Raw genomic sequence first — 54986 nt, 5'->3', positions numbered from 1 at the left:
TCGGCCCATCCTTTCGCCAATGGGTCGGATTTGTGGAGACGCGGGAAGAGGAGTTTCGCCAGGGGCGGCCGGTAGTGATTTCAGTATATCGTGTCACTAGGGACCTGTCACGCCTATTGCGGACCTGTACGAGCCCATGGTGCAACAGTCGCCTTGTGCTGCACGCAAACGATGGCTTATCGTCGTTCTCGCGGCCATAACGGTCAACCGGTAAGGGGGGAGCAGCGCAGATGGCCGCTACGCGACTCTCGTGGACAACCTGGCGGAGGGCGCATCGATGTGGAACATGCAGTCCCGGATCGCGGAGTTTGATTCGCAGCGGTTCGAGTCGCTTGGCCCGGGCTATCTGGCGGTCAGCCTTCTGGGCGAGGCTGGTGAGGTTGCGGACGCCATCAAGAAGCTCTGGCGCACCGACCCGCGCATTGGCTCCGCGAACGGCTTTTCGTCAATTCCCGCTGATGCGCGCCGCGCCATCGCCGACGAGCTGGCTGACGTCGTGATCCTCAGCGTCGTGCTCGCAAACCACCTCGAGATCGACGTCGAGGAGGCGGTTGACCGCAAGCTCCAGATCATCGCGGAGCGGCTCGAGGTTGGCTACTACGGCCACGAGGCCCGGCAAGCCTAGGCTATCCGGCTAGTCTCCCGCCAGGACCTCGCCCGTTAAGTGGCGCGAGATGAACTCCGTCGCCAGCCGGTTGAACTCGTCGGCAAATTCGATGTGCGGACAATGACGCGCCCGCGGAAAAATGTGGAGCTCCGCGTTCGGGATCTGCCGATGAAGATCCTCCCACGTCCCCGGCTCGCGCAGCAGATCCTCCGCCCCGCCGGTAATCAGCGTCGGAACGGCAATCATTCGGTAATCCGGTCGCTCGGGCGGAGTGGCACGGGGCAGCCCGGGTAATGTGAGCCGAGCCGCGGCTGTGGCAGCCCAGGTGCCTGGCTCACAACTCGCCTGCCACCGCTCCTCTACTTCCTCATCTGACCACCAGCGCTCATCCCAGAAGAGGACCTGGAGAATTCGTCGCATCCAGTCTCGCGACCCATCGTAGTCGTTCAGGGTGGTCCGCGCATCGTTGACGGGCGCGAATCCGCCGCCGCTCGACGTCACGATGGACCGAATGTTCCACGGCGTCGGGCGGCTCGCCGCGACCGAGAGAATCAGCGATCCGCCGAAGGAGTTCCCGATGAAGTGCGCCGACGGAATGCAGAGCGTGTTCATCCAGTCCCGGATGAAACGGATGCGAAAGCCTGCTGGATCGGTGAAGTTGTAGATCTTATCGGTTCCCCCGAAGCCCACCATGTCGGGCGCGAAAACGTGAAAGTGTTCGGCGAGCGCCGCGATATTGTGGCGCCAGCTGAACTCCGCTCGCCCGCCGAACTCCGCGCTGTGCAGGAGAACCACCGGCTCTCCCGAACCGGCCTCCAGATAGTGCGTGCGAATCGGTCCTACGGCAACGTATCGGCTGGCCACGCCCTTCGGAAGCTTCACAGCTCGGACCTCGATGCAACAGCGCTTCTTGAGCCCACTCGTCCCCCATTGTATGGGTCCGGCTGGCCGGTCAGAGGTCCTTCCCCTCGAAACGGAGGACCGCGACCAGGAGACAGAACACGACGTAGAGGCCCGCGTAGCCGACCATCCACGGGCTGGGCGGCGCCAGCACGCTGAGTGGGCCCGGCATCGGAAGGGTCGACCCCGACGTCGCCTGAAGGGCAGCCGCCGCCAGCTTCTCCATCGCGTCACTGGGAACGGCGATGCTGATCCAGACGCCGGCGTCCTGCATCGTTTGGTTCTTGAGTATGAAACCGAGTTGCTCTTCGACGCCGCCGGCCATTGCTATGGCATGGAGCAGGAACACCCCGATGCCCGTTGCCAGGGACGGAAGCCACGCGCTGGCCAGCACCGTCAGGGAGAGGAGCACGATCGTCTGCATGGCGAGCGCCAATACGGCGACCAACGGGCTCGTTCCTGCGAACCCAGCCCGCAGCCAAACGATCCCGATGACGATGGTCGCGACAATTGCGGTATAGGCGGCGGCCATGCCAGCAAGCCCCAGCCACTTCCCGACGACGATCTCCCAGCGCGCAACGGGCTTGGCCGCGATGGCATGGAGCGTCGAATTTTCGACCTCCCCACTGATGGTTCCCGCCGCGGAAAAGATCGCCAGCAGGCTTCCCGCCATGCTGGTCAGCCAGATACCGGTGAGCAGCAGCTGGCTGATGAGCAGTGGCTTGACCGACGGAACGATGAGGGGCGATGTTTCCAGCTCGCGGACGGCGAAGTGTGTCCCCAACGCGTACAGCGCAAGGAAGAGAACGGTCATCACCGCGGCGGCCAGCACGATTCGTTTGCGGATGGCCTCGTGGAAGGTGAACTTCGCCAGGACCAGCCACTTCACGCGTCACGCCCCTCGACGATGTTCACGAAGAGGTCCTCGAGCGATCGTCGCTGCTGGCGCAGCTCGTAGAGTCGTACGCCATGGGTCACCAGCGCCCAGACCACCTGGGACACCGCGTCTCGGTCGGCCACCGTAAATGTCATGCGCCCGTCGCGCGCATCGAGGTCGGGCGCCAGCTTGCGTGCGGCCTCGAGTCCCGCGCTCGAAACCTGGTCGACCTCGCCCGTCACCACGATTCGGTCGCTTCCGAGGTCGTCGGGCCTGCCCGACCAGACCAGCCTGCCCAAATCGAGAATGGCGACCAGATCGCACACACGCTCGATGTCGCTGAGAATGTGGGAATTCAGGAGCACGGTTACCCCTTGCGCCCGAAGCTCCACGATGAGATCGCGCACCTCGCGGCGACCGACGGGGTCCAGGCCGGAGGTCGGCTCGTCCAGAATCAGGAGCTTCGGGTCATTCATGATGGCCTGCGCGAGTCCGATCCGTTGCAGCATTCCCTTCGAGAACGTCCGGAGCTGGCTGCCTGCCCTCTGGGAAAGTCCAACACGTTCGAGTACGTCGGGAATACGCTCGCGACGCGCCTTGGGGCTCATGCCGTACAGCCGCCCGTGCAGGTCCAGGAATTCCGCAGCAGTGAGCCATTCGTGGAACCGGAACTGCTCCGGCAAGAACCCGACGCGCGCTCGCGCCTTGGTGTCGGAGGACGGGAGCCCCAGCAGCTCGACACTGCCGGCGGTCGGTCGGACAAGCCCCAGCATCATTTTGATGCACGTCGTCTTCCCCGCCCCGTTCGGCCCAAGCAGACCAAACACCGTACCAGACGGAACGCGAAGATCGAGACCTTCGACTGCCACTCGACGGCCAAACACCTTCCGGACGCCGCGGAGCGCGACGGCGGTCGTAGCCTCCTGTGGCACGCCGAGTGGATCCGCTACTGGATCGAGCTGGCGACGGCCCCCAGGGTGTCGGCGTCGAAGTGACCCGCCAGGGCGAAGAGATTGCCGCCGCGTTGCCAGAGGAGCAGGGTGCGACCCGTGCGAACCTCGTGCACCGCCAATGCGTCGCCACCGCCAACGCGAATCACCGATGAGGTGGCCATTCCCGCAGGGATCGGCACGGGAATCGTGTCCTGCCAATCGGCGATGGCCAGAAGCTGGGCCACAGCATCGGGTTCGAGCGCCGCGATGCGCGAATCGCTGAGGACGAGGTCGTGCAGAGCGCCAAGGTCCACTTCGGCGGGCACGCTCAGCGTGGGCTGCCCCATCTGCGTCAGGGCGAGCGCTGATGATCCGCTGCCCCACGTGAGCGTCACGCTCGCGGGGATGTTGAGCACGAGGGTGGCTCCGTGCAGGCTCGTCGGAAGCTGGAGGTCCTCGATTCCGGCGCTCGCGAGGGTCGCGTAGATCTTCGGAAGGTCGAGCGTGTACGAGGCGGAGCTCGCCGTGTGCATCACGATCGTCGGGTCGCTGCTCACCCCATCCGGTAAGCTTGCGGGCACCCGGACGCGGCGATGCAGCTCTTGGCTCGCGCCTTCGGCGGTTTCAAAGGGGATCGCGCGCGGCTGGTTCCAATCGCCGGGCTCACCGAACAGAGACCGATCGAAAGCATCCGTGCGCCATGGGACTGACGCGAGGCCACTTGCCACCTGCTCCACGCTGACCGACACGGGGGCGAAGCGGTGCGGGCGGAGGAGCGTTGGCGCCCCGTACGCCGAGCTACGCAGCGGAGCCAGGGTAGCGACAGCGACCAACCCCACGCCAACGCCGAGGGCGAGTAGCCGTGAAAGAGTGATGCGGGGCAACGTCATTCGATCCATTCATCCCCCCGTGCCCAGTCCGCGCGGGCAGCGGCCCTGCGCTCTGGACGCGGCGAGTGTAGCACACACCCATTCCGTCGGCGCAGAGGAACCTCCTTCCGCCGCGCGCACGCAGCCTATCGCGATCCCTGGTCTTTTCGGGCCTTGAGCCGATCGTCGGCGGATAGGAGCCGTTTGCGCAGGCGCATGCTCTTGGGGGTGACCTCGACAAGCTCGTCATCGCCGATCCATGCGAGCGCGTCTTCCAGGGACAGCACGATCGGTGGCGACAACCGAATGGCGATGTCCGACGTGGAGGAGCGAATGTTCGTTTGCTTCTTCTCCTTGCAGACGTTGATCGGCACATCCTGGGGATAGCGCGATACACCCACCACCATGCCCTCATAGACGTGGAGTCCGGGCTCGATGAACGTCTCACCCCGCTCCTGAGCGTTGTTCAGACCATAGGTCGTCGAAACACCGGTGTTCGTGGCGACGAGGGCCCCGTTGCGCGATCGGCCGATGGGCGCCCCCATCGGCTCGTACCCGGCGACCACACTGGACATCAGTCCCTCCCCGCGCGTGAGGGTAAGAAAGATGCCGCGCAGGCCGATCAGTCCGCGCGTCGGGACGGCGTATTCCAGCCGCACGCGCCCGCTGCCGTCGCTCTGATGGTTGACCAATCGTCCCGCACGGACGCTCAGCTCCTCCGTCACCGGTCCGATCGATTCCTCGGTCGTCTCGATCACAACGTGCTCAACGGGCTCCTTGAGCACGCCGTCGATCGTACGCGGGATCACCTGGGGTCGCGAAACCTGGAACTCATACCCCTCGCGCCGAAGCGTCTCGATAAGAATGGCGAGGTGCAGCTCTCCCCTTCCGGAGACCAGGAATTGATCGGCCGATTCTGTCTCGTCGACGCGTAGCGCGATGTTCGTCTCCAGCTCCCGGTACAGCCGTGCGCGAAGCTGGCGCGAGGTGACGAACGTCCCGTCCCGCCCGGCAAAGGGAGACGTGTTCACACCGATTGTCACCCGAACCGTTGGCGGCTCGAGATCCAGCCGTGGAAGCGCCTCCGGTGATTCGGCGGAGGCGATCGTATCGCCGATGTTGACTTCGTCGAGACCGGTCAGCAGGACAATATCTCCCGCGCGCGCCTCGTCGCAGGGGACCGTCTCCAGGCCCTCAAACGCGAAGACATCGACCGAGCGTTGGCGCGTGCTGGCGCCGTTCTCGTCGATTCGCACGATGTTGTCGCCGGCACGAATTCGCCCGCGCGCGATGCGCCCCACGGCGTTGCGTCCGAGGTACTCGTTGTAGCGGATGTTGCTCACGAGCATCTGGAAACCAGACTCGACATCGACATGCGGACATGGGATCGAGGACAAGATGGTTTCGAACAGCGGCTCAAGGGTCGATCCTGCCATGGCAGGGTCGAGGGTCGCCGTCCCCGCGCGCGCATTGGTGTACACGACTTCGAAATCGAGCTGTTCGGCGTCCGTAGCCAGCTCCAGGAAAAGGTCCTGCGTCGCCTCGAGCACTTCGGCGATGCGGGCATTCGCACGGTCGATCTTGTTGACGACGACGATGGGCTTGAGCCCCAGATCGAGCGCCTTCTTGAGGACGAATCGCGTTTGCGGCATCGGCCCTTCCACCGAGTCGACGAGGAGAAGGCAGCCGTCGGCCATATTCAGCACGCGCTCGACTTCGCCGGAGAAGTCCGCATGGCCGGGCGTGTCGATCACGTTGATGCGTGTACCGCGATACCGCACCGCCGTGTTCTTCGCCAGAATCGTGATCCCCTTCTCCCGCTCGAGCGCGTTGGAGTCGAGAATCAGCTCCCCGACGGCCTGCCCTTCGCGGAAAACGCGGCTCTGCTTGAGCATTCCGTCGATGAGCGTGGTCTTTCCATGATCGACGTGCGCGATGATGGCGATGTTTCGCACCTCGGTGCGCTCGACCATGCGGGAGCCAAGCTGTGTGTCAGGCGCAGTCATTCGCTTCCTTCATGCTTCGGGGCCATTTTTTGGATAAACGGCGGGGCTGGCCGCATTGAGCGAGTCCAGCCCCCCGGAAGGTCTCTTGCCGATGGCGGCTTATCGATACGTTGGCCGCGACGCGCGGACTTGCTCAAAGCAGTCCGAGCAGTAAACCGGGCGATCCGTTCGCGGCTGGAACGGTACCAGCGCCTCCTTGCCGCAGTTGCTGCAGATCGCGGAGAACATTTGCCGCTCACCGCCGTATCCGCCACCGTAGCGGCTGCCGCCCTGGGACGCCCGACGAGCAGAGCGACACTCGGGACAACGCCCGGGTTCATTCATCAGCCCGCGGGATGCATAGAACTCCTGCTCGCCCGCGGTGAAGGTGAAGGGTTGGCCGCAATCGCGACAGACGAGAACTTTGTCGGCGTAACTCACGCTGACTCCTCGAGATAAACTTGGCCGGACTTCGTCAGCGCGAGCCGCTCCAGCGGGATCTCCTCCCGCCCCAGGCCGTGGGTGCGCGGGTCTACGAACCGAACCAGTACCTGCATAATACCAGAGATCGATGCCCCCGTACGGTGCGCACGTTGACGCAATCCACCGGACGCCCAATCCGCGGGCGCGCCCGCAGCCCCGAACCCGCGGACGAGCCCGCGAGCCCCAACATGTACCGAGCCGCCGCGAACCTCGCCGCGTATCCGTATTTCAGCGTGATCGAGCGGGACCGACGATGGGAAACCGCGCGCGCGCTGATGGATCGGGCCCGCATCGACTATGTCATTGCCCCGCCAAGCGTCGGGTCCACCAGCTCCGTCGGCGCGGCAGCGCGGTACCTGTCTCACGTCGGCGGCGGCGCCGCAGAGGTCTCGCTTCTGTTCCCGAGACGGGGCGAGCCGATCGCCATCGCCCGCGACGCGGGCGCTTGGATCACCGCTCAGCCGTGGTGCACAGACCTCCGTGAAGCTGCGCCGTCCCACAGCGCGGCCATGATTCGCGCCCTCGCCGAGCTCGGACCATCGGTGCACCGCATCGGTGTGGTGGGACTCTATTCGGACCGACGTTCGCTCGGGAGCGCCCGATTTGCCTTCGTCCAGGCGCTCGCTTCCGCGTTCCCATCCCTCGAGCTCATCGACGTGACGCGCGAGGTCGCTCAGATGCGCCGCCCCAAGAGCGCCGAGGAGGTCGCGTTTTTGGACAGGTCCACCCACATCGCGCATGTCATGGCCGAGCGGTTCGCCAACGAGATCGGCAAGGACGAGGACGACATTCGGATTCGGCGCGCCGTCGTGGAAACCGCATGCGGATTGGGGAGCGAGCTGCCGGTGGGGCTCCGATGGCGGGATTGCGCGATGGCGGGTGCGGCACGGGAATCTCATCGCGGAGCTGATCCTTCAATCCACCTGGTCCAGGGGGTGTTCGACGGCGCATGGGGCGGATACCGGGCTCGCAGCCGTCGCGTCATTCAAATGCGCGGGTCCACGGCTTCGGACCCCGCTCCCGTCGCGCTCCTCCGCGACCTCTGGGACTCGGTGTTTGCCCAAGCCCGACCCGGTGTGACGATCCAGCAGTTGGACCGCCGCGCGCGCGAGACGTTCGCGTCTCAGCATCAGCGTGTCGTCGATTCGCTCTCTGCGATCGTCTCCATCCGGGGTTGCGGTCTCGGTGAAGACGCCCCGAGCCCTGATCGCGGCATGGAAGATCCTGACCGGCGTGATCTCGCTCTCGAGCCCGGCGATTGCATCACCCTCACCGTCTCCATTGCAACCACGGCAATTCGTGCTGCGTGGGCTGATCCGATCGTCATTACCGACGCGGGCGCTCGACTTCTCGGCCGTGGGGCGTCGTCCTGAAGCGGCGCGGACCGATCTCCCTCGATCTGACCTCGCACGCGCCCGACGCAGATGTCCCCACGACTGCTACCATTGAGTTGGCACGCCGCGCGTAGCTCGATACGAGGACCGTCGTCGATGCGAGTCATGCTCTACACAGGGAAGGGAGGGGTTGGGAAGACGACGATATCCGCCGCGACGGCAGTGCGCTGCGCGGAGCTGGGTTACCGAACCGTCGTGCTCTCGACTGACCTCGCCCACTCGCTCGCGGATAGCTTCGACCAACCGCTCGGACCCGAGCCAGTCCCCCTGTCCCAAAATCTCTGGGCACAAGAATCGGACATCTATTTCAACCTGGATCGGTACTGGAACACGGTCCAGCGCTGGATCAATGCCCTCTTCGCCTGGCGCGGCGTCGACGAGCTGGTCGCGGAAGAGCTAGCGGTCCTGCCCGGGATGGACGAGTTGGCGAACCTCCTCTGGATCGACACGCACCGAAAGAGCGGGAATTTCGACGTCATCATCGTCGACTGCGCGCCGACCGGGGAAACACTGCGCCTGCTCTCGTTCCCAGAGATCGCTCGATGGTGGGTGGAGAAGCTGCTGCCCGTCCATCGCCGGATGGCGGCGTTCCTTCGACCGGTCATGCGCACCTGGATTGGAATGCCGCTCCCTGATGACGACGTATACGATTCCGTTCAGGAGCTTTTCGTTCAGCTCGACGACATGCACGCGACGCTCGTCGATCCGGACGTCACCACCGTTCGGCTCGTGCTCAATCCCGAGAAGATGGTCATCAAAGAAGCCCAGCGGACGTACACGTATCTCAATCTCTTCGGGTACCCGTCGGACCTGGTCGTCTGCAACCGAGTGCTGCCGCCGGCCGTGCGTGACGAGTACTTTGCCGGGTGGCGAGAATCGCAGGAAGCATACCGACAGCAGGTGCGAGACACGTTTGCGCCGCTGCCGATGGTGGAGGTTCCACTCTTCGGTCGCGAGATCGTGGGAATTCCGTCGCTGTCCGAGATGGCGCGCGAGCTCTACGCCGACCGCGACCCAACGGAGATCCTCTATCGGGGGCGCATCCAGACGACGGAACAGCACGACGGCGAATATCTCTTGAAGCTGCGGCTTCCCTTTACCCAGAAGGGGAACGTTCATCTACTCGCGTCGGGCGATGAGCTCGTCGTTCACGTGGGCAATCAAAAGCGAAACGTCGTGCTTCCCCGTGCGCTCGTCGGACTTCCGACACTCGGCGCGCGATTCGAAGACGATGTTCTCATCGTGCGATTCGACAGACAGGGAGAGGTGAACCATGGAGCACGAGAGCGAAGGTGAGCGGGAACACGCCCGCACCGAGCGCGCATATCCCCGCGACGCCATTGTCATTCAGTTTCCCCGCATCGACCCGGGGCTCCGAGATTTGCTTCTGGATTTCATCCCCGGTCGGGCGCTTTTGCGGGCGCTCTCGAGACCATCGGACGAGATGATCCTCCACGCGCGGAACGCGCGGCGCGAGCGGCTCCTGGCGCTTCGCAGCTTGATCGATGAGATGATCGAGGACACCGAGCGCCCAACACCGCGTCGCCGCGCCCGCGAGGTGGAGATCGAGTGACGTATGATTTGGGTGATTCGCGATTTGCGAAAGGAATCGCCGAGTGGCAGTAACGAGTGACCAGATTCTCGAGGCCCTGAAGGTCGTCCAGGATCCGGACCTTCATCGAGACATCGTCTCCCTCGGCTTCGTCAAGAACGTGAAGATCGACGGCGATCATGTGGGATTCGACGTCGTGCTCACAACGCCCGCATGTCCGGTGCGAGGGACGCTGCACGACGCCGCTCGCGACGCCGTCCTCGCCCTCCCGGGCGTCAAGCACGTTGACGTCAACATGACGTTCAGCGTGGCCTCCACGCGCCAGGGCGGGGGACAGCTCATCCCGGGCGTTCGCAACGTCATCGCTGTCGCGAGCGGCAAAGGGGGTGTCGGCAAATCGACGGTTTCGACCAATCTGGCCATCGCCCTGGCCGACACGGGGGCCAAGGTGGGCCTCGTGGACGCCGACATCTACGGACCCAACATCCCCCTGATGATGGGGTTCCACGACAAGCCTGAGCTATACGGCAACGAGCAGCGTCAGATCATTCCGCTCGTCGCCTTTGGCATCAAGCTGATGTCCATCGGCTTCCTCATCGGCGATGACGACAACCCGGTCATCTGGCGCGGCCCGATGGTGCACGGGGCCATCAACCAGTTCCTGAAGGATGTCGACTGGGGCGACCTGGACTACCTCGTCGTCGACCTCCCGCCAGGTACGGGCGATGCGCCGCTGTCGCTGTCGCAGCTCGTCCCCGTGGCGGGCGTGGTGATCGTGACCACGCCACAAGACGTTGCCCTGCAAGATGTCGTAAAAGGCATCGGGATGTTTTTGAAACTGAACGTTCCGATCGCGGGCATCGTGGAGAACATGAGCTACTTCCAGTGTCCGCACTGCCATCAAACAACGGAGATCTTCGGCCACGGGGGCGGAGAGCGCGTCAGCGAAAAGTATGACATTCCGCTCCTCGGTCGGATCCCGCTCGACGTGCGGATTCGGCAGGGTGGGGATGAGGGTCGGCCAATCGTCGTCGCGGAGCCAGACTCACCAGTGGCCGCGGCGTTCCGCGACACGGCCCAGCAGATGGCCGCGCGCCTCAGCACGATCGCCCTCGAATCCGAACCGCCCGAGCCGGCCGCGACCGGTGCCCCGGTCCAGTTCTTCACCAAGCTCCCGAGCAAGAGCTAAGCGCTTCGGATGCGTGCTGGGTGCTAGCGCCCGCATTGCCCGCGGGCGTTCTTCTGGTGGTCTGGACGGCGGTCGGCTGGGCAGTGGGCCTCGCGCTGAACCACGTCGCCTACCAGATTCCGTCGGACCTGTCGCCCATTTCTGCGCCGCGCTGCCCCGCATGCCACGCCCGCATCCCCATTCTGCGACTCGTGCAACGACGCTGCGAGCGCTGCGGCGCGCCGCTGGAATATGACCGAATCGAATGGATCACCGCCGTCTGTTTCCTTCTCCTGGGCGTCCACGTCGGCCAAACCGCCCTGCTGCTGGTCTACAGCTTCTACACAGCGGTCCTCGTTCTGACCGCCATCATGGACATGCGGCACCGCTACATCTATTCGCTGGTCAGCTACCCTTCGATCGCCGCGGCAATGGTCCTGTCACCCACCGTCGGCGGGCTCGACATTGCCACGACCGGGGCGGGGGTAGCGACCGCGCTGGCCATATTCGTCGCGTTCTACGTCGGGGGGCGTCTAGCCTACCCGGGTAGAGAGCCAGTGGGAAAGGGCGACATCGAGCTGGCAGCGATGATTGGCGCGATGACGGGCTTCCCGCGCGTCGTGAGCGCGCTGTTTCTCGGCAGCTTCGTCAACGGCTTCGTCATCGCCCTGCTGCTCCTCACCGGCCGCCGACGGCGAATGGACTTCGTACCCTACGGACCGGGACTCTGCCTCGGCGCATATGCCGCCCTCTTCATGAGCCCCTGAGAGGGCGCGGTCCGCCGCCTAGCCTTGATCCTCGGGCGGGCGGATGGTACACCAACTGCACGGAACCGAGTCGATCAGCTCGCGCCGTGATCTGGCGATGACGCGCAGGAGGTTTTCGTGTATCCACCCCGGGCGCCAACCGTGGAGCGTGCAGCCTTTGAACCGCGGGAGCTTCACTCCGTCGAGGACACGGGGCTCTCCCTGCAGTTTCTCGCCGACCTCACCCTCAAGATCGTGTACTACGCCAGCACGGCCACCGGCTACGAAATCGCTCAGCGCCTTCGCCTGCCGTTCCTCGGGGTGGTGGATCGGGTCCTGGAGGCACTCAAGCGTGAGCTATACGTGGAAGTCCGCGGTGGCAGCGCGCTGACGCCGGCCAGCTACACCTACGTGATGACCGCGAAGGGCAACGCGCGTGCAATCGAGCTTGTGGAACGCTGCGCGTACGCGGGCCCTGCCCCAGTGGCGCTCGCGGAGTACCGAGAGGCCGTTCGACTTCAGACCGTCAACGACATCGTTGTGAATCGGCGCAATGTTCGCGATGCATTCAGTCACCTCGTCGTTAGCGACCGGCTGATGAACCAGTTGGGGCCAGCCATTAACTCGGCGCAGTCGGCATTCCTCTTCGGGCCGCCCGGCAACGGAAAGACGACGCTTGCCGAGACCGCGGCGCGCCTTCTGGGCGGCGCCGTCTACGTCCCGCACGCCATTGAATATGACGGCCAGGTCATCAAGGTCTTCGACACGATCTTCCACGCGGCTCTGGAGTCGGAGGATAAGACGGTCGACGCGCGAGACCGACGGTGGGTGAGGTCCCGGCGCCCGGTCGTGATCGTCGGCGGTGAGTTGACCATGGAAGCGCTCGACCTCGTGTACTCCGAGACGAGCAAGTACTACGAAGCGCCGTTCCAGATGAAGGCCAACTGTGGGATGTTTCTCATCGACGACTTCGGCCGCCAGCAGGTCTCACCGCGCGATCTCCTCAATCGCTGGATCGTTCCGCTGGAGAAGCGCGAGGACTATCTGAATCTCCAGACCGGCCAGGAGATCACGGTACCCTTCGATCAGCTCATCATCTTCTCCACCAACTTGGACCCTGCAAGCCTGGTCGACGAGGCGTTCCTGCGGAGGATCCGATACAAGATCGAAGTGCCCAACCCAACGATCCAGGAGTACGAGGAGATCTTCCGCAGGATTTGTGAGAGCCGGGGCGTCCCGTACGATTTCTCCGCGGTCGAGTTCATCCTGGACTATTACGATCGGCGCGGCATCGAGCCACGCTGCTGCCATCCCCGCGACCTTCTCGACCAGGTAATCGACATTGCCGAATACATGGAGCAGCCTCGCACCCTCTCACGCGAGCTGCTGGAGGCAGCCTGCGACAGCTACTTCGTTCGACTTTGAGACGCAAGGGATTGTGGCAATGACCGCTTCCAGCCGCCTCTCCGAATACACGGCGCGCACGCCGATTCGCGTCGAGTTCTATACGCGCTCCTATCATGCCAGCGGCGACATTGAGGTGGCGCGCTGGCACGTGGCGGACGTGATGAACGACAAGGTTCGGCCCTTTCTGCTTATGGAGAACAGCGTGCGCGAGCCCCTGGGTCCGGCACCTCAGGTCGGCGGTGAGGCCCTCGCGCGCGCGACCGAGTACCTTCAGCTCGCCAAAGCAGCGGTCGTGCTCGCGATCCCCCACGATAACCCGCAACATGCGCTGGCTCGCCAGCAGTACCTCGCTGCGCTCTATGAGGAGCGAGCCCAGGTGGAGGCGATCGTCATCGTCCCGCCCTTTGAGCTGCGCGGCACGATCCACCTGAGGCGAGCATTCCAGATCAAGAACGCCCTCGAGGAGCTCCCGAACGAATTCATCCCCATCACGGACATGGAGGCCGTCTACATTCCGGACGCACGGCTCAAGATCAACGCGGAATTCGCCGTTGTGAACCGCCCGCTCGCGGAGATGTTCGCCCTTGTGGACGAGGGCCCGATGAAGAAGATCGCTCGCGGCTTTCGGTCGTCGTAGCGGGACGCTGAGAAACTGAGGTTGGATGCGCCATGACGCAGGAAACGATGTACGATTACCGACGCTTCTCCATCGCCGAGCGCGATCGGCGATGGAAGGCTGTTCGCGCGCTGATGGCCCGCGATGGCATCGACGTCATTATCGCTCCGCCGAACAACGGCAACTCCACCGACTGGCAGGCGGACGCTCGCTATCTCTCGCACTGCGGTGGAGGAGCGGATGCGTCCATTGGCTGCGTCTTCCCGATCGACGACGAGCCAACCGTCGTCGCAACGTCCGCCATTCGCTGGGGACCCCGGGTCCAAAACTGGGTCTCAGACGTACGCGACGTCAATCGCCACTACGGACGCGCCATGGCGGAGCGACTGCGCGAGCTGAAGGCGGACGGCAAACGGATCGGGATCTGCGGCCTCGCCGGCGGCACGCGCACCCCCGAGGGAACCATTCTCCACGGCACCTACGAGGCGATCGCGAAGGCCGTTCCCAACTCGGAAATCGTCAACGCTACCGATCTTCTCCAGGAGGTCCGCTGCGTCAAGAGCCAGGAGGAGATCGACGTTCTTCAGGACTCGGTCGATCTCGTCGAGCGCGCGGTGGAAGCCGAAGTCGAGTGGGCGGCCAAGCCCGGCGTCCGCGACTACGAGGTCTGGGCCGCTGCGATGAATGCCATGTTCAGCCGGGGCAGCGAACTCTCGGTCCACTTCAATTGGATCGCCCACGATCCCCCCACGCGAACGCTCACGCGACCTCAGCGCAAGATCTTGCAGGACGGCGAGATCATCATCAACGAGCTCGAGTCTTCGATCATCGGCTACCGGGCGCAGCAAGTGAGGCCAGTGGCGGTCCGGCGCTGCGATCCTCTGTACATGGACCTGATCGAGTATCACGGCGAGATGTACGCTCGGCTCCTCGACTTCTTGCGGCCCGGCGTGACCCTGGCCGAAGCCATGAAGAAGACGCAGCAGATCGGCGATGCCCTGCGCCCAGCGAGCGGACCGCTCGCGAATGCGACGGCCCGCTTTGTCTGCCACGGTCGTGGGCTGGGGGATGACGTGCCCCTCGCCACCAACGACGAGGCGATCGAGCGATACGGAGACTGGCGGTTTCCGGAAAACGGCGTGTTCATCATCAAGCCGAGCGTCTCCGTTGGCGCGAGCAGCATCGCCTGGGGAGACACGTGCCGCGTGTCCGCCAACGGCACGGTGCGAATGGGCCATGCCCCGCACGAGATGATCGTCGCGCGTTAACCGAGCGTGACGCCTGTACCGACGGCGAATCAGGCGGCGGAACGGCCTCCTGACGTCTGCATCGTGACGGGAGAGTACCCACCTGCCATCGGCGGTGTTTCGGACTACACCGCGCTCCTTGCCCATCACCTGGCCAATCTGGGAAGTCGGGTCACCGTCGTCACGACGGCCCGGGACGGAAGAGCCTCCGATCCGTGCCGCGCGTCAGTCGGCGGCAGGGAGATCGAACGGATCGAGATCCCGGGCTGGAGCCATCGGTACCGTCGCGAAATCTTCGACGCCGTTGCCTCCGCGCAGGCCGACATCGTGCACCTCCAGTACCAGACGGCCGCGTTCGATATGGCGCCGTCAATCAACGTCTTCCCGCTGCTCCTCGGGCTGAACGGGCTCCGTCTTCCCGTTGTGACGACATTCCACGATCTGCGCGCCCCGTACCTGTTTCCCAAAGCCGGCCCGCTGCGCCGACTTGCGGTGTCCGTGCTCCTGGGCGCAAGCGCCGGCGCCATCTTCACCAATCCGGCCGATCTGGCCCTCGCGCGCCCCTTGCGAACCGCTGCCTGGATCCCGATGGGGCCCACGCTCGTTCCATCATCGACCTCCTCCCGCACCCGGACGCGTGCCCGGTGGGCGATCCGCGAGGACGAGCTGTGTCTGGCGCACTTCGGCTTCATCAACGCCACGAAGGGCATTGAATCGCTCGTACGGGCAGCCGAGCGGCTCCAACGCGCGAACCTCGGCTTTCGGCTCCTGTTTATCGGCGATGAAGTCGGTTCCGCGGACCCCAAGAACCGCGCCACCGCGGCCCGCGTGCGCGCCCTGGCCGGCGAGCTTGGGGTCGGCTCGCGCATCACGTGGTCGGGCTTCGACGCACCGCCCGAGATCTCGTCCGCCCTGGCAGCGGCAGATCTGATAGTCCTGCCGTATGCCGATGGAGCCAGCCTCGGGCGGAGCAGCCTGCTCTCGTGCCTCGCGCACGGCAGCGCGGTCGTCACGACGGAGCCAACCCCATCGCCTCCTGTTGCCTCGAAGCACCAAATTGCACCGTTCCGCGATCCCGAGCCCGTCCGCGCGCTCGAGAGCGCCGTCGAGATAGTCCCGAGAAACGATGACGCGGCACTCGCCCGCGCGATCTATCGACTCTGGAACGATGCCCCGCGGCGCGCGCGCCTCGCTCAGGCTGGGCGCGACTTTGCCGCCCGATTCACGTGGCCCGACGTGGCACGCGCGACGGTGGCCTTCTACGGACGCGTGCTGCAGCGTAGGACTCCGGGTTGATCGCAATCCGGGCGCACCCGGCGGCATCGCGCGCCGTCCTTGCCGTGGTCGTGGGCGCAGGAGCAGGGGCAACAGCGTGGTGGGGGATCTTCGGGATCGCCGCGGCGTGCGCGACGCTGATGATCGCCTGGGCAATCCTGCGGCGGCCCGAGGTCGGGGTCGTTCTCTTCGCGCTGCTCTGCCTCACCGTACCGTTCGCGGTGCTCCCGTTTCGCATCGTCGTTGCGCCGACCTTTGTGGATGTCGTCCTCGGAGCGCTCCTCGCCGCGTGCATCGCGCGGGCGCTTCGCCGGCGCGAGCCGCTCGTCGTCGCGGAGCCCCACCTGGCCCTCGCCCTCTTCGTAGGCCTCGCGTGCGCGGCCTTGTTGCTGGGGACGGCGGCGGCCCCCAGCTCATCAGAGGATGTCCGCCTGTTTGGGAAGCTCATGAGCGGCGCGATTCTGGCCTTTACCGCCGTCCAGGCGCTACGGAACGATCGCGGCGTCTCCCGAACAATTCGCGCGCTCATCGTGGGCGGAGCCGTCGCGGGAGGCGTCGCGATCGTTCTGTATCTGCTGCCCACGGGAACGTCGATCACGCTGCTCTCGGCGCTGAGCCCTCTCGGTTACCCGACCGGACCGGACGTGATGCGCCCAATCGAGGGCACAGCGACTCTCCGTGCGACGGGAACGCTGATCGACCCCAACGTTCTGGGGGGAACGCTCATGCTTCCCGCTATCCTGCTGGCGGCGGAAATCCTCGCGCCCACGCCCGTGCTGAGGCGGGGCGCCTTGGTGGGATTCTGTCTGCCGATGCTTCTCGCGCTCGCCCTGACCTACTCGCGCAGCGCATGGGTCGGGCTGGCGGCGGGCCTCGCGTACCTCGCGGTCGTGGCGGACCGGCGCCTGCTTGCGGCCGTACCCATCGGCCTCGCCGTGGTAGCCGTCGCTCCCCAGACGCACGACTATGCCGGTCGGCTTCTTGCTGCGCTCACCATCCAGGACCAGGCGACGGCCATGCGGATCGAGGAGTATCGCAACGCGGCGAACCTCATCTCCCGTTTCCCAATGATGGGCGTGGGATTTGGCGCATCGCCACGCGTCGATCTCTCCGTGGGGGTCTCGAATCTGTACCTCCAGATGGCCGAGCATATGGGGCTCATCGGCCTCGCCGCCTTCCTCCTCACCGTTGGGCTCGCATTGACGCAATCCTGGCGCACGCCGACGACCGCCGACAATCGGCTCCGACGCCGCGGACTCGAAGCGGCCCTGGGCGCCGCGCTTATCGCGGGCCTCTTTGACCACTACTTCTTCGACCTGCGCCTTCCCCACATGGAAGCGCTCTTCTGGCTCATCGTCGCGCTCATCATCGTCGAGTTCCGGAATGTTACAGTTCCGCAACAGGCGCACGATTCGAAAATCTCCGGAGGCGGCTCGGACCATGGACGTCGGGATCAATCCCCAGGCGGTTGAGCAGACGGTCCAGCGGCTTACTGCGCTCCTTCGCGTCTCCCACATCCTCGCCTCTGAGACGGACGTCGATCGACTGCTTGGCGCCATCATCGACTGCACCAGTGAGGTCCTGGAGGCAGATCGCAGCACCCTCTTCCTCATCGATGAGCGCCACGACGAGCTGCGGTCGCGCGTCGCCCAAGGCCACAATGTTACGGAGATCCGCGTGCCCCTATCCGCGGGCATCGCCGGGCACGTGGCGACCACGGGCGAGACGCTCATTATCCCGGACGCGTATCTCGACCCCCGCTTCAATCCCGACGTCGATCGTGAGACGGGCTATCGGACGCGCTCGATCCTCTGCGTCCCCCTTCGCGATTCGAACGGCCGCATGATTGGCGCTCTGCAGGCGCTGAACAAGCGTGCGGGCCCGTTCACCTCCGACGATGCGGAGCTGTTGGCAGCGCTCGCGAGCCAGGCAGCCGTGGCCCTCACCAACGCGTCGCTCCTCGAAGCTCGGCGAAAGGAAGTCGAGAAATCCCGCACCCTCCTCGACGTGATGACCTCGCTGTCCTCAGAGCTTGAGTTGGACCAGCTTCTGGCGAAGATCATGGAAAAGACGACGGAGGTGATGCGCGCGGACCGTTCGAGCCTGTTCATTCTCGATGCCAAGCAAAACGAGCTGTGGTTCAAGGTGGCCCAGGGCGCGAACCTCGAGGAGGTCCGCATCCCCGTTGGCGTGGGGATCGCGGGCCACGTCGCGGCGACCGGCGAGACGATTAACATCGCCGACGCCTACGCAGATCCGCGATTCAACCAGGACGTCGACCGGCGGACCGGGTACCGTACACGCACCGTGCTCTGCATGCCGATGCGGAATGCGCAAGGCTCCATCGTGGGCGTGCTCCAGGTTCTCAACAAGATCGAGGGGCTCTTCAGCGAAGACGACGAGGCGCTGCTGGAGGCCGTGGGTTCCCAGGCGGCCATTGCGTTGGAAAACGCGCAGCTTTTCGAGCGGGTCGTCCAGATGAAGAACTACAACGAGAGCGTTCTGTCCAGCATGGCGAACGGCGTCGTAACGCTGGATTTGGACGGCCGAATCAGCACCATGAATCCGGCTGCGCAACGGATCTTGAGCCTAGACCCCGAGACGTCAGTCGTCCGGACACTGCCCGAGGCCGTACGCGGCGACGTCAATGGCGCGATTACCGAGCCCGCGATGCGGGCAATGCGCGATTGTCGGATCGTGCGAGCCGAGAAGATCTACTATCAGACGCCCGAGGGCAACCGCGCGACCATCAACCTCTCGGCGGTGCCACTGCTCGATCACCGATCGACCCAGATCGGCGTGGTCATGGTCATCGAAGACATCTCTCGCGAGCAGCAGCTCATGGGGACGCTATCCCGCGTGGTGAGCCGCCAAGTTGCCGAGCAGCTCTTTGCCAGCGGCCAGATGCCGAGCGTGGGAGGCCAGCGCAAAGACGTGACGGTGCTCATGTCAGACATCCGCGACTTCACCCCGATGACCGAGAAATCCGAGCCGGAGGCGGTCGTTTCGATGCTGAATGACTACTTCGGCCGAATGATCGAGATCGTGTTCCGCCACGAAGGCACGCTGGACAAGTTCATCGGCGACGCCATCATGGCCGTCTTCGGTACGCCGATCGCCCACGCCGACGATCCGCTGCGCGCGATCCAAGCGGCCATCGACATGCGGCGGGCGCTCCGGGCTTTCAACGAGGAGCGACGGGCAGCGGGCCAGCAGCCGATCGAGATCGGCATCGGCATTTGCAACGGCGAGGCCGTGTCCGGCGCCATCGGGTCGGAGGAGCGGCTCGAGTTTACGGTGATCGGCGACACCGTCAACACGGCGGCCCGCCTGGAAGGGCTGACCAAGGGTTTCCCCGACCACAAAATCGTCTTCAACGAAGCGGTCTACGACCTGGTAAGAGACGTCGTGCCGTGTGACTTCTTGGCCGACGAGTACGTGAAGGGCAAGGCGCAGCCGGTCCACGTCTACGGGATCTCAGAGCGCTACATTCGGTCCGGCTGAACGCCGCGGCCTCAGGTCAGGCGGGCTCGTGGGTCGGCGAGGGGTGGGCCGGCGCCTCGCCGTTCGCCGTTCGTCTCCGCTCGCGTAGCGCGGCCGCGCGCCGCAAGTAGTAGCCCGCGCCCCTTCGCGCCCCGTTCCGATAGGAGGCCTGGGCTCCGACGTCGCTCGCCGCGAGCACCGGCTCCGGCACCGGCGCGGGCGTGGGCGCCGTCGTGGGGACCATCGCCGGCCTGCGCGCCAGGAGAGACTGGAGATCGTCGAATAACGTATAGACGGCCGGAAGAACGATGACCGCCAACAGCGTAGACGTGAGGATAGCCCCGATCACCACGACGGCCATTGGCGCGCGCGACTCCGCCCCGGATTCGGACTTAAAGGCGAGCGGCAACATGCCGAAGAGCATCGTGCACGAAGTCATCAGGATCGGCCGCAGCCTCGTCCGAGCAGCCTGGGCCAGGGCTGCGGTGCGTTCCATCCCTTGTTTCCGTAGCTGATTCGTGAAGTCCACGAGCAGGATGCCATTCTTGGCGACGAGCCCGAACGCCATCACCAGCCCCATCAGCGAGAAGATGTTGATGGTGTTGCCCGTGACCCAAAGGGCGAGGACCGATCCCACGAGCCCGAGCGGAACCGACAGGATCAGCACGAACGGATAGAACCAGGACTCGTACAGCGCGACCAGGAGCATGTACTCCATGATGAGCGCGAGGACGAGCGCCTGGAGCAGCGCCATCAGCGCCTCGGTGAACCGGTTGACCGAGCGGCCCGGAGAGACCGTGTATCCCGCCGGAACGGGCTCGGCCTTCAGGACGGCCTGCATGTCACCCGCGACGTCACCCAATGGGCGCCCCACGGCCGTACCGCTCACTTCGATGTTCCGGTTTCGGTTCAACCGCTGGATTTGCACCGGCCCCGTCCCCGGCCGGATCGTGGCCACCTGGCCGAGAGTGACGAGCGCAGTCGATGAGCTGACACCGGAGCTTGAGGACGTCGAGCTCGCCGACGCCGTGAGGGCCGCGTTCGCCGAGGTGCCCTTGATGGGGATCGCGGCCAGCTTGTTCAAGTCCGTGCGATCGGCGTCGCCGGCGATCACCGTTATGTCTTCCTGGAGCTTGCCTGGCCGGCGAAGCTCGGTCACGACGAGGCCGCCGAGGGTCGTCCGAAGCGCCGTCGTCGCTTGCTGGGTCGTCACGCCGAGCTGGGCCATCCGCGCCGAATCGAACACGATCTGGACCTCCGGCGACGACTGGTCGCTGGAGTCTTGCACGTCGGCGAGCCCTGGCACTCGGGAGACCGCCGCTTCGAGCTGGTCGACAAGCTGGTTCAATACGTCCACGTCCGGGCCGTTCACGTCGAAGTTCAGTCCGCCGCTCCCGCCCCCTCCGGGGAAGGAGCTGGGAACCGAGGGGATCACGCGCACGTCGGGAATCTGACGACCGAATTGTCGAACCTGCTGCACGATGTCGAAGACCGACCGTTCGCGCTCTTTCTTGGGAATCAGCTGGACGCTGATTCTGGACGATGCGGCGGTGGTGGAGCCGAACCCGGCCCCGGGCGCGGCGATAGTGCTAAAGACGTACTGAACCTCCGGCATCTGCAGCATCGCATCCTCGACCTGCTGGGATGCGCGACTGATGACGTCGAGGGAGGTTCCTGGCTGCGCGGTCATACTGACTTGGAACGCGTCGCTGTCTTCCCCGGGCGCATACTCAGTGCCCACGACGCGAGTCTGAATGAGCAAGGCGACCATCACGAGCAGCGACACGCCGCCCGCGACGACAATCCAGCGGGCATGCACCGCGGCCGGCACAACCCGCTCGACCAGACGCCCGAGCCGATCAAACCACCGGTCCCACCAGCGACCGTACCCAGCGAGGAGGCCGGACCCGTGGTCCTCCTCCTGCTTTAACCATCGAGATGCCAGCATCGGAGTGAGGGTGAAGGAGACGAGGAACGAGAAGATCGTGGCCGCGACGACGGTGAGCCCGTATTGCCGGAAGAGCTGGCCCACGAGGCCGCTCATGAACGCGATGGGCGTGTAGACCACGATGTCGGCCGCCGTGATGGCCATGGCGGCCATGCCGATCTCGTTTCGCCCACGGAGCGCAGCCTCTTTCGGCTCCTCACCCATCTGCAGATGGCGATGGATGTTCTCGATGACCACTGTCGAGTCGTCGACCAGGATGCCTACGATCAGGGCCAGGGCCATGAGCGTCATCAGGTTGAGACTGAAGCCGAGGATAAACATGACCAGGAACGTGCTGATCATGCTAGTCGGGATGGCAAGGATGATGATGATCATATTGCGCCAGGCGTGCAGGAACGCCAGCACGACCAGCGCGACCAGGACGACCGCGAGGACGAGATCGGATTGGACGGCGTCGAGCGCCGTGCGCGTGTACTTCGACAGGTCGTTCGTAACATAGACCTGCGTCCCGGCGGGGAGCGTGGACTGGAGGCGGTTCAGGGCCTTGCGGATCCCGTCCGCGACTTCGAGGGCATTGGCCGTCGACGCTTTGACGACGGAAAGCCCCACGGCGTCTTGCCCGTTGATGCGCTGGATCTGCGTGATCTGCTTGTAGCCCTCCTGCACGTTGGCCACGTCACGCAGCAGGACGGGTCCACCCGTGGGCTGAACGATGACGAGATTGCGCAGGTCTTCGGGGCTCTGGAACGCGCCGACCGCGCGCACATTGAGGCGCTGATATCCGTTCTCGACAGACCCCACCGTCGATGTGACGTTCGCGCCGGTCAGCGCGTCGGTGATCTGCTGGACCGAAAGGTTGTAGGCGGCAAGCTTGGAGTAGTCGACGCGGACCTGCATCTCTCGCTGGAGCCCGCCACTCAGGTTGACGCTTGCCACGCCGACCACGGACTCAAGGGTGGGGAGAAGCTGGTTCTGGGCAACGTCATAGAGGTCATCGGGCGGCGCGCCGGTCAGCGCGATGTTCATGACCGGGATTTCGTTCGGATCGGCCTTGAAGATGGACGGGTCCGTGATTTCCGCCGGTAGCTTCGCGCGAATTCGCGAGATCCGCCGCTCGACGTCCAACGCCGCCAGGTCCGGGTCCGCGCCCTCGGAGAGCGTCACGCGGATACGCGCGCGCCCTTCAGAAGACGTCGACTCGATCGTGTCGATGCCTTCAACACCCGCCAGCGCGTCCTCGATCGGCTGCGTGACGAGCTGCTCGACGTCCTGCGCGGCGGCCTGGGGGTAGCCAACGTTGACCGTGATGACGGGAAAGCTCAGCGGCGGCAGTCGATCGACGTTGAGGTATCCGTGCGCCACGGCGCCCATAAGCACCACTGCCAGCACCGCCATGAGCATGGGCAGCGGGTGGCGTATCGCGAATCGGGTCACCGGGCGCCCTCCGTCAGGCTAGGTTCGGGCCGCTCCTCGGGAATATGTATCCACCGCGGCGCTCACCCCGCGGGACGCGGTGACGCCTGCGGCGCCGCGGGGGCGGATTGGGAGGCGGACGGAACGACAACGGGCTGGCCATCCTTGAGACTGTTCTGGCCCTGAATGACCACTTCATCTCCGACGTTCAGGCCGCTCGTGATCTCCTGATTGGTGTCGTCGCTCAGTCCCACCTGGACCGGGCGGGCCACTGCCTTGCCGCCCTCCACGACGAAAACGACCGAGCCAGTCGCCTGCTGGACGACCGCTTCCTTGGGAACGAGCACCGCGTTGGCCTTTTCGGCCGCCGTGACCTGCACTTGCGCGTACATGCCGGCGAGCAGACGCGGATCCTGTCTGTCGGGGAAGATAGTCACGTCGAACGTGTGGGCGCGGGGATCGCCAACTGGCGCCACCGTCGCGACGTGCCCGGGAAATTGCACGCCGGGATACGCTGGCACCGTCAGCTGCACCGCCTGACCGGGCGCCACCGACCCCACTCGGGCCTCCTCAACCGTGATGTGCCCTTCCAGACCGTGCCCGCTGAGGGTCATGATGGGCGTCTGGGGCGAGGCGAACGCGCCGATATCCAGCATCTTCTGGCCCACAACGCCATCGAATGGCGCGGTGAGCACCATCTGGTCGAGATTCGACTGCGCGACGGCTACCTGGGCCCGCGCCTGGTCGACCGCCGTCTGGGCGACACGAATGTCGTCGCTGGTAAATGGACGAATCTTCGCCTGGAGCTGCGCCTGCATCTGGGCGACAACCTGTTGCTGCTGGCGAATGTCCTCATTGGTAAAGGGCTGCTGCGCCTTCTGGAGCTGCGCCTGGGCCTGCGCAACCACCGCTTGTTGCGCGCGTATGTCATCGTCGCTGGCCGGGCGGATGGCGAGCGCCAGCGCCTGCTGCGCCTGCGTAACCGCTGCCTGAGCCTGCTGCACATCTTCCGGGTGCGGCTGCGAGAGAAGCTCGCTCAGGTGCGCCTGATCGCTCTTCAGCTTTTCCTGCGCCGCGGTGAGGGTATTCTGCGCGGCCAACTGCTGTGCGTCGACACCCGAAGCCATCAGGGCATCGAGCTTCGTCTGGTCAGCCGCCAGCTTCTGCTGGGCGGCCTCCAGCGTGCTCTGCAGCTCCGTCTGACGCATCTCGATTCCACCGGTCGCCAGCGCGTCGAGCTTCGACCGCGCGGCCGCGGCGTTGGACTGAGCCTGCTCAAAGTTTTGCTGAAGCGGCGTCAGCGTCGCCTGGATCTGCTCGGGGGAGGGTCCCTGCCGCACCTGGGCCAGGTTGTTCTGCGCGGTGGTGAGCGCCTGCTGCGCAGAGGCGACAGCCGAAGTTGCGGCCGTCAGGGCGGCTGAGCACGCCGCGGGATTGAGCATCGTGTGGGAGCTCGGGTCGCGTTGGCACACGCTGGCCGAGCCCGAGGAGCCGGACGAACCGGACGAGCCCGAGGAGCTCGAGCTCGTCTGGGGAGGATTCTGCAGCGCCGTGAGCGCCGAAACCGCCTGATCGTACGAGGCCTGAGCCTGCAGCACCGACTGCTGAGCCGCTGTGAGCTGGCTGGCGGTGGGCACCCCGCGCTGGTTTTTCGCTACCTCGTACGCGCTCTGGGCCTGAGCGAGCTGCAGCGTCGACGCATCGTACGCGTTTTGGGCTGCCTTCAAATCGGAGGGAAAGGTCTTTGGAAGATTGGTCAGGGCGTCCTGCGCCTGCGTGAGGGCAGCTTGATCCGCGTTCACGGCCGCCTGGGCCGCCTGGACATCCGAGTTGACGGTGTTGCTGATGTTCGTCAATGCCGCCTGCGCTGCCGCGACCGAGGCCTGATCCGAGTTGACCAGGTTCTGCGCCGCCTGGATCACGTCGCTGGTGGGGCCCTGAAGGACCAGTGCGAGCTTCGCATTGGCCGCGTCGAGTGCGGCCTGCGCTTGCGTGATCGCCTCGGGTCGGCCGCCCTGGATCATCTGGTCCAGCTTGGCCTGGGCCGCCTGCAGCGCCTGCTGAGCGTTCTGCACGTCCTCGGGTCGGCCTTGCTGCAAGAGACTGTCGAGCTTGGCCTGCGCCTGTTGGAGCTGGGCCTGCGCAGCGGCGACGTCGTCCGGTCGCCCCTGCGCCAGAACCTGCTGCAGCTTCGCCTGCGCCTGCTCATAGCCGGACTGGGCCTGCGCGAGCTGGTCCGGAAGGGTTCCCGGATCGAGGGTTGCGATCACCTGTCCGGCGCGTACCTCCGTGCCCACGTCCACCGGAATCGTCTGGATGATCCCCGACGTTTTGGGCACGAGGCTGACCTGATCGACCGCCTGGATCGATCCCGCATAGGTGAATACCTGGCGGATGGGTCCGGTCGCGACGTGCGTCGTCCGAACAACAGCCGCCTGCGCGCGCGGCGCGGTTGTCCGCGCTTCCTGCGGCGCTCGCGACCCGATCACCGCGCGTCCAATGAGAAACAGGATCACCGCCGAGGCCGCGACCGCGGCGAATATGGGGAGCTTGCTCGATTGGAGACGCGGGCTCGGTGCAAACATGGATTCCCTCGACCCTAATGCGTAAAACTGCGAGGCCGCTGCCGACCCCGCAGTTACCTAAGTCTATCCAACCCCGATTTCGACATCAACGGAGCGAAACCGTCGTTTGCCGACACATTTTCCGTGCGCAAGGACGATCACCCAGCCCGCTTCGTCCACGACCTCACTATAAGGACGTTGTGTTAACGGTCCTCGAACCAATTGTTAACGGACTATTAGACCGGCATTCCGACCAGCAGCGCCACGACTTCCCGCGCAGCGGGAACCGCATCCCCTCGGAGGAGCTGTCGGACCAGCGACCGGGCGCGATCCCCCTCGACACGACCAACCACGAGATCCACGAATTTCTCCTCGAGGTCCTGGTCGCTCATCGGATTCTCGGGCGTCCCCGTCGCCGCATCGACGCGAGCATCCCAGGTTCGCCCATCCCTCGCCACGAGCTGGACAAACGCCGCGCTCGTGGGCAGCCGGGAATCGACGTCGGCGTGCACGCGCTCTCGAAGAGCGACCACGTCGGCGCGGCGCACGGCTTCGTCCGAGAACTGACGGACGCGCGCCGCACCGTCGAGATAGGCGATCGCGGCGCAGTGGAAGATGCTGAATTTCCCCTCGAGTCCGACCTGGGGGTTGACTTTGCCCATCAGTTCCAGCACGTACGGATTCACCCGCGCACGCACCTCGGCGATTTCGTCAAGGGGCAGGGCGGCGGTCTCGCGCAGGCGCCGCATCGCGTCGATGGTGGGATGGCTCACGACGCCGCAGGAATACGGTTTGAGGCCGTCGTTCCGGAGCTCCCACCGCTCACCCAGCGCATCCGTTGCCCGACCGGGATCTACGCGGGATGAGAGCACGGCCCAGTACCCGCGCCGACCCTCGATGCCTTCGCGGTTGCTGGCCCATCCGCGCTGGGCGAGCATCGCGCTCAGCACGCCGTTCGCCGCCGCTTTCCCCGCGTGGAGCGACTTCGTCATCGAGCCGAACATCTCCCGCAGGCCGGCCGCCTGCGCCGCCGCCGTGGAGAGCGCGTTGGCCATCTGCTCGGCGGTGAGGCCCAACAGGCGGCCCGCCGCGGCAGCGGCGCCGATCGTGCCCGCGGTCCCGGTCACGTGGAAGCCCTGATCGTAATGCTCGGGGTGGACGGCGAGGGCCACTCGGGCCGCCACGTCGAAGCCGATCACGTGAGCGGCGAGGAGGTCTGGGCCGCTCGAGCCCGCCAGCTCGCCGGCGGCGAGCGCCGCAGACATGACCGGCCCGGTGCCGTGGAGGATCGTGGGGTCGTGGGTATCGTCGAAGTCGAGGACGTGGGACGCAATGCCGTTCACGGTCGCGGCGTTCACCGCCGAGGTGCGCCCTCCCCCGATGAGGGACGCCTGCTCACTGCCGCCGAGCGCCGATGCGACCTCAAGGGCGATCTGCACGGCCGGCTCGCCCCAGGCGCCCAGGCTCACCCCGAGATAGTCCACGAGGCAGCGAGCGCTCAGGCGAAGCACGTCCTGGGGGACGTCCGCGGCGCGAAACGTGGCCGCGAAGCGACCGAGCACTTGGGTCTCATCCATGCTGGATCTCCTTGGACGCAACGGCCCCCGCCCGGCTCCCATCGCCCCAAGGTTCCGGTGCCGCGGCGGCTCGCTCGAGATATGGACTCGCGAGGAACAGCTCGATGACGCGCGCGGTGGCGCCCCAGATCTGGTACCGCCCGTATTCGTAGAACTGCACGCGCCGCACGGCGCCGCGCAGGATCCAGTCGTCTTCGCGGAGGATCCGTGGGTCTCGCAGCGTGTCGAGGGGCACCTCGATGACGTGATCGACCTCCTCCGGGCTCACACAAAACGTTGGCTCATAGCCAAGGGCGCCGACGTACGGTGCGATCACAAAGTTGCTGGTATGGACGTACACGTCGTCCAGCCGCCCCCAGACGTCGACGTGCGCGGGAGCGATGCCCAGCTCTTCGTGCGTCTCACGGAGGGCGGTGACCTCCAGTGAGCCGTCATTTGGGTCGCGCGAGCCGCCGGGCAGCGAAATCTGACCTCGGTGTGCGCTCACGGTGTTCGTTCGCTGGGTGAACACCACGTGCGGCGCGCCCTCGCGCGGATAAACCAGGAGGAGCACGGCGGCGATTCGCGCGTTCTCGCGCATCATGGGGCGGTCCCGGTCGAGCACTGCGCAACGCCAAACGGGATCCGTCGCACAACGCAGGACCCGGCTGCGGGGCCGGTTGCACGCAGCCGCCGTCCTGCGCGCGCCGGGAGGCATGCTCCCTCCCGGCGCGACGAGACGAAGGTCACAGAGGGCGCGGCCTTAGTAGTAGAACCCGTAATACGGATAGTATGGATAGTAGCTATAGGGGTAGTAGCCATACCCATAACCGTAAGACGGATAGTAGTAGGGGTAGTACGAAGGATAGTAAGCGTAGTTGTAATTGTAGAGACCGGAATAATAGGGGTAATAGTAGGGGAAATAGCCAACGTAGCTCATGTTCTGATAGTAATAGTAGGGCGGTGTCGTGACGCCGTTTGGGTAGTAATAGGTCGCGCGGTTTGCGTAGTTCGGATTGTAGTAATACGCGGTGCACGTATAGCAGTAATACGGTGAAGGATAGGTCTGAATCTGCGCCGTCGCCGTCGGCGCCACCGATGGGAGCGCGTTCGCCGTGACGCCGAGGGCAGCGGCGATGACGAGCACTGCGAGACACCGCCTCAACGCCCAGGATTGAGTCCACAGCCCCTCGAAAGATGCGAGCAATGAGACCTCCTTTGACGAGCGGTCGAGCGCGCTCGGATCCCGCTCAAATTCGTCGGACTTCCCATTTATACCGCGCAGCACGGCCGCCGGGGGACAAATCCAGGCGATGGACGAGCGAATGAGCCCGAAGAACAGACGGAACGGGGCCCGGGACCATCGTGATCGCTGGCGGGTGGCGGAGCGCTCTCGAAGCACTGGCCCGTCTTCTCGAACCGGAGCAAGACAGCGCGGCTCTGCTTCAAGTGATCGAAGGCCTCGCAGGCAGGGTGCTGGACTTCTGTCGCCAGGGCCTCATATGCGCCAGTCCGGAGACGCGTGGAGCGTCGCAGAGAAGTAGTCTTGCGCTCGGCGTGCATAAATGCGAGACAAGTCCGCGAATTCCGAAAGTCCTGGGTTGCGAAAAAGCGCAAAGAGCGATCGAGGCCCTACCGCATCACCTTTCGTATCGCCCGATTCGCCGCCCGCCGCATTTGCCTGCGGGCCAGGTAGCGCGCCGTGTAGGACGGACCTTTCGTCAGCGCGTGGTACAGGAAAAAGGCACCGAGGAGCCGCCAGAACCAGCGCATCATCGCCTCCCTTTGCGCACATGATAGACGCAGCACGCCCACGGGCGCCCGGCGTGGCAGAGGAGCCCGCTCGTCACGCTGCAGATAGTACATCGTCGCGGTTTCACTTCCACCCCCGCGGACCGCTCTGCATCATGAGGGACGGCAGCTGGTCGGCGTCGATCGCGTCCCCGATCTCCGCCCAATCGCTGCGAACGAAAATTTCGCGAGAGCGGCGAGAACGAGCCGCGCTGCGGCCCGCGGGCGACGGACGATCACGCTGCCGCTCGTCGCGATGGACGCGCTAAGGATGCGCCGCGAAGCACAACTCGAAGCACGGAAGTCGGCCCGCGTGGGGTCAACCCACGACCTGGATTTCGCGAATGCGGTCGGCGGGCCACTGGAACGGCAGAATATTCAGCGGCGGTCGTTCAAGCCGCTCCTCAAACGTGCGGGCCTGTCCCACATTCGCTTCCACGACTTCCGGCATTCCTCGGCAAACCTGCTCGTGTCCCTCGGCGAGCATCCGAACGTTGTGCAGGAACGCCTCGGGCGCGCGACGATTGCCGTCACCATGGAAATCTGGAGCCATGTGCTCCGCGACATGCAGCAAGCTGCCGCGTCCAAGCTGGAGGTCTTCGTAGGCTCCGCGGAAGCTTCTATGGGGGTATGAATGGTGGTAGTGGCAGATCAGAAGTCCGAGGGCTTTTGACGAAGACCCTCGGGGCTCTGAGCGCAATTTGGGGTGCCGAGGGGCGGTCTCGATCCGCCGACACCGCGATTTTCAGTCGCGTGCTCTACCAGCTGAGCTACCTCGGCTCGATTCACCCGAGCATGGGTGCGGTGCTGCACGGTTGGTGGGCGAAACAGGGCTCGAACCTGTGACCTTCCGGGTGTAGGCCGGATGCTCTCCCAGCTGAGCTATTCGCCCCGGTTGTGCCCACCGGCCACTGGTGCCCCGGGCGGGACTCGAACCCGCACGGACTTTCGTCCACGGCCCCTCAAACCGCCGCGTATACCAATTCCGCCACCGGGGCTCATCGCACGGGCCGCCCCGTATTATAGGAACCGCCGCAAAAACGAGTCAATTCGCTGCGTCGCCGCCGGCTCACGGCGCCCCACGCAGCTCGGGGCTGCCCCTCCGAGGCGCGTCCGCCCGCTCGTCGTCGGCCGGCGCCTCCACCGGCGGCAACCGAAAGCTCGCATCGCGCCTGCTGCTCAGGACGGCGACGATCATGACGCCGACCGCGATGCCCAGCAGCACGTGCCCGACCCCGATCAAGTCCGCGATCCCGCCGATGAGGAGCAGCGGGATGATGGAAACCGAGTTTCCGAGCGTCAGCTGGACCGCGAAGACGCGCGCCAGCGCCTTGCGGGGCGCCCGCTCCTGGAGCACCGTCTGCGAGGCGACCACGATCCCCGCGAATCCGAACCCCGCGCACAACGCCGACACCATGACGATGAGCACCATCGCCACGTCCCAGCTTCCCATCCGCACCACCTCGGCCCCCTCCGGCTGCACGAGGCCGAACACGCGCAGGACTGTCGGTAAGCCAGACGCGGTCCCAAGGGCCAGCGCCACGACGACGAAGCCGCTCGTGATGATGCGGTAGCGGTCCGTCAGCAGCCCTCCGCTCGCGCGGCTGAGGGCAATGGCGCCACACAGCATACCGATCCCCGCCGGCGCCAGCACGATCACGGCGTCCTCCGGCGCCACCCCGAGCACGTACGTCACAAATCGCGGCGCCAACATCGCGACGATGAGCGTCAGCATCATCCCCAGCGTCAAATACCCCATGGCCGCCATCATCGCGCGATCGCGTCGCAGGAGCCGGGCGACCTCGTGCATCTGGCGACCCAACACGGCGAGCGGGTTCCTCGCCGGCCCCGACACCTCGGCAACGCGCTGCGAGGGCAGCCGCCACACGAGCAGCGCACTCGCCGCGTACAGGAGCGCCATGCTGAAGAAGAAGGTCGTCAAGCCGGTCAGCTTGACGATCAGCGGCCCGATGAGCACCAGCCCCATGAACTGCGATGCGGTGAAGGTCAGGTGGAAGAACGAGTTGGCCTGCATGAGCTTCTTCCCCGCGATGGCCGGGATCATCGATGTCTCCGCGGGGGCAAAGAACTGGCATACGACCGAAAAGACGAAGCTCACCAGGTACAGGAGCGCCAGAGTGGAATGAAAAATCACGTAGCCCACGACGATGAGCGCTCGCACGGCGTTCGTCACGACGAGGACCGTCCGCTTGTCCCAGCGGTCGACGAACACTCCCGCCGGCACTCCGAATAGGACGGACGGCAAGATCACCGACAGGATCGTGATCCCGAGCTGCGTTGAGGAGTGGCTCGCCTCTTCGACCAGCACCAGCAGCGCATACCAGATCGCGTTCTGCGCCGTCTGCGTGAGCGCCTGCGCGATCCATAAGGATAGGAAGTCGCCGTTTCGCCAGATGGGAACGTCTGGCAATCCGTCATCGCTCTCGCGCTGCGCGAATCGGTCGTCCGTCTCGTGGCTCACGTCTCAGCTGTGCTCAGTGGATTCTCGCGCACGACACGCGAGACAAAGGCCTTGAGGCGACGCTCGACGTCGCTCCGTGGCAGCATCACCCGATGGTTGCACGTCGTACAGCGGAGGCCGATGTCGGCGCCAATGCGAACGACGGTCCACTCGTAGCCACCGCATGGGTGCGGCTTCCGGAGACGGATCACGTCACCGATGCGAAACTCCGTCGGCACGCCCCCTCCTACAGCCGCGCCCGCGAGGCCGTCGCTGCCTCCATGACGTCGCGCAGGCGTGCAGCCTCTGCACGAGCGGCCTCTTGCCAGTTCGGGCCGGCGGAGGCATAGAGCACCTGTCGGCTCACGTTGACGACGGCCAGCCTGCCGTTTCGGGCCATGCCCGCGCGGACTGCTTCCTCAGCGTCGCCACCCTGCGTTCCCACCCCGGGGATGAGGATCGGCAGATCCGGGGCCAGCGCGCGCACCTCCCCAAGCTGCGCCGGGTAGGTGGCTCCCACCACCAGCCCCACGTTTCCCTGCGTGTTCCATGCGACGGCGCGGCGCGCTACGACTTCATAGAGTGGGCGCATCGTGTCCTCGTCGCGGCATTCCAGGTCCTGGAAGTCCGCGCTCCCGGGGTTCGACGTCTTGCAGAGGACGAAGGCCCCGCGAGCCGGATCCGCGATGTAGGGCTGGACGCTGTCGAATCCCTGATATGGGTTGACGGTCATCGCGTCGAAGCCGAGCTGCTCGAAGATGGCCGCGACGTTGCGCTCGGCGGTCGTTCCGATGTCGCCGCGCTTGCCGTCGGCGATGGTCGTCACGCCCTTGGGGATCGCGGCGAGAGTCGTCTGCAGGATGGCATACCCATCGCTACCCATAGCCTCGAAAAAGGCGAGGTTCGGTTTGTAGGCGCAGACCAGGTCGTCGGTGGCCTCGACGATTCCGCGAATGAACCGCTCGATCCCCCGGCGGTCGGTGGTACAGCCCGCAGGAAGACGGCGCGGATCCACGTCCAGGCCGACGCACAGCGCGCTGCGGGCGCGCTCCTGCGCAATCAGCAGTCGGTCGCAAAAACGATCAGATGGGCGCATCAGTGGACCGTCCGCCTCACCGTTGCCAGCACGATCATCCGCGCGCTCGCGTCGGTGAGCGGACCTAAATCATAATCGCCGAATGGTCCTTCCACGGCGAGGCCCGCCGCGCTGCACAGAAGCTCGATCTCTCCGCGGGAGAAGAACCGAAGCTCGGTCCGGTCCACGAGCCGCCGCAGCCGGCCGCCGCGCTCCGCGACGTCATAGATGGAGGTCAGGACCATGATTTCATCCGCAAATGTGACCTCGCGAACAAGCCACTTCGTTACCTCCGCGTCGAGCGCGTCGCACCGCCCGGTCTTTTGGAGCACTGGCGTGCCGTTCGGCGGATCGAGGAGCGACGGGAGGTTCGCCAGATCGAGCACCAACGCCCCGCCCGGCGCGAGCTTTCGCGCGACGTCGCCAAGAAGGGCCCGCTGTGTGGCCGGATCCTGGACGAGGCCGAACGCATCGAGGGCAAGGACGACGAGCCCAAAGGGCCCGTCGGGCAGCCCGTCAGCGATGTCCGCCTCTACCAGCGTGACCTGCGCGTCTACCCCGCGGAGGCGCTGGCGCGCCCGCTCCAGCATGGACGGAGAGTTATCCAGTCCGACAACGGTGAAACCCGCAGCGGCGATCGGCGCCAGAACTCGCCCGCTGCCGCACGCCAGCTCGAGCACCGGCCCGCCGGTCCGCCGCGCTATCGCTCCGAACAGCCCAACGTCGTCGAAGAACTCATCGTGCTCCCAGTCGTAGAGCGCGGTCAGATCGCTCAAACGGCTGTCCGTCGCTGACCCCCGATCATTCGCGGCTCCCCCGACGGTCTCCCGTCGCGTACCGGAACAGGATCTCGAGGAACAAAAATCCAGCCACGATAAAAATGAAGTATGCGGCCGTCAGCACCCGTAATGACTGGAGCCAGAGGGCAAACTCAATGACGAATGCCAGCCGCATGCCCCAGCCGAGTTGAGCCACGGCTCGCGGCCGTCCTTCTCCAGCATGGCGCGCCCGAGACTGATATTGCGCCCCGACGAAGGCGACGGATCCGGCCAGCGCGACAAACCCCGACGCATAGAAGATCGCTTGCGTCGTCGAGGAGACGGGCAGGAAGAAGATGACGTACAGGAGGAGACCCCACCCAGCCGCTGTGAAGAGGAAGAGGCCGGTCTCGGCGAAGCGGTCTGCCATCAAACCCCCGCGTAGCACAGCAGTATAATCGTTCGGTCCACTGCGCTCGCCTCTGGAGTGAATCTTGACGAATCAGCGGAACAACGTCTTCGTCTTCCTCATTGCCGTTCTCGCCGTCATGAGCCTCATCGTCGTCTGGCCGCAGAACCCAACGAACTATCTGCCCGCGATCGTTCCGTGGCCCCACAGCGAGGGCATCCACATCGACCTGCTGGACTTTCACCGTCAGGGCTTCCGTCTCGGATTGGACCTCCAGGGCGGCACGCACCTCGTCCTCCGCGCCGACACGAGCAAGGTACCTGCAGGCGAGGACGTCAACAGCGCCGTCGACGGCGTCGCCGACGTGATCGGGCGCCGAATCAACGCGTATGGCGTGGCCGAGTCTATCGTGCAGAAGCGCGGAACCGACCGCATCATCGTCGAGCTGCCGGGCATTCGTGACATCGAGGAGGCGAAGAACCTCATTGGGAAGACTGCTCAGCTCGATTTTCGCGAGCAGAAGACGGTCGACGGCCAGCAGCAGTGGGTCATTGCCACGGCGACCGGGTCCGACAACACGGAGAAGGAGCTGACCGGCAAGTACTTCAAGAAGGCGTCGGTCGGATTCGATCGGCAGACGAACAAGCCGGAGATCGAGTTCGAATTCGACAGCGAGGGAGGCAAGCTCTTCGGCGAAATCACGAATCGCCTCAAGGGGAAGCAGCTCGGCATCTTCCTGGATGGCCAGCCCATCTCCACCCCCACCGTCCAGGCGCAGATCACGACCAATGGGCGCATCACGGGCAACTTCACCCTCAATGAGGCCAGGGACCTCGTCATTCAGCTCAACGCGGGCGCCCTTCCGCTGCCCGTGAGCATCGAGGAGGAGCGCACCGTTGATGCGACCCTCGGCGCCGACTCGGTGCACCGAAGCGTCATCGCGGGCGAGATCGCGCTGCTGGTCGTCGCGCTCTTCATGATCCTGTACTACCGCATGCTCGGGATCGTAGCGGTGGGCGCGCTGCTGGTCTATACGCTTCTCGTGCTCGCCGTCTTTAAGCTCATTCCCATTACGCTCACGCTGGCAGGAATCGCCGGGTTCATCCTCTCCATCGGGATGGCGGTCGACGCCAACATCCTGATCTTCGAGCGGATGAAAGAAGAGCTTCGCAATGGAAAGACGGTCGGCGCTGCCATTGACGCGGGATTCAGTCGGGCGTGGCCGTCCATTCGAGATTCGAACTTCTCGACCCTCATTACCTGCGGGATCCTCTACTGGTTCGGGTCGAACTTCGGCGCCAATATCGTGATGGGGTTCGCTATCACCCTCGCCATCGGCGTGGCGGTGAGCATGTTCAGCGCCATCGTCGTGTCGCGCAGCTTCCTTCGCATCATCGTGGGCCGCCGGGCGACGCTCAATCCGGGCCTGTTCGGCATGCCGGCGCCGCGGCCTCAGCTCGAGCCCGCAGGCTTCAGGGCTTAGCCGCCGTGTACGACCTTGTCAGCAAGCGATATCTCTTCTTCATCATTTCGGCCATCGTCATCATTCCAGGCGTAATCTCCCTCGTCCTTCCGGGGGGCCTTCGTCCCGGAATCGACTTCACCAGCGGCTCCATTATGACGTTCAAGTTCGACAACCCGGACACCGATCAAGCCTCGGTTCGCCAGGCGTTCGCCGACCTGAACCACCACGAAGCGATCGTGCAACGTGCCGAGGATGGCACGTACATCGTCCGCACGACGCCCCTCGCGCCCGAGACGCGTGACGACTCCGGAAATGTCACCACGCCGTCAGAGCGCCAGCAGATTCAAGACGCCCTGACCCAGCGGTTTGGAGCGGTCACCGTGTTGAGCTTCGATCAAGTGTCGCCGATCGTGGCGTCGGAGATCATCCGCAATTCCATCCTCGCCGTCGGCGCTGCCTGCATCGGGATCCTCCTGTACCTGTCGTGGGCATTTCGCCATGTGAAAGAGTCGTGGCGCTACGGCGTGTGCGCCGTGGTCGCGCTGGTCCACGACACGTTGGTGGTGGTCGGAATCTTTTCGATTCTGGGCCGGCTATTCGAGATCGAGCTCGACTCCCTCTTCATCACCGCGGTCCTCACGGTGATCGGTTTCTCCGTCCACGACACGATCGTGGTATTCGACCGGCTGCGGGAGAACTCCGTACGACACCAGGGTGAGCCATTCGAGGACGTCGTCAACCACAGCTTGATGCAGACGATGGGTCGGTCTGTGACAACCTCCCTCACGGTGCTGCTCACGCTCTTCACGCTCTGGCTTTTTGGAGGCGTAACGATTCGCAACTTCGTCCTCGCCCTCCTCATCGGCATTACGACGGGGACGTACTCCAGCATCTTCAATGCCAGCATGCTGCTCGTAGTCTGGGAGAAGGGCGAGATCGGCCGCCTGTTTGGCCGATCCGGTGCGCGCCAGCCAGCCCTCGGTCGGGCCTGAGGAGACGCTTCCGCTGACCCCGCCGGCCGGCGCGCTCGCGATCAGCGAGGCCAGCCGATCGTCAAAAGGAACGCCGCCTCTTCGGTCGCTTCAACCCAATGCGGAACGCCCGCGTCCAGGGCGGCGATCTGCCCTCGTGACAGATCGATGCGTTCCCCGAGCGCGCTGACGGTCACGCGCCCTTCCAGGGTGTGGATCGTCAACGGCCCCTCGGTCTCGTGCTCGTCGAGGCGCGCGCCGGACTTCAAGATGGCGAGCGTCACGTGGAGGTGTGGCTCCTTCACAAGGGTTTTGGCATTGCGGTCCCCACGGAGCCAGCTTTCCTCGCGCCGGAGCCGGTCTAATTCCTCCTGCAGGTCGAACCGCAGCGCCATCCCAGAGAGGCGTTGGGCGGGACGCTGCGGGCTATCGCTCGTCTGTCCAGGCGGCTGGTGGCGCTGTTCGATGTTCGCCATGGCGGTACTCCAGTTCGATGCGGGGCTTCGCGATCTTTACGTCAATCATAGCCGTCCTGGAGATCACGGCGGAAGAGGGAGTTCCGGGGCGCACGATCGCGCTTTAGGTCAGGTCCGACCAGCGCGGGTCGGACTGAACGCGCTCGACCAGCTCTTTGAGGCGTTCGGCGCTCGCGCGGCTGCAGACCAGAAGAGCGTCCGGCAGATCAACGATGACGAGGTCGTCGACCCCCAGGGTGAACACCGGCTTGTGCTCCCCGATCACCAGCGTCCCGCGCGTGTCGATGCCAAGGTGCTCACCCTGGACGACGTTGCCCGCCGGGTCCTTGGGCGCGATCTCCATCAGCTCGGCCCAGCTTCCCACGTCGCTCCAGCCGAATGTGGACGGGATCGTCGCGATCCGCTCCGCGCGCTCCATGATCCCGTAATCGATGGTCTCCACGCGAATGGTCCCGTAGCGATCCCGCAGCGTTTCGGCCTCGCTTCGCGTCCCGATGGCCTGCTGGATGCGGATGAGCGCGTCCGCGATATCCGGCAGGAGTCGTGCGTATTCGCGAAGAATGACGTCGACGCGCCATACGAACATGCCCGGGTTCCAGACGTACCCTGCGCGGATGAACTGTTCGGCCGTGGCGCGGTCGGGCTTCTCGACGAATCGAACGGCGCGGAACGCGTGGCGGCCGTGAAAGAGGCCCATGGGTTGACCTACCTGGATGTATCCCATACCCGTGTGGGGATGGGTCGGCCGAATCCCCAGCGTGACGAGCCAATCATCGGACTCCGCCACCTCGAACGCCGCGGTGAGACAGGCGCCGAACTCGTCGGCGTCGGCCACAGCCGCGTCGGAGTGGAGGGACGCCATGGAGGCCGCTGGGTCCCGGTGCGCAATGTGCGCGGCGGCGAGGCCGACGGCCGCGGCCGTCCCGCGACGAGTCGGCTCGACGAGGATGTTCTCCGTGGGAATCTCGGGAAGCTGCGCGCGCACGTCTTCCGCGTGGCTCGCCTCCGTGACGACGAGGATCCGGTCCGGTGAGGCGACGGATGAGACGCGGTCTACCGTCGCCTGAATCAGCGACCGCGCGCCGACCAGCGAAAGAAGCTGCTTCGGACGGCGCGAACGGCTGAGGGGCCACAGCCGCGTTCCGCTTCCGCCCGCCAGAATGGCAACGTATCGGCTCACGCCCTGTGCCCAGCAGTCATCGAAGCGCGAACCCAGTCGACGGTCCGCGCCAGGCCGTCCTCCAGCGCCGTCGTCGGGCGCCAGCCCAGCTCATCCCGCGCGCGCGCCGCGTCGAGCGCGATTCGATAGACCTCGCCAGGCCTGGCCGCGGCGTATGCCGGGGCGCCCGCGTACCCGGTCAGACGACGCAGGTGATCGGTGAGGGCGTTGACGGTGAGGGCCACGCCGGTCCCGATGTTGAAGGTGCGCCGACTTCCGCGATCGAGAGCCAGCACGTTCGCCTCGGCGATGTCGGAAACGAAGACGAAGTCGCGTGCTTGCTCGCCATCCCCAAAGATCGTTGGCTGGCGCCCTTCGAGCATCAGGCGGGAAAACAGCGCGACGACCTGACCCTCCTCCGTATAGGGATGCTGGCGTGGCCCATACACGTTGGGATAGCGAAGAATCGTGAAGTCCATCCCCAGGACCCGTCCAAACGTCTCGAGGTACACCTCTCCCGCGGCCTTCGAGGCCCCATACGGGCTCAGCGGCCGAACGGGGTGCGTCTCGTCGCACGGGACGACGTCCGGGTCTCCGTAGATCGCGCCTCCACTCGACGCGAAAATGAATTTCCTGACGCCGGCCCGCGCGGCCTCGTGCATCAGCGCGATCATGCCAACCACATTGACCGCCGCATCCTGAGACGGATTTTCGACGGATTGGCGCACGTCGGCATGGGCGGCGTGGTGATCGACGATCTCCGGTCGCACCTCGCGGATCAGCGCGCCGACATCTGGTGAAGCGATGTCCATCTCCACCAGGCGGGCGCCGGCCGGAACATTCTCGCGCCGGCCCGTCGAGAGATTGTCGACGATGATCACGTCGTGGCCGAGCTGGAGGAACCGCTCTGCCACATGCGAGGCGATGAACCCCGCGCCGCCGGTGACGAGAACACGCATGCTACGGCTGGGCGGACGGCGCGGGAGTCTGCGCCGGGTCGGCCGTCAACTCCTCGATCCCCAATGTCTCACACCGCGCCACGCAGGCGCGAATAAATCCGCGAAACAGCGGATGGGGTCGATAGGGCCGCGATCGAAACTCCGGGTGGAACTGGCTGCCGACCATCCACGGATGGTTCACGATTTCGGAGATTTCAACCAGGCGTCCATCCGGCGACAAGCCCCCGAACCGCATTCCTGCGCGCTCGAACGGGCGCCGGTACTCGTTGTTGAACTCGAAGCGATGGCGGTGTCGCTCGAAAAGGATCGGCTCGCCGTAGGCCGCCAGAGAGAGCGAACCGGTCTGGAGCTGGCACGGATACAGGCCCAGTCGCATCGTCCCGCCCTTGTCGGGCAGGTCGCGCTGCTCGGGAAGGAGATCGATCACCGGATCAGGGGTGAACATGTTGAACTCGGTGCTGTTCGCATCTTCGAGTCCCAGCACGTTTCGCGCAAACTCGATCACCATGATCTGCATCCCGAGACACAGCCCCAGGTAAGGAACCCCGCGCTCTCGCGCGTACCGCGCCGCGGTGATCATCCCTTCGACGCCGCGGTGACCGAACCCGCCCGGCACGACGATCCCATCCAATCCGTCGAGCACGCGCTCGCCGCCGGGGACTTCCAGGTCCTGAGAGTCGATCCATTCGATCTCGACGGCGCGCCGGAAGTCCCAGCCGGCGTGGTACAGCGCCTCGCGAACACTGATGTACGCGTCGTGGAGCTCCATGTACTTCCCGACGAGCCCCACGCGCAGGTGACCCTCCGGATGCGCGACGCGTTCCAGAAACGTTCGCCAGTCCCCCAGTTCTGGCGCTCCGGCGTCGAGGTGCAGCCGCTCGACGATGAATTCGCCGAGGCCGGCTTCTTCCAGCATGATGGGGACCTCGTAGATCGAGTCAACGGTGGGCACCGGAACCACCGCTCGGCGCTCGACGTCGCAGAACAGGGCGATTTTGTCGTTCAGCTCGGACGGTACGGGGAAGTCTGAACGGCACAGGATCGCGTCCGGCTGAATGCCAATGCTGCGCAGCTCCTTCACGCTGTGCTGGGTCGGCTTGGTCTTCAGCTCCTTTGAGGCCGCAACGTACGGTAGCAGCGTGAGGTGAATGTAAAAGGTGTTCTCGCGCCCGAGGTCCAGGTGCATCTGCCGAACGGCCTCGAGGAACGGAAGGCACTCGATGTCGCCCACCGTGCCGCCGACCTCGACGATGACGACGTCGGCACCGCTCTGCTTGGCAGCGCGTCCGATGCGATCCTTGATCTCATTGGTGATGTGGGGAATGACTTGAATGGTCCCGCCCAGGAAGTCGCCGTGGCGCTCCCGCCCGATGACGGCGGAATACACCTGCCCCGTCGTCACGTTTGACATCCGCGAAAGGCTGAGATCGATGAAGCGCTCGTAGTGGCCCAGATCGAGATCGGTCTCCGCCCCGTCATCGGTGACGAACACTTCGCCATGCTGGTACGGGTTCATGGTCCCGGGGTCGACGTTGATGTACGGGTCGAGCTTGACCACCGACACGTGGATGCCGCGGCTCTTCAGCAGCCTGCCAATGGACGCGACCGTGATGCCCTTCCCCACCGAGGACACAACTCCGCCGCTCACAAAGATGTACTTCGCCACGTTCGATCTCCATTCCCGATCGGCGGTTCTCGGCTCGCGCCCGATCGAAGCCTCTATCGACTCAATCCCGCCAGTACCGGCGCGACAGCCAGCGACGGCAACATATTTCCGACACGAATGCGCGCGATGTTCAAAATGTTCAACCCCAAGCCGAGAATCAGCAAGCCGCCCACGGATGTCATCGCCGAGATCATCTCCGTGGTGAGATGGTCGCGGAGCAGCCCAGCGCCGAGCGTAAGGGAGCCCTGGTACACCAAGACGGTGACGGCCGCGAGGAGGACGCCCCAGCCGAGGCTGGACGCCAGGAGCGCCGCGGTAAATCCGTCCAGCGCCGACTTGACCGCGAGCGTCTGATACGCGCCGGTCAGTCCATCCTCGAACGACCCAAGGATTGTCATGGGACCTACGCAAAAGATCAGGCTGGCCGTAACGAATCCCTGGGTGATCTTGCGCCCGCCGGACGCCTCGCCCGGTGATCCCCCGGACATCGCGCTGGGCTCAAACGCGCCCACCTCGCGGCGCGTCGGATCGGCCTCCAGGGCTGAGCTGGGCCCTGCTCTCCCGCTGGCAGTGGCGCGCGCCGCCAGGGCGCTCAATCGGTCGAGCCCGCGCTCGATCCGGAGCAGCTCGCCAATCGCACCCCCGAGAACGACGCTTCCCAGCAGCACGAGCGGGTTGTCGGCTCCAAGGGCGGCGCGCGCGCCGATGGCGAGGGTCGTGAGGCCGACCGCCTGCATCAGGGTCTGGCGTAGGCCAGCGGGCACGCGGCCGCCGACGACCGTGCCGAAAGCGCCCCCCGCGAGCACGGTGCCCACGTTGAGGAGGGTGCCGGTCACACACTGCCCTCGATCACAAATGGCGCGGAATTGGCGGGTCCGCGGACGCTTCGGCAATTGTAGCAACCGGGGGAGTCGCACCGGCGCCGATCCCACCGTCCGCGATGAGACCGTTCTCGTGACAGCGCGACATACTCAGCGTTTGGAGGGGGACGTACGTGTCGCCAGAGCGTCCATCACGAGCTGGAGCACCCGCTCGCCCACGTCGGCCACGCCGAGTGTCGCGTCGACAACGCGCCACCGATCTGGCTCCGCCCGCGCCAGGTCGAGGTACGCCGCCCGGACGCGCTCTTGAAATTGGCGCCCTTCGTCCTCGAATCGATTCCACGCTGCGGGCAGGTGCAGCTCCTCGAAGAACGAGAACTGGCTGGGCCCGTCCGCGGCTGCCTTTGTCGACGCCGCGAGACGGCGAAGACCGGCCGCAGGCGGCAGGTCGAGCAGCACGGTCAGATCCGGGGCGAGTCCGCCCGTGGCGACGGAGATCAGCGCTTCCAGATCTTCGGCCGGTAGCCCGCGCCCCGCGCCCTGGTACGCGCGCGTCGAGTCCGCGAATCGGTCGGCCACGACGATGGCGCCGCTTTCCAGCGCCGGACGAATCACTTCCGCGACGAGCTGGGCCCGACAGGCGGAGAAGAGGAGCGCTTCTGCACGGGGATCGATCGACACGCCGCCGCGATGGACAAGAAGGGCACGGATGTGCGTCCCGAGATCGGTTCCGCCCGGCTCGTGAACGGCCACGACCCGGCGCCCGCCTTCGCGGAGCCGGTCGACCAGCAACGCCGCCTGCGTCGTTTTACCGGCGCCGTCCGGCCCCTCGATGGAGATGAACACTACGGGGCCTCGGGTTGATAGATCATGACCCGCCGATGCGGCTCCCGACCCGTGCTTCGGGATGCGAGGTTGTATCGATCGGCAATTTGGTGCTGGAGCCGACGGATGTACGCGTTCTGCGGAGCAAGCTCCACGGCCGGTTGGTCCTGGTTAAGCACGTCATGCACCGCGTCTTCCGCCTCTTGCAGCGCATCCGTGGTGCGATGCGGGGATGTGGAGTGCATGAGCTTCTCCATCCCCTCGAGGATCTGCGCGCCGGTGTTGCTCCGCAGGACGTAGACCGGCACGCCGGACGCCTCGGCATCTCGCAGTGGCTGTGGCTTTCTCCGGTAGTAGTTCTTCACGGTGATGACGACGTCCGCCTGGTTGACATCATTGGACAGGACCACCGGAGCTTGAATCTCGTGGACTGCCTGCTCGAGACGCGATCGATTGACGCCGAATGGGAAGATGCGGAGCGGCTTTTGGCGCAATGGCGCGGCCTCGGCGGCCGGCGTGCGCTCGGCGGCGGGCTCCGGCGCGCGAATCGAGGGCTCCTCGCGCGAAGGCCGAGATCGATACTCCTTGGCATACCCGGCGCGCCCGTCGTCGATCTGCCAGTAGTCCGTCCCTCTCCGCGCGCCCCGCCCGCCCCAGCCACGGGCCGCCCCCCGGTCTCGATCGATCGACGGGACGAGGGAGAAGGGCGGAGGAACACCCTGCTCGGTCCGAATTCGACCGTGCTCATCGCGAAAGCGAATGATCGGCGCGACCGGATCGCCGCGCAGCAGCGAATCGACGACGTCCGCGATGTTCTCGTGGACTGCGACGCGCTCCCGCTCCTGGATCTCGACCAGCACGTCGAAGGTCGGGGGCGCTTTGCGCTCCAGAACCGACTTTTGCGTTCCGCGGCGCCGTGCCTCCTCGTCGCCTAGCGTGACGGTCTGAATCCCACCGATCAAGTCCGACAGCGTGGGGTTCATGATGAGGTTTTCGAGCGTGTTGCCGTGGGCAGTGGCGACGAGCTGCACCCCGCGCTCCGCGATCGTCCGCGCTGCCGCGGCCTCCAGCTCGTTCCCGATTTCGTCGATCACGATGACCTCGGGCATATGGTTTTCCACAGCCTCGATCATGATCTGGTGCTGCATCGAGGGCGTCGGAACCTGCATGCGACGCGCCCGTCCGATGGCCGGATGCGGAATGTCTCCATCCCCCGCGATCTCGTTTGACGTGTCGACGATGACGACGCGCTGCTTGAGATCGTCCGCGAGGACGCGCGCGGTCTCGCGAAGCATTGTGGTCTTGCCGACGCCGGGCCGCCCAAGAAGGAGGATGCTTCGGCGGCTCTCCACGATGTCCTGAATGATGGCGACAGTGCCGAACACGGCGCGGCCAACGCGTAGCGTCAGCCCCACGATCCGGCCCGATCGATTCCGGATAGCGGAGATTCGGTGCAGGGTGCGCTCGATGCCCGCGCGATTGTCGTCGCCGAACGCGCCGATGCGCTGGATCACGTAGTCGAGGTCGTCCTGGGTCACCGGGCGATCGCTGACAATCACCTCGCGGCCGGGGAACCTGGCTTCTGGCTCGCGCCCCAGGTCGAGAATCACCTCGAGCAAGTCCGGCGTGAGAGCGTGCCGGTCCAGAGGCTCTCGGATGTGGGGAGGAATACCCGCAAGGAGCGCGTGTAGGTCGTCGACGACGACCCGCTCGCCGCTCCGACTTCCCGTGTAAGCCATCAGCTCCTCCCCATCAGCCGTCGGTTGGCTTCCCACGCGTGACAGTAGTGCCTGCTACGCAGTGGCCTGCGCGGCCGCGCCGCTCGGCTGCGCGAGGCGGGGGGCGAGTTGTCGAACCCAGATGGTATACGCCGCTCCGCTGCGAAATCCTTCCTGTTCCAATGCGTTTCGAATGCCCGCATGATATTCTCGCACATCCGCGAGAACGGGAACCTTCGCGCTCATCTGCGACAGGGCGTTTCGGATCATCTGCGGGGTGTAGCTCTCGTACAGCGGATGCACGAGCATCTCCAGATACTGGCTTCGCTGGCCGAACGAGAGGCGCATCCACCCGATAATTCGCGACCCGAGCTCCCAAACGAAATCCTGGCGGCTCCCCAGTACGCTCGGCGTCCAGACCTTTCGGCCACGATAGAGGGCTTTCCACTCGCCGTACGTCATCGCCTCGGCGGCGCGAACCGGGGCCGGAACGGCGGCGCAGTAAAGCTGAAACACGCCTTGCTCGTCGGAGGTGAGTCGCGGGCGGGCCGGCAGTGCGTCTGGCGCATCCTGGCGGAACCCGGGCTCCAGCCGGTAGGTGGCCGCGTCGCTGTAGCGCTCGAAGCCCGCCCTGCGCGCGGCGTCGGCTCCCAACCCCTCCGGCGGTGTCTCGAGAAACACTCGTCGCCCTCGCGCGTTCCGCGCGCATTCGCAGGCCCATCCCAGGAGGTCCACAGCGGCTCCGACACTTGGCGCGACGAGCTGCTCGATGTCCCAGACAACCCCGGTCGCGCGCGAACGCGCGATGACCATGCCGGATACGTGGCCGTCGTCTCGGGCGACTCCCATCCGCCGGTCTCCCGCGTAGCTCACCATGAGTCCGGAGAGCAGACGAAGGAAAGTAGGGTGGCGGTTCTCCGGCGGCGCTTTCGGCCATGTGTGGGCCGTGAGCTCGGTACCTTCGATCCGGTGCAGGAGCCCGATGGTCACGCCGTCGATCGCGCGCATTGCGTTCACCATTCTGTCGCCTCGTGGGGATCTCGGAGGCTAGATCGCCGGTGAGCGATGCGCGTTCGGAGCGGCTTCGACGCCCCGACTTCGTCCGCCGACCCCGGTGGGTTCGGCCTCATGACTCTCCTGCTGTTCACGATTTGACTTTAGACGGGCGACCAGGTCGAGAAAATACCGATGGATGCGTGTGTCAGGCGTGAGCTCCGGATGAAATGCGATTCCCAGCACCGCGCCCTGTTTCACGGCGACGATTCGTCCGTCCTCGATCCGGGCGAGGACTTCAACGCCCTCGCCCACCGATTCGACCACGGGAGCGCGAATGAACACGGCGTGGACGGGCTGGTCGCCGACGGCGGGAAATACAAGATCTTGCTCGAAGCTGTCCACCTGACGACCAAAGGCGTTTCGTCGAACGGAAACGTCAAGGCCCTCGAGCCCTGGGATCGGTTCGCCATCCACCCGCTTTGCCAGAACGATCATCCCAGCGCAGGTACCGAGCACGGGGAGGCCACGCGCGATCGCATCGCGGAGATCCGGCTCGAGACCGAATTCGGTCATGAGGAGGCGGATCGTGGTGCTTTCACCGCCGGGAATGACCAGTCCGTCGAGCCCGTTCAGGTCCTCTGGCCTGCGGACTTCAACAGTCTCGGCTCCGAGACGGGCAAGGACTTCGCGGTGTTCTCGAAAGGCGCCCTGGAGAGCGACGACCCCGATGCGCACGGCGTCACCAGCCACGCGTCGCGAGAACCTCCTCCGGGCGGAGCGTTGACAGGTCGATTCCACGCATGGGCTCTCCCAGTCCACGCGACACTTCGAGAATCACGTCCGGATCGTTGTAGAAGGTAACGGCGCGAACGACCGCCCGAGCCCTCGCCTCCGGGTTCTCCGACTTGAAGATGCCCGAGCCGACGAAAACGCCTTCGGACCCGAGCTGCATCATGAGGGCAGCGTCGGCTGGAGTCGCGACGCCTCCAGCGGCGAAGTTGACAACGGGAAGCTTTCCCGTGCGCGCGACCTCCTGTACCAGCTCGAAGGGTGCGCCGAGGGCTTTCGCCTCGGCCATCAGCTCATCGTCCAACATGCCGTGGAGCTTTCGAATCTGGGCCATCACGGTGCGTACGTGCCGTGTCGCCTCTTTGATGTCGCCGGTGCCGGCCTCGCCCTTGGTTCGGATCATCGCGGCGCCCTCGCCGATGCGCCGTAGCGCTTCACCGAGGTCTCGCGCTCCACAGACGAAGGGCACGACGAAGCTATGCTTGTTGATGTGGTGCTGCTCGTCGGCCGGCGTCAAGACTTCGCTTTCATCGATGTAGTCGACGCCCAACGACTGGAGCACCTGGGCTTCGACAAAATGGCCGATTCGGCACTTGGCCATAACGGGAATAGTGACGGCGTGCATGATGTCTTCGATGATGCGCGGATCAGCCATGCGCGCCACGCCACCCGCCGCTCGGATATCGGCCGGGACGCGCTCCAACGCCATGACGGCGCACGCGCCCGCCTCTTCGGCGACCTTTGCCTGGTCCGGAGTCACCACGTCCATGATGACACCGCCCTTGAGCATTTCCGCGTGGCCTGTCTTTACCGTAACTGTTCCGCGCTCCATCGAGACCTCTCGTGTTCGCTTCATCCACCAAGTGTGCGTGACTGAACAATTCTACACTGGCACTGGGTGACCAGCAATTGATGGGTTATTGCGTTCTTCCGGTCAGTCAGTTCGGCTGTTGACACGGTGGGAGGGCGAAGGTAGAATGCGTCGGTCAAAAGAGGCGCAGTGAAGTGCGCCCACCGCGTGACGTGTGAAGAATCCATTTCTCGTCTCGTCTTCCGCCGACGGCGGCGCAATGCTCGCGGCGAAGAAGGTCCTGGTCCCGGTCAACGGGAACGGCACCGACGAAACCATCGTGGGGCTTGCGTCGCTCACCGCGAAACGCAACAAGGGTCGCGTCTACGCGATCCACGTGATCCAGGTCAGCCGCACCCTTCCGGTTGACGCGGACCTCGTTGAAGAGCGCGAGCGCGCGGACGCCATCCTGGACAACGCCGAGCGAACCGCGGAGCAATGGGGTCAGGAGATCGAGACGGAGATCCTGCAGGCGCGAGACATCGGCACGGCGATCGTCGAGGAGGCTATCGAGTCCCATGCCGACCTCGTGGTGATCGGAGTCCAGTACAACGCGGCCCTGGGCGAGTTCGACCTCGGGAAGACAGCGATGCACGTTCTGCGGTACGCGCCGTGCGCTGTGTGGCTCTGTCGTCAGCCCATCGCTGGTTGAGGCGCTGAGCGCCACAAACACTTGCAAAGGACGGGCCTGCAATGTTCGTCATCATTATGGGTTGCGGTCGCGTCGGTGCGCGGGTTGCCACAAGCCTGTCGCGAGCGGGCCACGAGGTGACCGTTCTCGACCTCTCCCCAAATGCGTTTCGCCGACTGGATCCCTCGTTCAACGGCGTCACCATGGTGGGGAACGGCATCGACGTGGACGTTCTGCGGCGAGCCGGAATCGAGCGAGCAGATGCCTTCGCGGCGGTCACGCAAGGCGACAATCGGAACGTGATGGCCTCACAGATCGCTAAGCACGTCTTCGGCGTCGGCAAGGTCGTAACGCGCATATACGACCCACTTCGACAGGAAACGTATGAAATGCTGGGAATCCAGGCGATCTCCCCGACCGTGATCGGAGCAGATCGATTCCTGGAGATCCTCGACCCGAGCCTGCCAACCTCCGGCCGCTGACACATCTCGAAGGAGTCCACGCGGTCTAGAGCGTTTCCGACTCAAAGGATGGACTCGAGGTGCGAGGATGTTCATTATCGTAGCCGGTGGCGGGAAGGTCGGCTATTACCTCGGAAAAGAGCTCGCTGAGCAGGGCCACGAGGTGGTCATCATCGAGCAGGATCAACGCCGGGCGGCCGAGATCGAAGCCGACCTAGGTAGCATCGTGATGGTGGGCGACGCGGCCGAAACAACCGTATTGGAACAGGCTGGAGCCGCTCGAGCGGACCTGGTAGCCGCCGTGACTGGCGACGACGAGGACAATCTCGTCATCTGCCAGGTGGCGAAGGTGCGCTTCCACTCGGGGCGAACGATCGCGCGGATCAACAATCCCAAAAACGCCGATATCTTCCAGCGGTTGGGGATCGACGACACGGTCAGCGCGACAGACGTCGTGCTGTCTGTCATCGAGCAAGAGATTCCGCGACAGCACCTGGTCCCGTTGCTCCGGCTTCGCAACACCGATGTCGAGATTGTCGAAGCCGTCATCGGCCAGGGATCCGCCATCGCCGGTCACCGCCTGCGGGAGATCGCGCTGCCCTCATCTTCCAGCATCGCGGTCATCATTCGCGATGGCAGCGCCATCTTTCCAAAGGCGGACGATCCGGTGCTCTTCGGCGACCACGTCATCGCCTTCACGACCAGCGAAAGCGAAGCTGACCTGCGCAGCGCCCTGCTGGGAGATTAGGGCTTTCGCTCGTGGTTCCCGTACGGACGCGCTCGGCGATTCTCGCGTAAATCGAGCGGCCGTGGGACGCTCAGACCATCCCTTGCGGCTGCGCTGCCGGCGCTGCGATGGCGACCTCGCCGATGAACTTCCGCCAGGTTTCGTTCCCGTCCAGATAGTGCTGGAACAGGTACTGCGGCGTCGCCTTGGGCTCGAACGGACTGCGCCGAAGAGCCATCTTCGCCTCTTCGACGGTCTTCCCGCCCTTTCGATGGTTGCAGCTCCTGCAGGCGCTCACCAGGTTCTCCCAGTGGTGCCGGCCCCCCCGGTGCTTCGGCACCACGTGATCGAGCGTCAGGTCCTTTGATCGAACACCGCAGTACTGACACGTGTGCTGGTCGCGGAGGAAGATCTCACGCCGCGTGAGGCGCACCCGCGGACGCGGACGCTTGATGAGGTGATTCAGGCGAATGACGGACGGAACGCGCCATTCGCGAGTTGGGGAGCGCAGGACTAAGCCATCCACCTCGAGGACTTCGGCTTTTCCGCCGTCGACGAGTACCAACGCGCGCCGGGGATGGCAGATGTTGAGCGGTTCATAGTTTTGATTGAGGACGAGGACCTGCGCCACACAGGCTCCCGGTACGGGGGTTCACTGCCTGAAACCGATTGTATCACCGAGATTTTTGGGAGGCCAACAGTCGCGCTACCAAACGGGATTCGAGAGCACCAATCAGCGCACACGATGTCGGGGGAGATCTCCGAGGTCTAGTCACTCGGCACCCCCCATGCCTCACCGCTTTCCACGCCGGTGATCTCGTTCGCAGACGCGAGACTCTTCAGGTCCACCGGGATGCCAGCCACCATGAGATACACAGAATCTGCCACGCCAGCGAGCTGCTGATTGGCCATGCCCAACAGGTCGCGGAACACGCGGCCCGACTGGTACGACGGCACGATCCCCATCCCAACCTCGTCCGAGACCGCGACCAGGTTGGCCTTCGCCCTGGCCGTAACGCGCAGCAGCTCGTGAATCTCGGACTGGATACGCGAAGAGACGTCGACCATTTCTTCGACCCGGACATCATTCGGGAGATGCTCGCGGTCTCCCGGCTCCGCATCGGCACCGCGCGTGCCCGCCATCAGATGGTTTGAAACGAGCAGGGTCAGGCAATCGACGAGAACCGTGCCTCGGACGATACCCCGCGCGGAGATCGCGTGGGCGAGGGACAGCGGGGCCTCCAGCGTCGTCCACGTGCTCGGCCGCGCAGATCGATGGGCCTCGATGCGCACGCGCATCTCCGCGTCTCCGGGGGTCGCCGTGGCGACGAAGAGAACGGGAGGAGAACGCTGGGCGAGCCGCTGGGCATATGCCGACTTTCCGCTTCGCGCTCCGCCGAGCACGAGGACGACGCGGCGTTCGGGCGAGCGGCTCACGAATTCTGCCGCGAGGCGCGCCATCGGGCCCGCTCGATCGTCATGATTGCCCGTACGTGAGCAACCGCCGCACTGAGCCTCCCCTCGGCGTTGATGACCGTGTACGTGAACTCCGGCTCGCTCGCCATCTCGACCATGGCGTTGGCTAGCCTGCGCTCGAGGTCGTCGTTCGTTTCCGTCCCGCGACTGCTGAGCCGCCGCCGGAGAGCGTCGATGTCCGGGGGGCGAAGAAAAATGCTGACGGCGGTGGGAATCTTCGCGCGCACGCTGCGCGCTCCTTGCACGTCGACCTGGAGAAAGACGTCGCAGCCGCGACTCAGTGGCCCGTACACCTCGGCTTCCGGAGTCCCGTACAGATTTCCCACGATCGGAGGCACCCGGGCGAACTCCAGGAATTCGCCGCGTTCGGCCCGGAGAAGAAATTCGGGCTCCGAGTAAAAGAGATAGTCGACGCCATCCCGTTCGCCCGGCCTCGGCGATCGCGTCGTCGCCGTGATGCAGAAATGGACCGTGGGTTCTTCGGTACGAAGCATTCGAGCAAGGGCAGTCTTCCCGGACCCGGCCGGGCCAGACAGGATGAAGACGAGCCCAGTCCCGGCGCTCGCGCCGTCGCGACGGTCGCTCAACCAACGCCCTCTCGTGAGCACCGTTGGTATACTGCCGGGGGGGTTCGCACGCGTGACCGCCTCCGCATCATCCAGCCGTTTCCGGGAAGGAATCCTCAGGGTTGAGTCTGGACGCCCTTGCGCTGCACGCAATACGGGATGATCTGAATCGAGATGTCCTGGGCGGTCACGTAGATTCCGTCTGGCTCATGAACCCGCACGCCGTCTGTCTCGAGATCTTTGCCGGCAAGAAATGGTTTGTCGTGCTGGCCCCGGATCCGGCCGAGCCTCGCGTTTATGTTACCGCCGAACGCCCGAGGCGGGACACAGAGAGGGTCACGCCGCTCCTCCTTCTCTTGCGAAAGCACGTCCGCGGCGCACGGCTTGTTGAGGTGGAGCAGCCGCGGCTCGAACGCCTGCTCGTCTGTCGATTCAGCACGCGCATCGACGGGGAGCCGCCACGCCGAGTCGAGATGGTCCTCGAGCTCATGGGCAGGCGAAGCAACCTCGTCCTGGTCGACGAGGACGGCGCGATCCTGGACGCTCTGACCCGGCTTCCACCGTCTATCAACCCTTCTCGCCCGCTGCTGCCGCATCTTCGGTACACGCCACCCAAGGGTGAAAACAAGCACGATCCACGGGACCCCGCCCTGGGAACGATTCTCTCCGCCCAGGCGCAGGCAACGGAGGTTGACGCGTGGCGTCACGTCGTGGCGCTCGTATCGGGTTTCTCTCCGATCGCGTCGCGGGAAGTCCTGGCTCGCTGTGCATGCGATCCCGAAGGTCCAGCCAACGCAATTCCAGATTGGGGCGTCGTGGCCGAGGCCATCCGGGAACTCACCGGTCCCGTTGACACCCATGCGTGGAGTCCGACCATCGCGTGGGACGGCGAACACGTTCTCGGCTTCGCCCCCTACCCGCTTCGTCAATTCCCGGACGCGGAAGTTCGCGCGTGCGACACGATGAGCGCGGCGATGACGCAGCTCGTGGATTCCCACCACGGCCGCAAGCCGATGCCCTTCGACCGATTGCGCCAGCCGCTCATCGACGGGATCGCGAGCCGATTGGACGCGCTGCGGCGTAAGCGCAGCAGTCTGGAGCGGTCGCTCGCGATGGCGGACCGCGCCGACGAGCTTCGATCAGCGGGCGAAGCGATTCTCGCGTCCCTACACGAGATTCGAGAGGGCGACGTCGCACTCACCTGGAACGGTCGACGAATCGACCTGTACCCGAATCTAGCTGGCGTCGAAAATGCCCAGGCGTACTTCCGGCAGTACGCCGACGCCCGAGACGCGAAGACGTCCGTTCCGCCCCTCTTGCAGCAAACGGAAACCGAGATCGCCTATCTGGAGGATATGAACATTTATGTAAACGGCGCGCGCGACGAGCGCGAGCTTTCATCCCTTCGACGCGAGCTCGAGGACGCCGAGGTCCTCCGTCCGGCCAAGCCGCGGCCGCTTCCCAAGAATCGGGCGCAGCAGGCGCCAACGCGGGAAGGGATCGTGCGACGGGAGTCCGTCGAGGGAGTGGAGGTGCTGATCGGCGGTAGCGCGGCGGGAAACGATACCGTGACCTTCCGGATGGCCCGGCCGGGTGACCTCTGGTTCCATGCGCGCGGTCGGCCCGGCGCCCACGTGGTACTCCGGACCGCGGGATCACCCATCACGGAGCGTCACATCCTCGCCAGCGCGCGCATCGCCGCTTCGCACTGCGCTGCCGGAGACGACGATCGAATCGAAGTGGATTACGTCGAGCGTCGGTTCGTCCGCCGCGTTCCCGGCCGATTACCGGGACGGGCGACATACCGGAACGCCGCGACCGTCATGGTGTCGCCTGAGCGGCCGGCCGCACCTTTGGTGCGAGACCGGCGCGCCGCTGCGCGGTGAGATCGCCGGAGCGCTCAGGGGCATAGAAGGCTGACGGTGATCCGGGACCGGCCGACCTCGCTCTTCGCGGCTATCAGGAGAGGTTTTTGGAAACTTTCGCCCAGAGCTGCGGCTTTGGCAAGAAACCAACCACCCGGTCCACTTCCTTGCCATTTTTGAACAGGATCATGGTGGGGATGCCTGCGATGCCAAATCGACCGAGAAAGGACCCGTTCGCGTCCACGTCGATCTTGGCGATCTTCAGCTTTCCATCCTGCTCGCGGGCGATTTCCTCGAGTACTGGCGCGACCATTCGACACGGACCGCACCACTCGGCCCAGAAGTCAACGAGTACAGGCTCGGTCGCCTTAAGGACCTCCGCTTCAAACGATTCTTCCGATACATGGACCGGCGCTGCCACGCTCGCCTCCTCTGAACTCTTCGGGCGACAATTCATCGCCGCTTCTGCTTACTCTAACACAGCATCGAGCGCGAACATTCCCGGCATTGGTGCGCCGCTACGGCCGCGACGGCCCGTATGAGCGCGGCCGTATCTCGCGGCGTGCCCTTCCGTGAGCTGGGGACCACGCAGGCGAGCTGGCCCGCCCTGGGAATTTGCGCAGTTGGCGTCATCCTCGTCGGGTTCGCGCCGCCCTTCGGCTTCCTGCTCGGCGCTCTCGTTCTCGTCGGCTGCGCCGTGTCCGCGCCATGGGTCTCCGTTCCTCTGGTCTTGACAACGCTTCCCTTCTCCTTGCACCCGCGTTCCATCGCGGGATTCGAGGTATCGACCACCGAGATCGCCATTATCACAACTTCATGTGCGCTCCTTGTCCGCGAAGGGTGGCGCCGGATTCCGTGGCCGCTCGCTTCGGCCAGTTCAGCGAGCGCGCTTCCCCTCGAATCGGCGACGACCGGATCCATCCGCGCGGCGCGGCCACCTCTCATCGATTGGTTCGTGGCCGCCTTGATCGGGAGCGCCCTGATATCGCTGACCGTGACCGAGTATCCGCGGCAGAGCCTTCGGGAGCTCCGCTGGCTCGTCGTGGAGCCGGTTCTCGTCCTTTCCCTTGCGCGCGCGACCCTTCGGTCGCCGGAGCACGTCCGCCTGACCCTCTGGTCCTTCGTGGCGACCGGCGCTCTCGCCGGCGTGGTCGCGCTCACCGCGATGGCAGCGGCGGGAGATCTCACCACCGCGAGTTCTCGGGCCATGGCGCCCTACCTCTCGCCCAACCAGCTTGGCATGTTCCTGAGCCGAGCGGGAGCCGTTGCCGCGGCAATCGTCTTGTTCGCTGGCCCCAACAACCGCACCGAGCGACGGCTCAGCCTCGCCGCTCTCGCCCCGATTGGGGCGGCTCTGGCCCGCTCGCTATCCCTTGGCGCGTGGATCGGCTTTGGCGTGGCGCTGGTTCTCGAGGCGGCGCTGCGCGGCCGCCGGACGGCGGCGTTGGTCATCGCTGGGCTCGCCCTCATCGGCGCGTTGGCCGTCGCCCTGGCGCCGCGCGACCGGATCTCCGAGCGATGGGACCCCGCCAGCGGCACCGCGCTGAGCCGAGTCCAAATCTGGACCGCTGCGGCGCGAATGATCGCCGACCACCCCATCCTCGGCGTCGGCATGGATAATTTCCTGTACGCCTATCGTGGCGGGTACATGCTCCCCGAATCGTGGCGCGAGCCCAATATCTCCCACCCGCACAACTGGATTATGGATTTCTGGCTTCAGCTCGGTATCCCAGGGCTGGCGGCCTTCGCGGCATCCATGGGATGGACGATCAGTGCGGCGCTCCGCATCGCGCGAGCCGGGGCAGCCTCAATCGATCGCCAGCTCGGGGCCGCGGCGCTCGGCACAACGGCAATTCTGCTCACCCATGGTTTCGTCGACAACAGCTATTTTCTGGTGGACCTGGCAACGCTGTGGTGGGTCATGATCGGGCTCCTGATCGTTCGCGACGCGGATCGTCGCGCTGGCCAGCTGTCAGCACCGTAAAATCACGGGTGCCCCAGGTTTCGCGTCCACGGGAGAACCTTCGTGAAAGCGCTCGTCGCCGGCGGCGCCGGCTTTCTCGGGTCCCACTTGTGCGAACGGCTGCTCCAAGACGGCGCGACCGTGACGTGCGTGGACAACCTCATCACGGGCTCGCGCGCGAACGTCGAGCACTTGGTGTCGCACCCACGCTTCACCTTCATCGAGCATGACGTCACGCGTCCCCTGGACTTCACCGGCGACGTCATCGCCCATCTTGCCAGTCCCGCCAGCCCGAACCCATGGAGCCCCAAGAGCTATCTCGCTCATCCGCTGGAGACCGCACTGGCGAATTCAGAGGGAACGCGTCAGCTTCTCGATCTCGCCTACCGCAATCGCGCAACCTTTCTTTTCGCCTCGACCTCAGAGGTGTACGGCGATCCGCTGGAACATCCCCAGCGCGAGTCCTACTGGGGAAACACGAACCCGATCGGAATCCGATCCTGCTACGACGAGAGCAAGCGATTCGGCGAGTCGTTAGCGATGGCCTACGTCCGAGCCCGCGATGTCGACGCGCGGATCGTTCGGATCTTCAACACGTACGGACCGCGCTGCGATCCGGCGGACGGCCGAGTCATCCCCAACTTCATCAACCAGGCGTTGACAGGCAGGCCCATCACCATCTATGGCGACGGGACGCAGACGCGAAGTCTGTGCTACGTGTCGGACTTAGTTGAAGGGTTGTTTCTGGCCATGACCTGTTCGCAAGCCAAACACGAGGTCATCAACCTCGGGAATCCCGAGGAGCACACCGTGCTCGAATATGCCCGGCTCGTGCGGGACCTGTGCGAATCACGCTCCGATGTCCTCTTCGAGCCCTTGCCGGCAGATGACCCGACGCGGCGTCAGCCGGACATTGCAAAAGCGCGCCGCCTCCTCGACTGGAGCCCGCACGTTCCGCTGCGCGATGGCCTCCGCCAAACGATCGCCTGGTACCGGGCGCAGATCGAGCGCGCCGAGCTTGCGCGAATGCCAGATCACGAGGGCCGACCGGGGTGATCGGCGCGGCGCGGGCGCCTCTACCCATAC

At 65.1% G+C, this 54986-nt stretch carries 52 protein-coding genes and 3 tRNA genes; 21 read left to right on the top strand and 34 right to left on the bottom strand.

Annotation, left to right across the window (positions count from 1 at the left end):
* Nucleotides 1–277 precede the first annotated feature (277 nt).
* Entirely contained in the window at nucleotides 278–625 is a 348-nt protein-coding gene (locus VFC51_14605; GenBank protein HZT08252.1) for a MazG-like family protein, read from the top strand.
* A 9-nt stretch (nucleotides 626–634) separates the two neighbouring features.
* Here VFC51_14605 and VFC51_14600 read toward each other — a convergent pair whose 3' ends face one another.
* The 6 genes from VFC51_14600 to VFC51_14575 all read right to left on the bottom strand — a co-directional run bounded on the left by VFC51_14600 (nucleotide 635) and on the right by VFC51_14575 (nucleotide 6611).
* Nucleotides 635–1489, bottom strand: coding sequence for an alpha/beta hydrolase (locus tag VFC51_14600; GenBank protein ID HZT08251.1), 855 nt, complete (start codon nucleotides 1487–1489; stop codon nucleotides 635–637).
* Between the two features lie 70 nt (nucleotides 1490–1559).
* A complete protein-coding gene (locus VFC51_14595) occupies nucleotides 1560–2396 on the bottom strand; it encodes an ABC transporter permease subunit (protein ID HZT08250.1) in 837 nt (278 codons plus the stop codon).
* Nucleotides 2393–3316: an ABC transporter ATP-binding protein gene (locus VFC51_14590; GenBank protein HZT08249.1), complete on the bottom strand. Its 924-nt coding sequence runs from the start codon at nucleotides 3314–3316 to the stop codon at nucleotides 2393–2395. The genes VFC51_14595 and VFC51_14590 overlap by 4 nt, the downstream gene beginning before the upstream one ends.
* 14 nt (nucleotides 3317–3330) lie before the next feature.
* Nucleotides 3331–4215 carry a hypothetical protein gene (locus tag VFC51_14585; protein HZT08248.1) on the bottom strand — a complete coding sequence of 295 codons (885 nt, stop codon included), beginning with the start codon at nucleotides 4213–4215 and terminating at the stop codon, nucleotides 3331–3333.
* Nucleotides 4216–4331: 116 nt separating this feature from the next.
* A complete protein-coding gene (gene typA / locus VFC51_14580; GenBank protein HZT08247.1) occupies nucleotides 4332–6191 on the bottom strand; it encodes a translational GTPase TypA in 1860 nt (619 codons plus the stop codon).
* A gap of 99 nt (nucleotides 6192–6290) precedes the next feature.
* Nucleotides 6291–6611, bottom strand: a complete 321-nt coding sequence (locus VFC51_14575; GenBank protein ID HZT08246.1) for a zinc-ribbon domain containing protein — start codon at nucleotides 6609–6611, stop codon at nucleotides 6291–6293.
* Between the two features lie 230 nt (nucleotides 6612–6841).
* Here VFC51_14575 and VFC51_14570 point away from each other — a divergent pair, with 230 nt between their 5' ends.
* The 11 genes from VFC51_14570 (at nucleotide 6842) to VFC51_14520 (ending at nucleotide 19562) form a co-directional block, all read left to right on the top strand.
* Nucleotides 6842–8026, top strand: coding sequence for a M24 family metallopeptidase (locus tag VFC51_14570; protein ID HZT08245.1), 1185 nt, complete (start codon nucleotides 6842–6844; stop codon nucleotides 8024–8026).
* A 117-nt stretch (nucleotides 8027–8143) separates the two neighbouring features.
* Entirely contained in the window at nucleotides 8144–9343 is a 1200-nt protein-coding gene (locus VFC51_14565; protein HZT08244.1) for a TRC40/GET3/ArsA family transport-energizing ATPase, read from the top strand.
* Nucleotides 9321–9620 carry a hypothetical protein gene (locus tag VFC51_14560; protein HZT08243.1) on the top strand — a complete coding sequence of 100 codons (300 nt, stop codon included), beginning with the start codon at nucleotides 9321–9323 and terminating at the stop codon, nucleotides 9618–9620. The genes VFC51_14565 and VFC51_14560 overlap by 23 nt, the downstream gene beginning before the upstream one ends.
* A gap of 43 nt (nucleotides 9621–9663) precedes the next feature.
* Nucleotides 9664–10788 (top strand): iron-sulfur cluster carrier protein ApbC, encoded by a 1125-nt coding sequence (apbC, locus tag VFC51_14555; GenBank protein HZT08242.1) that lies wholly within the window; start codon nucleotides 9664–9666, stop codon nucleotides 10786–10788.
* Nucleotides 10789–10808: 20 nt separating this feature from the next.
* A complete protein-coding gene (locus tag VFC51_14550; GenBank protein ID HZT08241.1) occupies nucleotides 10809–11534 on the top strand; it encodes an A24 family peptidase in 726 nt (241 codons plus the stop codon).
* A gap of 117 nt (nucleotides 11535–11651) precedes the next feature.
* On the top strand, nucleotides 11652–12938 hold the full coding sequence (locus tag VFC51_14545; GenBank protein ID HZT08240.1) for an ATP-binding protein: 1287 nt from the start codon (nucleotides 11652–11654) through the stop codon (nucleotides 12936–12938).
* A 19-nt stretch (nucleotides 12939–12957) separates the two neighbouring features.
* Nucleotides 12958–13557, top strand: coding sequence for a hypothetical protein (locus tag VFC51_14540; protein HZT08239.1), 600 nt, complete (start codon nucleotides 12958–12960; stop codon nucleotides 13555–13557).
* Nucleotides 13558–13589: 32 nt separating this feature from the next.
* Nucleotides 13590–14804: a M24 family metallopeptidase gene (locus tag VFC51_14535; protein HZT08238.1), complete on the top strand. Its 1215-nt coding sequence runs from the start codon at nucleotides 13590–13592 to the stop codon at nucleotides 14802–14804.
* Between the two features lie 63 nt (nucleotides 14805–14867).
* Entirely contained in the window at nucleotides 14868–16079 is a 1212-nt protein-coding gene (locus tag VFC51_14530) for a glycosyltransferase family 4 protein (GenBank protein ID HZT08237.1), read from the top strand.
* Nucleotides 16076–17530, top strand: a complete 1455-nt coding sequence (locus tag VFC51_14525; GenBank protein ID HZT08236.1) for an O-antigen ligase family protein — start codon at nucleotides 16076–16078, stop codon at nucleotides 17528–17530. The genes VFC51_14530 and VFC51_14525 overlap by 4 nt, the downstream gene beginning before the upstream one ends.
* Complete coding sequence (locus VFC51_14520; protein HZT08235.1) at nucleotides 17499–19562, top strand: GAF domain-containing protein; 2064 nt, start codon at nucleotides 17499–17501, stop codon at nucleotides 19560–19562. Before VFC51_14525 ends, VFC51_14520 begins: the two co-directional genes overlap by 32 nt.
* Nucleotides 19563–19578: 16 nt before the next feature.
* Here VFC51_14520 and VFC51_14515 read toward each other — a convergent pair whose 3' ends face one another.
* The 6 genes from VFC51_14515 to VFC51_14490 form a co-directional block, all read right to left on the bottom strand.
* Entirely contained in the window at nucleotides 19579–22923 is a 3345-nt protein-coding gene (locus VFC51_14515; GenBank protein HZT08234.1) for an efflux RND transporter permease subunit, read from the bottom strand.
* Nucleotides 22924–22985: 62 nt separating this feature from the next.
* Nucleotides 22986–25487, bottom strand: a complete 2502-nt coding sequence (locus VFC51_14510; GenBank protein ID HZT08233.1) for an efflux RND transporter periplasmic adaptor subunit — start codon at nucleotides 25485–25487, stop codon at nucleotides 22986–22988.
* A 215-nt stretch (nucleotides 25488–25702) separates the two neighbouring features.
* Nucleotides 25703–27043: an MmgE/PrpD family protein gene (locus VFC51_14505; GenBank protein ID HZT08232.1), complete on the bottom strand. Its 1341-nt coding sequence runs from the start codon at nucleotides 27041–27043 to the stop codon at nucleotides 25703–25705.
* A complete protein-coding gene (locus tag VFC51_14500; protein ID HZT08231.1) occupies nucleotides 27036–27647 on the bottom strand; it encodes a CoA pyrophosphatase in 612 nt (203 codons plus the stop codon). Before VFC51_14500 ends, VFC51_14505 begins: the two co-directional genes overlap by 8 nt.
* Nucleotides 27648–27785: 138 nt before the next feature.
* On the bottom strand, nucleotides 27786–28229 hold the full coding sequence (locus VFC51_14495) for a hypothetical protein (protein ID HZT08230.1): 444 nt from the start codon (nucleotides 28227–28229) through the stop codon (nucleotides 27786–27788).
* Between the two features lie 425 nt (nucleotides 28230–28654).
* Nucleotides 28655–28795, bottom strand: coding sequence for a hypothetical protein (locus VFC51_14490; protein ID HZT08229.1), 141 nt, complete (start codon nucleotides 28793–28795; stop codon nucleotides 28655–28657).
* A gap of 91 nt (nucleotides 28796–28886) precedes the next feature.
* On the opposite strand from VFC51_14490, the gene VFC51_14485 reads away from it, so the two are divergent.
* Nucleotides 28887–29447 (top strand): tyrosine-type recombinase/integrase, encoded by a 561-nt coding sequence (locus VFC51_14485; protein ID HZT08228.1) that lies wholly within the window; start codon nucleotides 28887–28889, stop codon nucleotides 29445–29447.
* Nucleotides 29448–29520: 73 nt separating this feature from the next.
* Here VFC51_14485 and VFC51_14480 read toward each other — a convergent pair.
* The 8 genes from VFC51_14480 to VFC51_14445 form a co-directional block, all read right to left on the bottom strand.
* Nucleotides 29521–29593, bottom strand: a tRNA-Phe gene (locus tag VFC51_14480).
* A 36-nt stretch (nucleotides 29594–29629) separates the two neighbouring features.
* Nucleotides 29630–29705: transfer RNA gene (locus VFC51_14475), tRNA-Val, on the bottom strand.
* 20 nt (nucleotides 29706–29725) lie between these two features.
* Nucleotides 29726–29811: transfer RNA gene (locus tag VFC51_14470), tRNA-Leu, on the bottom strand.
* Between the two features lie 71 nt (nucleotides 29812–29882).
* Nucleotides 29883–31295: an MFS transporter gene (locus VFC51_14465; GenBank protein HZT08227.1), complete on the bottom strand. Its 1413-nt coding sequence runs from the start codon at nucleotides 31293–31295 to the stop codon at nucleotides 29883–29885.
* Nucleotides 31292–31513 (bottom strand): DUF951 domain-containing protein, encoded by a 222-nt coding sequence (locus VFC51_14460; protein HZT08226.1) that lies wholly within the window; start codon nucleotides 31511–31513, stop codon nucleotides 31292–31294. The genes VFC51_14465 and VFC51_14460 overlap by 4 nt, the downstream gene beginning before the upstream one ends.
* A gap of 8 nt (nucleotides 31514–31521) precedes the next feature.
* A complete protein-coding gene (gene pyrF, locus VFC51_14455; GenBank protein ID HZT08225.1) occupies nucleotides 31522–32370 on the bottom strand; it encodes an orotidine-5'-phosphate decarboxylase in 849 nt (282 codons plus the stop codon).
* A complete protein-coding gene (locus VFC51_14450; protein ID HZT08224.1) occupies nucleotides 32370–33125 on the bottom strand; it encodes a class I SAM-dependent methyltransferase in 756 nt (251 codons plus the stop codon). Before VFC51_14450 ends, pyrF begins: the two co-directional genes overlap by 1 nt.
* Nucleotides 33126–33150: 25 nt before the next feature.
* On the bottom strand, nucleotides 33151–33537 hold the full coding sequence (locus tag VFC51_14445) for a hypothetical protein (GenBank protein ID HZT08223.1): 387 nt from the start codon (nucleotides 33535–33537) through the stop codon (nucleotides 33151–33153).
* A 64-nt stretch (nucleotides 33538–33601) separates the two neighbouring features.
* Here VFC51_14445 and secD point away from each other — a divergent pair, with 64 nt between their 5' ends.
* Both secD and secF read left to right on the top strand, forming a co-directional pair.
* Entirely contained in the window at nucleotides 33602–34999 is a 1398-nt protein-coding gene (secD, locus tag VFC51_14440; GenBank protein ID HZT08222.1) for a protein translocase subunit SecD, read from the top strand.
* A 5-nt stretch (nucleotides 35000–35004) separates the two neighbouring features.
* Nucleotides 35005–35973, top strand: a complete 969-nt coding sequence (gene secF, locus VFC51_14435) for a protein translocase subunit SecF (GenBank protein ID HZT08221.1) — start codon at nucleotides 35005–35007, stop codon at nucleotides 35971–35973.
* Between the two features lie 41 nt (nucleotides 35974–36014).
* On the opposite strand, the gene VFC51_14430 is transcribed toward secF, so the two are convergent.
* The 10 genes from VFC51_14430 to pdxS form a co-directional block, all read right to left on the bottom strand.
* A complete protein-coding gene (locus VFC51_14430; protein HZT08220.1) occupies nucleotides 36015–36428 on the bottom strand; it encodes a cupin domain-containing protein in 414 nt (137 codons plus the stop codon).
* A 103-nt stretch (nucleotides 36429–36531) separates the two neighbouring features.
* Nucleotides 36532–37608 (bottom strand): sugar phosphate nucleotidyltransferase, encoded by a 1077-nt coding sequence (locus VFC51_14425; GenBank protein ID HZT08219.1) that lies wholly within the window; start codon nucleotides 37606–37608, stop codon nucleotides 36532–36534.
* Nucleotides 37605–38546 (bottom strand): NAD-dependent epimerase/dehydratase family protein, encoded by a 942-nt coding sequence (locus VFC51_14420; GenBank protein HZT08218.1) that lies wholly within the window; start codon nucleotides 38544–38546, stop codon nucleotides 37605–37607. The genes VFC51_14425 and VFC51_14420 overlap by 4 nt, the downstream gene beginning before the upstream one ends.
* A 1-nt stretch (nucleotide 38547) precedes the next feature.
* On the bottom strand, nucleotides 38548–40212 hold the full coding sequence (locus VFC51_14415; GenBank protein HZT08217.1) for a CTP synthase: 1665 nt from the start codon (nucleotides 40210–40212) through the stop codon (nucleotides 38548–38550).
* Between the two features lie 53 nt (nucleotides 40213–40265).
* Nucleotides 40266–41048 carry a DUF554 domain-containing protein gene (locus VFC51_14410; GenBank protein HZT08216.1) on the bottom strand — a complete coding sequence of 261 codons (783 nt, stop codon included), beginning with the start codon at nucleotides 41046–41048 and terminating at the stop codon, nucleotides 40266–40268.
* A 135-nt stretch (nucleotides 41049–41183) separates the two neighbouring features.
* Nucleotides 41184–41879 carry a dTMP kinase gene (gene tmk / locus VFC51_14405; protein ID HZT08215.1) on the bottom strand — a complete coding sequence of 232 codons (696 nt, stop codon included), beginning with the start codon at nucleotides 41877–41879 and terminating at the stop codon, nucleotides 41184–41186.
* Nucleotides 41879–43597 carry a R3H domain-containing nucleic acid-binding protein gene (locus VFC51_14400; GenBank protein ID HZT08214.1) on the bottom strand — a complete coding sequence of 573 codons (1719 nt, stop codon included), beginning with the start codon at nucleotides 43595–43597 and terminating at the stop codon, nucleotides 41879–41881. Before VFC51_14400 ends, tmk begins: the two co-directional genes overlap by 1 nt.
* Before the next feature lie 54 nt (nucleotides 43598–43651).
* On the bottom strand, nucleotides 43652–44596 hold the full coding sequence (locus tag VFC51_14395; GenBank protein ID HZT08213.1) for a hypothetical protein: 945 nt from the start codon (nucleotides 44594–44596) through the stop codon (nucleotides 43652–43654).
* 27 nt (nucleotides 44597–44623) lie between these two features.
* Entirely contained in the window at nucleotides 44624–45322 is a 699-nt protein-coding gene (pdxT, locus tag VFC51_14390) for a pyridoxal 5'-phosphate synthase glutaminase subunit PdxT (protein ID HZT08212.1), read from the bottom strand.
* A complete protein-coding gene (pdxS, locus tag VFC51_14385; GenBank protein ID HZT08211.1) occupies nucleotides 45312–46193 on the bottom strand; it encodes a pyridoxal 5'-phosphate synthase lyase subunit PdxS in 882 nt (293 codons plus the stop codon). The genes pdxT and pdxS overlap by 11 nt, the downstream gene beginning before the upstream one ends.
* A 238-nt stretch (nucleotides 46194–46431) precedes the next feature.
* On the opposite strand from pdxS, the gene VFC51_14380 reads away from it, so the two are divergent.
* The 3 genes from VFC51_14380 (at nucleotide 46432) to VFC51_14370 (ending at nucleotide 48051) form a co-directional block, all read left to right on the top strand.
* Nucleotides 46432–46863, top strand: coding sequence for a universal stress protein (locus VFC51_14380; GenBank protein HZT08210.1), 432 nt, complete (start codon nucleotides 46432–46434; stop codon nucleotides 46861–46863).
* Nucleotides 46864–46904: 41 nt separating this feature from the next.
* On the top strand, nucleotides 46905–47324 hold the full coding sequence (locus VFC51_14375; GenBank protein ID HZT08209.1) for a TrkA family potassium uptake protein: 420 nt from the start codon (nucleotides 46905–46907) through the stop codon (nucleotides 47322–47324).
* Nucleotides 47325–47391: 67 nt separating this feature from the next.
* Nucleotides 47392–48051 carry an NAD-binding protein gene (locus VFC51_14370; GenBank protein HZT08208.1) on the top strand — a complete coding sequence of 220 codons (660 nt, stop codon included), beginning with the start codon at nucleotides 47392–47394 and terminating at the stop codon, nucleotides 48049–48051.
* Nucleotides 48052–48121: 70 nt separating this feature from the next.
* On the opposite strand, the gene VFC51_14365 is transcribed toward VFC51_14370, so the two are convergent.
* The 3 genes from VFC51_14365 to gmk all read right to left on the bottom strand — a co-directional run bounded on the left by VFC51_14365 (nucleotide 48122) and on the right by gmk (nucleotide 50093).
* Nucleotides 48122–48661 (bottom strand): HNH endonuclease, encoded by a 540-nt coding sequence (locus VFC51_14365; protein HZT08207.1) that lies wholly within the window; start codon nucleotides 48659–48661, stop codon nucleotides 48122–48124.
* A gap of 137 nt (nucleotides 48662–48798) precedes the next feature.
* The gene (gene cobU / locus VFC51_14360) at nucleotides 48799–49491 is read right to left on the bottom strand and encodes a bifunctional adenosylcobinamide kinase/adenosylcobinamide-phosphate guanylyltransferase (protein ID HZT08206.1); all 693 of its coding nucleotides are present in this window, start codon (nucleotides 49489–49491) and stop codon (nucleotides 48799–48801) included.
* Nucleotides 49464–50093: a guanylate kinase gene (gene gmk, locus VFC51_14355; protein HZT08205.1), complete on the bottom strand. Its 630-nt coding sequence runs from the start codon at nucleotides 50091–50093 to the stop codon at nucleotides 49464–49466. The genes cobU and gmk overlap by 28 nt, the downstream gene beginning before the upstream one ends.
* Nucleotides 50094–50194: 101 nt before the next feature.
* Here gmk and VFC51_14350 point away from each other — a divergent pair, with 101 nt between their 5' ends.
* Nucleotides 50195–51958, top strand: a complete 1764-nt coding sequence (locus VFC51_14350; protein HZT08204.1) for an NFACT family protein — start codon at nucleotides 50195–50197, stop codon at nucleotides 51956–51958.
* A gap of 73 nt (nucleotides 51959–52031) precedes the next feature.
* Here the strand turns inward: VFC51_14350 and trxA are convergent, their stop codons facing one another.
* Nucleotides 52032–52394, bottom strand: a complete 363-nt coding sequence (trxA, locus tag VFC51_14345) for a thioredoxin (protein HZT08203.1) — start codon at nucleotides 52392–52394, stop codon at nucleotides 52032–52034.
* A gap of 81 nt (nucleotides 52395–52475) precedes the next feature.
* Here trxA and VFC51_14340 point away from each other — a divergent pair, with 81 nt between their 5' ends.
* Together VFC51_14340 and VFC51_14335 are read left to right on the top strand one after the other, a co-directional pair.
* Nucleotides 52476–53921 (top strand): O-antigen ligase family protein, encoded by a 1446-nt coding sequence (locus VFC51_14340; protein ID HZT08202.1) that lies wholly within the window; start codon nucleotides 52476–52478, stop codon nucleotides 53919–53921.
* Between the two features lie 42 nt (nucleotides 53922–53963).
* Nucleotides 53964–54956, top strand: coding sequence for a UDP-glucuronic acid decarboxylase family protein (locus VFC51_14335; GenBank protein ID HZT08201.1), 993 nt, complete (start codon nucleotides 53964–53966; stop codon nucleotides 54954–54956).
* Nucleotides 54957–54986 lie beyond the last annotated feature (30 nt).

It is taken from the genome of Chloroflexota bacterium, from assembly GCA_035652535.1.
Lineage (GTDB): Bacteria > Chloroflexota > UBA6077 > UBA6077 > SHYK01 > DASRDP01.
Note: the sequence above shows the minus strand (reverse complement) of the source record. Positions and strands in the feature narration are given on the sequence as shown.

Bases quoted from the DNA above. Each gene is read 5' to 3' on its own strand.
- VFC51_14605 (HZT08252.1), top strand. From the start codon at position 278: ATGTGGAACATGCAGTCCCGGATCGCGGAGTTTGATTCGCAGCGGTTC.
- VFC51_14585 (HZT08248.1), bottom strand. From the start codon at position 4,215: ATGGATCGAATGACGTTGCCCCGCATCACTCTTTCACGGCTACTCGCC.
- typA (HZT08247.1), bottom strand. From the start codon at position 6,191: ATGACTGCGCCTGACACACAGCTTGGCTCCCGCATGGTCGAGCGCACC.
- VFC51_14570 (HZT08245.1), top strand. From the start codon at position 6,842: ATGTACCGAGCCGCCGCGAACCTCGCCGCGTATCCGTATTTCAGCGTG.
- VFC51_14565 (HZT08244.1), top strand. From the start codon at position 8,144: ATGCGAGTCATGCTCTACACAGGGAAGGGAGGGGTTGGGAAGACGACG.
- VFC51_14560 (HZT08243.1), top strand. From the start codon at position 9,321: ATGGAGCACGAGAGCGAAGGTGAGCGGGAACACGCCCGCACCGAGCGC.
- VFC51_14540 (HZT08239.1), top strand. From the start codon at position 12,958: ATGACCGCTTCCAGCCGCCTCTCCGAATACACGGCGCGCACGCCGATT.
- VFC51_14535 (HZT08238.1), top strand. From the start codon at position 13,590: ATGACGCAGGAAACGATGTACGATTACCGACGCTTCTCCATCGCCGAG.
- VFC51_14520 (HZT08235.1), top strand. From the start codon at position 17,499: ATGGACGTCGGGATCAATCCCCAGGCGGTTGAGCAGACGGTCCAGCGG.
- VFC51_14510 (HZT08233.1), bottom strand. From the start codon at position 25,487: ATGTTTGCACCGAGCCCGCGTCTCCAATCGAGCAAGCTCCCCATATTC.
- VFC51_14505 (HZT08232.1), bottom strand. From the start codon at position 27,043: ATGGATGAGACCCAAGTGCTCGGTCGCTTCGCGGCCACGTTTCGCGCC.
- VFC51_14490 (HZT08229.1), bottom strand. From the start codon at position 28,795: ATGCGCTGGTTCTGGCGGCTCCTCGGTGCCTTTTTCCTGTACCACGCG.
- pyrF (HZT08225.1), bottom strand. From the start codon at position 32,370: ATGCGCCCATCTGATCGTTTTTGCGACCGACTGCTGATTGCGCAGGAG.
- VFC51_14445 (HZT08223.1), bottom strand. From the start codon at position 33,537: ATGGCAGACCGCTTCGCCGAGACCGGCCTCTTCCTCTTCACAGCGGCT.
- VFC51_14430 (HZT08220.1), bottom strand. From the start codon at position 36,428: ATGGCGAACATCGAACAGCGCCACCAGCCGCCTGGACAGACGAGCGAT.
- VFC51_14420 (HZT08218.1), bottom strand. From the start codon at position 38,546: ATGCGTGTTCTCGTCACCGGCGGCGCGGGGTTCATCGCCTCGCATGTG.
- VFC51_14400 (HZT08214.1), bottom strand. From the start codon at position 43,597: ATGGCTTACACGGGAAGTCGGAGCGGCGAGCGGGTCGTCGTCGACGAC.
- VFC51_14395 (HZT08213.1), bottom strand. From the start codon at position 44,596: ATGGTGAACGCAATGCGCGCGATCGACGGCGTGACCATCGGGCTCCTG.
- pdxS (HZT08211.1), bottom strand. From the start codon at position 46,193: ATGGAGCGCGGAACAGTTACGGTAAAGACAGGCCACGCGGAAATGCTC.
- VFC51_14380 (HZT08210.1), top strand. From the start codon at position 46,432: ATGCTCGCGGCGAAGAAGGTCCTGGTCCCGGTCAACGGGAACGGCACC.
- VFC51_14375 (HZT08209.1), top strand. From the start codon at position 46,905: ATGTTCGTCATCATTATGGGTTGCGGTCGCGTCGGTGCGCGGGTTGCC.
- VFC51_14370 (HZT08208.1), top strand. From the start codon at position 47,392: ATGTTCATTATCGTAGCCGGTGGCGGGAAGGTCGGCTATTACCTCGGA.
- cobU (HZT08206.1), bottom strand. From the start codon at position 49,491: ATGGCGCGCCTCGCGGCAGAATTCGTGAGCCGCTCGCCCGAACGCCGC.
- trxA (HZT08203.1), bottom strand. From the start codon at position 52,394: ATGAATTGTCGCCCGAAGAGTTCAGAGGAGGCGAGCGTGGCAGCGCCG.
- VFC51_14340 (HZT08202.1), top strand. From the start codon at position 52,476: ATGAGCGCGGCCGTATCTCGCGGCGTGCCCTTCCGTGAGCTGGGGACC.